Source organism: Clostridium sulfidigenes, from assembly GCF_000732635.1.
GTDB classification, from domain to species: Bacteria; Bacillota; Clostridia; order Clostridiales; family Clostridiaceae; genus Clostridium_J; species Clostridium_J sulfidigenes.
In genome coordinates this window covers 1-57671 of the sequence record NZ_JPMD01000004.1, presented here as the reverse complement: position 1 = coordinate 57671, position 57671 = coordinate 1, and the positions used below count along the sequence as shown (strand labels likewise).

57 protein-coding genes (1 of these 57 running past the window's edge) are annotated in these 57671 nt (G+C 28.9%); 8 read left to right on the top strand and 49 right to left on the bottom strand.

Translation table 11 applies throughout. The features are described from left to right. The 8 genes from IO99_RS03255 to IO99_RS03220 form a co-directional block, all read right to left on the bottom strand. Positions 1 to 1220, bottom strand: the 5' portion of a protein-coding gene (locus IO99_RS03255) for a TraB/GumN family protein (protein WP_035130214.1). 157 nt of this gene lie to the left of the window's left edge; only the first 1220 of its 1377 coding nucleotides appear in the window; it begins with the start codon at positions 1218 to 1220; its stop codon lies off the left edge, out of view. 197 nt (positions 1221 to 1417) lie between these two features. Continuing rightward, positions 1418 to 2452, bottom strand: a complete 1035-nt coding sequence (locus IO99_RS03250) for a M42 family metallopeptidase (protein ID WP_035130212.1) — start codon at positions 2450 to 2452, stop codon at positions 1418 to 1420. 351 nt (positions 2453 to 2803) lie between these two features. Further along, positions 2804 to 4741, bottom strand: coding sequence for a bile acid Fe-S flavoenzyme BaiCD (gene baiCD, locus IO99_RS03245; protein ID WP_035130210.1), 1938 nt, complete (start codon positions 4739 to 4741; stop codon positions 2804 to 2806). Between the two features lie 228 nt (positions 4742 to 4969). Beyond that, the gene (locus tag IO99_RS03240) at positions 4970 to 5557 is read right to left on the bottom strand and encodes a TetR/AcrR family transcriptional regulator (protein ID WP_035130207.1); all 588 of its coding nucleotides are present in this window, start codon (positions 5555 to 5557) and stop codon (positions 4970 to 4972) included. An 85-nt stretch (positions 5558 to 5642) separates the two neighbouring features. Next, entirely contained in the window at positions 5643 to 6065 is a 423-nt protein-coding gene (locus IO99_RS03235; RefSeq protein WP_035130204.1) for a GNAT family N-acetyltransferase, read from the bottom strand. A gap of 50 nt (positions 6066 to 6115) precedes the next feature. Next, positions 6116 to 6466: a DsrE family protein gene (locus tag IO99_RS03230; RefSeq protein ID WP_035130202.1), complete on the bottom strand. Its 351-nt coding sequence runs from the start codon at positions 6464 to 6466 to the stop codon at positions 6116 to 6118. Positions 6467 to 6484: 18 nt separating this feature from the next. After that, a complete protein-coding gene (locus tag IO99_RS03225) occupies positions 6485 to 6943 on the bottom strand; it encodes a GNAT family N-acetyltransferase (RefSeq protein WP_035130200.1) in 459 nt (152 codons plus the stop codon). Between the two features lie 185 nt (positions 6944 to 7128). Beyond that, entirely contained in the window at positions 7129 to 7506 is a 378-nt protein-coding gene (locus tag IO99_RS03220) for a PH domain-containing protein (protein ID WP_035130198.1), read from the bottom strand. A 289-nt stretch (positions 7507 to 7795) separates the two neighbouring features. On the opposite strand from IO99_RS03220, the gene IO99_RS03215 reads away from it, so the two are divergent. Next, positions 7796 to 8485, top strand: a complete 690-nt coding sequence (locus IO99_RS03215) for a YjjG family noncanonical pyrimidine nucleotidase (RefSeq protein ID WP_035130196.1) — start codon at positions 7796 to 7798, stop codon at positions 8483 to 8485. Positions 8486 to 8694: 209 nt separating this feature from the next. On the opposite strand, the gene IO99_RS03210 is transcribed toward IO99_RS03215, so the two are convergent. The 22 genes from IO99_RS03210 to IO99_RS03105 all read right to left on the bottom strand — a co-directional run bounded on the left by IO99_RS03210 (position 8695) and on the right by IO99_RS03105 (position 30120). Then, a complete protein-coding gene (locus IO99_RS03210) occupies positions 8695 to 9693 on the bottom strand; it encodes a DUF4003 family protein (protein ID WP_035130194.1) in 999 nt (332 codons plus the stop codon). Between the two features lie 154 nt (positions 9694 to 9847). Beyond that, positions 9848 to 10639 (bottom strand): histidinol-phosphatase HisJ family protein, encoded by a 792-nt coding sequence (locus IO99_RS03205; RefSeq protein WP_035130192.1) that lies wholly within the window; start codon positions 10637 to 10639, stop codon positions 9848 to 9850. A 254-nt stretch (positions 10640 to 10893) separates the two neighbouring features. Further along, on the bottom strand, positions 10894 to 11877 hold the full coding sequence (gene lplA, locus IO99_RS03200; protein WP_035130190.1) for a lipoate--protein ligase: 984 nt from the start codon (positions 11875 to 11877) through the stop codon (positions 10894 to 10896). Positions 11878 to 11926: 49 nt separating this feature from the next. Next, the gene (gene lpdA, locus IO99_RS03195) at positions 11927 to 13309 is read right to left on the bottom strand and encodes a dihydrolipoyl dehydrogenase (RefSeq protein WP_035130189.1); all 1383 of its coding nucleotides are present in this window, start codon (positions 13307 to 13309) and stop codon (positions 11927 to 11929) included. A 143-nt stretch (positions 13310 to 13452) separates the two neighbouring features. Continuing rightward, positions 13453 to 14907: an aminomethyl-transferring glycine dehydrogenase subunit GcvPB gene (gcvPB, locus tag IO99_RS03190; RefSeq protein ID WP_035130187.1), complete on the bottom strand. Its 1455-nt coding sequence runs from the start codon at positions 14905 to 14907 to the stop codon at positions 13453 to 13455. Beyond that, entirely contained in the window at positions 14907 to 16247 is a 1341-nt protein-coding gene (gcvPA, locus tag IO99_RS03185) for an aminomethyl-transferring glycine dehydrogenase subunit GcvPA (protein ID WP_035130185.1), read from the bottom strand. Before gcvPA ends, gcvPB begins: the two co-directional genes overlap by 1 nt. A gap of 1 nt (position 16248) precedes the next feature. Next, the gene (gcvH, locus tag IO99_RS03180) at positions 16249 to 16644 is read right to left on the bottom strand and encodes a glycine cleavage system protein GcvH (RefSeq protein ID WP_035130183.1); all 396 of its coding nucleotides are present in this window, start codon (positions 16642 to 16644) and stop codon (positions 16249 to 16251) included. A 12-nt stretch (positions 16645 to 16656) separates the two neighbouring features. Further along, on the bottom strand, positions 16657 to 17763 hold the full coding sequence (gene gcvT, locus IO99_RS03175; RefSeq protein WP_035130181.1) for a glycine cleavage system aminomethyltransferase GcvT: 1107 nt from the start codon (positions 17761 to 17763) through the stop codon (positions 16657 to 16659). A gap of 180 nt (positions 17764 to 17943) precedes the next feature. Beyond that, a complete protein-coding gene (locus IO99_RS03170; protein ID WP_035130179.1) occupies positions 17944 to 19374 on the bottom strand; it encodes a potassium/proton antiporter in 1431 nt (476 codons plus the stop codon). A gap of 239 nt (positions 19375 to 19613) precedes the next feature. After that, on the bottom strand, positions 19614 to 20618 hold the full coding sequence (locus IO99_RS03165) for an ABC transporter substrate-binding protein (protein WP_051823891.1): 1005 nt from the start codon (positions 20616 to 20618) through the stop codon (positions 19614 to 19616). Positions 20619 to 20668: 50 nt separating this feature from the next. After that, on the bottom strand, positions 20669 to 21451 hold the full coding sequence (locus IO99_RS03160; RefSeq protein ID WP_035130175.1) for an ABC transporter permease: 783 nt from the start codon (positions 21449 to 21451) through the stop codon (positions 20669 to 20671). Then, the gene (locus IO99_RS03155) at positions 21445 to 22281 is read right to left on the bottom strand and encodes an ABC transporter permease (RefSeq protein WP_035130173.1); all 837 of its coding nucleotides are present in this window, start codon (positions 22279 to 22281) and stop codon (positions 21445 to 21447) included. Before IO99_RS03155 ends, IO99_RS03160 begins: the two co-directional genes overlap by 7 nt. Before the next feature lies 1 nt (position 22282). Continuing rightward, positions 22283 to 23332 carry a spermidine/putrescine ABC transporter ATP-binding protein gene (potA, locus tag IO99_RS03150; RefSeq protein ID WP_035130170.1) on the bottom strand — a complete coding sequence of 350 codons (1050 nt, stop codon included), beginning with the start codon at positions 23330 to 23332 and terminating at the stop codon, positions 22283 to 22285. 63 nt (positions 23333 to 23395) lie between these two features. Beyond that, positions 23396 to 23935 (bottom strand): helix-turn-helix domain-containing protein, encoded by a 540-nt coding sequence (locus IO99_RS03145; protein WP_035130168.1) that lies wholly within the window; start codon positions 23933 to 23935, stop codon positions 23396 to 23398. A gap of 535 nt (positions 23936 to 24470) precedes the next feature. Beyond that, the gene (locus tag IO99_RS03140) at positions 24471 to 24749 is read right to left on the bottom strand and encodes a hypothetical protein (protein WP_035130165.1); all 279 of its coding nucleotides are present in this window, start codon (positions 24747 to 24749) and stop codon (positions 24471 to 24473) included. 52 nt (positions 24750 to 24801) lie between these two features. Beyond that, positions 24802 to 25245 (bottom strand): type II 3-dehydroquinate dehydratase, encoded by a 444-nt coding sequence (gene aroQ / locus IO99_RS03135; RefSeq protein WP_035130162.1) that lies wholly within the window; start codon positions 25243 to 25245, stop codon positions 24802 to 24804. 18 nt (positions 25246 to 25263) lie between these two features. After that, positions 25264 to 26076, bottom strand: coding sequence for a shikimate dehydrogenase (gene aroE / locus IO99_RS03130; protein WP_035130160.1), 813 nt, complete (start codon positions 26074 to 26076; stop codon positions 25264 to 25266). 128 nt (positions 26077 to 26204) lie between these two features. Further along, complete coding sequence (locus IO99_RS03125; protein WP_051823890.1) at positions 26205 to 26393, bottom strand: chorismate mutase; 189 nt, start codon at positions 26391 to 26393, stop codon at positions 26205 to 26207. 154 nt (positions 26394 to 26547) lie between these two features. Beyond that, entirely contained in the window at positions 26548 to 27495 is a 948-nt protein-coding gene (locus IO99_RS03120) for a patatin-like phospholipase family protein (protein WP_051823889.1), read from the bottom strand. 64 nt (positions 27496 to 27559) lie between these two features. Beyond that, on the bottom strand, positions 27560 to 28465 hold the full coding sequence (locus IO99_RS03115; protein ID WP_051823888.1) for an alpha/beta hydrolase: 906 nt from the start codon (positions 28463 to 28465) through the stop codon (positions 27560 to 27562). 162 nt (positions 28466 to 28627) lie between these two features. Beyond that, entirely contained in the window at positions 28628 to 29401 is a 774-nt protein-coding gene (gene yaaA, locus IO99_RS03110; protein ID WP_035130157.1) for a peroxide stress protein YaaA, read from the bottom strand. 65 nt (positions 29402 to 29466) lie between these two features. After that, the gene (locus IO99_RS03105) at positions 29467 to 30120 is read right to left on the bottom strand and encodes a pentapeptide repeat-containing protein (RefSeq protein ID WP_035130154.1); all 654 of its coding nucleotides are present in this window, start codon (positions 30118 to 30120) and stop codon (positions 29467 to 29469) included. Positions 30121 to 30364: 244 nt separating this feature from the next. On the opposite strand from IO99_RS03105, the gene IO99_RS03100 reads away from it, so the two are divergent. Further along, positions 30365 to 31273 carry a patatin-like phospholipase family protein gene (locus IO99_RS03100; protein ID WP_035130151.1) on the top strand — a complete coding sequence of 303 codons (909 nt, stop codon included), beginning with the start codon at positions 30365 to 30367 and terminating at the stop codon, positions 31271 to 31273. Positions 31274 to 31388: 115 nt separating this feature from the next. Here IO99_RS03100 and IO99_RS03095 read toward each other — a convergent pair whose 3' ends face one another. From IO99_RS03095 to yeiL, 4 genes are all read right to left on the bottom strand, one after another. Next, the gene (locus IO99_RS03095) at positions 31389 to 33482 is read right to left on the bottom strand and encodes a sensor domain-containing diguanylate cyclase (RefSeq protein ID WP_035130149.1); all 2094 of its coding nucleotides are present in this window, start codon (positions 33480 to 33482) and stop codon (positions 31389 to 31391) included. A 43-nt stretch (positions 33483 to 33525) separates the two neighbouring features. Then, positions 33526 to 34899: an MATE family efflux transporter gene (locus tag IO99_RS03090; RefSeq protein WP_035130146.1), complete on the bottom strand. Its 1374-nt coding sequence runs from the start codon at positions 34897 to 34899 to the stop codon at positions 33526 to 33528. A gap of 213 nt (positions 34900 to 35112) precedes the next feature. Next, on the bottom strand, positions 35113 to 36087 hold the full coding sequence (rsgA, locus tag IO99_RS03085) for a ribosome small subunit-dependent GTPase A (protein WP_051823887.1): 975 nt from the start codon (positions 36085 to 36087) through the stop codon (positions 35113 to 35115). A 496-nt stretch (positions 36088 to 36583) separates the two neighbouring features. Continuing rightward, entirely contained in the window at positions 36584 to 37264 is a 681-nt protein-coding gene (gene yeiL / locus IO99_RS03080; RefSeq protein ID WP_035130144.1) for a transcriptional regulator YeiL, read from the bottom strand. A gap of 150 nt (positions 37265 to 37414) precedes the next feature. Between yeiL and IO99_RS03075 the strand changes: the two genes are divergently transcribed. Next, positions 37415 to 37840: a DMT family transporter gene (locus IO99_RS03075; protein ID WP_035130142.1), complete on the top strand. Its 426-nt coding sequence runs from the start codon at positions 37415 to 37417 to the stop codon at positions 37838 to 37840. A gap of 58 nt (positions 37841 to 37898) precedes the next feature. Beyond that, positions 37899 to 38366 carry a DMT family transporter gene (locus IO99_RS03070; RefSeq protein WP_035130140.1) on the top strand — a complete coding sequence of 156 codons (468 nt, stop codon included), beginning with the start codon at positions 37899 to 37901 and terminating at the stop codon, positions 38364 to 38366. A 108-nt stretch (positions 38367 to 38474) separates the two neighbouring features. Here IO99_RS03070 and IO99_RS03065 read toward each other — a convergent pair whose 3' ends face one another. Then, positions 38475 to 39089 carry a DUF488 domain-containing protein gene (locus IO99_RS03065; protein ID WP_035130138.1) on the bottom strand — a complete coding sequence of 205 codons (615 nt, stop codon included), beginning with the start codon at positions 39087 to 39089 and terminating at the stop codon, positions 38475 to 38477. A gap of 147 nt (positions 39090 to 39236) precedes the next feature. Between IO99_RS03065 and IO99_RS03060 the strand changes: the two genes are divergently transcribed. After that, positions 39237 to 39722 (top strand): hypothetical protein, encoded by a 486-nt coding sequence (locus IO99_RS03060; protein ID WP_035130136.1) that lies wholly within the window; start codon positions 39237 to 39239, stop codon positions 39720 to 39722. A gap of 53 nt (positions 39723 to 39775) precedes the next feature. Further along, positions 39776 to 40258: a permease gene (locus IO99_RS03055; protein ID WP_423219414.1), complete on the top strand. Its 483-nt coding sequence runs from the start codon at positions 39776 to 39778 to the stop codon at positions 40256 to 40258. 85 nt (positions 40259 to 40343) lie between these two features. On the opposite strand, the gene IO99_RS03050 is transcribed toward IO99_RS03055, so the two are convergent. The 14 genes from IO99_RS03050 to IO99_RS02985 form a co-directional block, all read right to left on the bottom strand. Continuing rightward, on the bottom strand, positions 40344 to 41474 hold the full coding sequence (locus IO99_RS03050; RefSeq protein WP_035130132.1) for a DUF5808 domain-containing protein: 1131 nt from the start codon (positions 41472 to 41474) through the stop codon (positions 40344 to 40346). Position 41475: 1 nt separating this feature from the next. Continuing rightward, entirely contained in the window at positions 41476 to 41862 is a 387-nt protein-coding gene (locus IO99_RS03045; RefSeq protein WP_035130250.1) for a GntR family transcriptional regulator, read from the bottom strand. A gap of 15 nt (positions 41863 to 41877) precedes the next feature. Beyond that, positions 41878 to 43524, bottom strand: coding sequence for an ABC transporter permease (locus IO99_RS03040; protein ID WP_035130130.1), 1647 nt, complete (start codon positions 43522 to 43524; stop codon positions 41878 to 41880). After that, the gene (locus IO99_RS03035; protein ID WP_035130128.1) at positions 43517 to 44230 is read right to left on the bottom strand and encodes an ABC transporter ATP-binding protein; all 714 of its coding nucleotides are present in this window, start codon (positions 44228 to 44230) and stop codon (positions 43517 to 43519) included. The genes IO99_RS03040 and IO99_RS03035 overlap by 8 nt, the downstream gene beginning before the upstream one ends. A 147-nt stretch (positions 44231 to 44377) precedes the next feature. Beyond that, complete coding sequence (locus IO99_RS03030) at positions 44378 to 45574, bottom strand: alanyl-tRNA editing protein (RefSeq protein WP_035130126.1); 1197 nt, start codon at positions 45572 to 45574, stop codon at positions 44378 to 44380. Between the two features lie 61 nt (positions 45575 to 45635). Next, positions 45636 to 46613 (bottom strand): D-2-hydroxyacid dehydrogenase, encoded by a 978-nt coding sequence (locus tag IO99_RS03025; protein ID WP_035130124.1) that lies wholly within the window; start codon positions 46611 to 46613, stop codon positions 45636 to 45638. Between the two features lie 38 nt (positions 46614 to 46651). Further along, the gene (locus IO99_RS03020) at positions 46652 to 48607 is read right to left on the bottom strand and encodes an elongation factor G (RefSeq protein ID WP_035130122.1); all 1956 of its coding nucleotides are present in this window, start codon (positions 48605 to 48607) and stop codon (positions 46652 to 46654) included. A gap of 266 nt (positions 48608 to 48873) precedes the next feature. Beyond that, the gene (locus IO99_RS03015; RefSeq protein ID WP_035130120.1) at positions 48874 to 50112 is read right to left on the bottom strand and encodes a cation:proton antiporter; all 1239 of its coding nucleotides are present in this window, start codon (positions 50110 to 50112) and stop codon (positions 48874 to 48876) included. Positions 50113 to 50117: 5 nt separating this feature from the next. After that, a complete protein-coding gene (locus tag IO99_RS03010; protein ID WP_035130118.1) occupies positions 50118 to 50738 on the bottom strand; it encodes a TetR/AcrR family transcriptional regulator in 621 nt (206 codons plus the stop codon). A 199-nt stretch (positions 50739 to 50937) separates the two neighbouring features. Further along, on the bottom strand, positions 50938 to 52284 hold the full coding sequence (locus IO99_RS03005) for a protein-lysine N-methyltransferase (protein ID WP_035130116.1): 1347 nt from the start codon (positions 52282 to 52284) through the stop codon (positions 50938 to 50940). A 522-nt stretch (positions 52285 to 52806) separates the two neighbouring features. Next, positions 52807 to 53418, bottom strand: a complete 612-nt coding sequence (locus IO99_RS03000) for a class I SAM-dependent DNA methyltransferase (RefSeq protein WP_035130114.1) — start codon at positions 53416 to 53418, stop codon at positions 52807 to 52809. Between the two features lie 36 nt (positions 53419 to 53454). Then, the gene (locus IO99_RS02995) at positions 53455 to 53643 is read right to left on the bottom strand and encodes a hypothetical protein (protein WP_035130112.1); all 189 of its coding nucleotides are present in this window, start codon (positions 53641 to 53643) and stop codon (positions 53455 to 53457) included. 134 nt (positions 53644 to 53777) lie between these two features. Continuing rightward, positions 53778 to 54677 (bottom strand): SPL family radical SAM protein, encoded by a 900-nt coding sequence (locus tag IO99_RS02990; protein ID WP_035130249.1) that lies wholly within the window; start codon positions 54675 to 54677, stop codon positions 53778 to 53780. A gap of 78 nt (positions 54678 to 54755) precedes the next feature. Beyond that, positions 54756 to 55193: a 2-thiouracil desulfurase family protein gene (locus tag IO99_RS02985; protein WP_035130109.1), complete on the bottom strand. Its 438-nt coding sequence runs from the start codon at positions 55191 to 55193 to the stop codon at positions 54756 to 54758. Between the two features lie 231 nt (positions 55194 to 55424). Here IO99_RS02985 and IO99_RS02980 point away from each other — a divergent pair, with 231 nt between their 5' ends. Next, positions 55425 to 56273 (top strand): patatin-like phospholipase family protein, encoded by an 849-nt coding sequence (locus tag IO99_RS02980; protein ID WP_035130106.1) that lies wholly within the window; start codon positions 55425 to 55427, stop codon positions 56271 to 56273. A 99-nt stretch (positions 56274 to 56372) separates the two neighbouring features. Continuing rightward, a protein-coding gene (locus tag IO99_RS02970; RefSeq protein ID WP_423219413.1) for an IS3 family transposase occupies positions 56373 to 57571 on the top strand; the annotation gives its coding sequence in 2 pieces (ribosomal slippage) (positions 56373 to 56664 and positions 56664 to 57571; 1200 coding nt in all). Positions 57572 to 57671 lie beyond the last annotated feature (100 nt).

The window sequence follows — 57671 nt, the reverse complement described above, 5'->3', positions numbered from 1 at the left end:
TCATCTGGAAATGGAAAATATATAGGAGTAAATTTTCTTTTATATGGACTTCTTGAGTTGTTTAAATCTATTACCATATCCTCTTTATCTAACTTTATTTCTTCGAGGAGCGTATTTAAATCTTCTCTTGCTGTATTTATTTGTATTTGTGTATTATCAAAATTAAATTTACCTTTTTGGTATATAACATTAATCCCTAAAACCTTCTCCTTAAATTTCTTATCCTTTGCAATTTTTGCTCCTAAAAAATCTACATCTAAAATTTTATGTTGATAGCTATATATCTGGTATACATGGATATAACATCTTTTCATATTCATATCTTTATAGAAACTATTCAAATTATCATATAAATATTGAGAATACTTTTCATTTCCATTTGTATTATTTGAATCATCTTGATGATATGTTTTCATAATTTCTTGCAAATTTTTTATATTATCTAAAACAATTTTTATGTTATTTAAATCATTATTTAAAGCTTCTTTATATTCTTCCTCATTGGCATTAATATCACTATAAAAATTATCTATATGCTTTAAAATTATTTTATTTCTTTTTTCTAATTCCTCATCATTACTTATATTTGTTATAATCTCTTCACTTTTTAAGTTTTCCAAAATATTATTTATATTTTCTATTTGCTTATCTGTTAAATCTGGATTTCTACTAATTATCCTTTTAAAATATAATTCAACAGATTGAAAGGACTCATTTATTCCTATTCCCATTATATTTAATTTTTTATTATCGGGAAGCTGACTATTTTTTAGGTATAATTTTTTTAGCATTTCCTGCTTTGAATCTCCAATAAATGCATATCCCATAGAACTATTATTATATGATTCTAGTAAGGCTTCATCTCCAGTCTGCAAGTATTCATTTATAATTGCAGCTTCTGCATACCCTATATCAACTAAAAAATATTTTAACTTCCATGTATCCATTAAGTAAGATATAAATTTATATTGAATTTGCGCATTCTCCTTTATTCCAATTTCTTCATTAGTCAAAACTATCTTTTTATCCTTTACACTATCATCAAAAATTTCTAATGCAGAATAATCCTCATAATTAGTGAAATCTATATTAGAAGAATTTTTGCCTATATAGCTTTTCTCATTAGCTGGCAATGATATGTACATTCCTCCTATTAAAAGGATAAATCCTATCACAAAGGCAAGGGTAATAATAATTTCTTTTTTTATTTTATAATTCAATATGTCTCCCCCTTTTTATCGTAAAATTCATATCCATAATATATCTAAATTATACTTAATATTGAATTATATGTAAACCTAATTATGCTTTACTTATATGTTGTTATATATTTTTCAATATCTTTAATCATGGGGAAAATTTCTTTTAAAAACAAGACTCAACCTACCATATCTAATGATAAATTGAGTCTTAATAACTATCTTGTTAAGTAAGCATATAATAATTTTATTGTTCCTTCTAAAGCTGTGTAGTGAGTTCTTTCCATTCCATGAGAAGCATGAACTCCAGGTCCTATTAGTGCTCCTTTAATATTATTTCCACCACTAAGTGCTGCTCCAACATCTGAACCATACATTGGATAAATGTCTACAGCATATTTTATTTCGTTGCTTTTAGCAAGATTTACTAGGTCTGTAGTCATATTAAAATCATATGGCCCATTAGAATCCTTAGCACAGATAGAAACATCATATTCTGTACAAGATAAATCTTCTCCAATACATCCCATATCTACAGCTATCATTTCTGTTATATCTGATGGTATATAGGCTGAACCATGTCCAACTTCTTCATAAACAGATATAAATACTTTAGTAGTATAGGTAGGAACTATCTTTTCGCTACTTAATATATGAAGAAGATTCATTAAACATGCAACGCTACCTTTATCATCTATAAATCTAGATTTCAAAAATCCACTTTCTGTTATAGTAGTTTTAGGATCTATAAATATAAAATCTCCAGGGCATATGCCTAGTTTTTCTACATCTTCTTTAGATTTTACAACTTCATCAAGTCTTACTTCCATATTCTTTGGATCACGAGCTTTAGATTTTGCATCTTCAAATACGTGAGCTGCTGGACTTGTACTTAGGAATGTTCCATTATATATTTTTCCTTCTCTAGTTCTAACCTTACAATATTCAGCATCTAAAGTAGGAACTATTGGTCCTCCAATTAAAGTAAACTTTAAAGTACCTTCACTAGAAATAGATCTTACCATAGCACCTAATGTATCTACGTGGGCTGATAACCCTACTACTTTATCATTACTTTTTCCTGGAACAGTTATAATTCCACAACCTTTAACAGTTTTCTCGAAATTATAGCCTAATTTCTCTGCCCAAGTTTCTATCTTATCCATAACATCATAGCAAAATCCACTTGGACTATCTGTAAGTAATAGTTCTCTTGCTGTATTTAAAACATTTTCTTTATTTACTGTTATCATTTTTCACCCTCCTATATAATATTAATTTTATATTCCCATTATTTTTTTAGTTTTAGATATAAAAATAATCATTAGTTTTTAAAATATCTAAATAGTTATAATAGTCATATAATTTAGCTTCTCTAAATATTATAATATTCATCTAGAAATTATTAAAGGGGTTATTATAATATTTTTAATTATTTATCTATGTTTATACAAACCTTTCATATCTAACTTTCCATTATATGTTTATAATAATCAATTTATTTAGTTACTAAGTATAATGTACTATTATAAAAGTTTATATAAAAAATAGGATATATAGCATTACTGAACTATATATCCTATTTTACTTTTACAAGTTATTTATTAAATGCTTCTTGCTACATCTACAGCTTCTAAGATACAATTTAATGCTCTACGTGCTCTTATAGCATCCCCTATAACATGGCATGGAATTTCTTTTTCATTGCATAGGTTTTCTATCTCTGAAAAGTCTCTAGATCTTGCTCCTATAGCAACTACTACTGAATCACATGGTATTTCTTCTAAAGTTCCTTCTTTGTCTATAACTATTGAATTTTCTTTTATCTCTACACATTTTGCACTTGTTATAGTTCTTATTCCGTCTTCAGCTATACTTTCCATAACACAAATTTTACGTAGGTCTCCAAGATCCTTTGCTACTTGATCTAACATTTCTACTACAGTTATCTTACTAGCCTTTTCTGCAATATATTCTGCAACCTCTAGTCCAACTAGACCTCCACCTATAACTACCACATCTCCACTTGCACTTACTTTTCCAGCTAATACATCATGAGAGCTTCTCACCATTGGTAAATCTGCACCTGGAATATTTAGTTTTATTGGAGCTGAACCAATAGCTATTATAACTTCATCTGGTGATATTTCATTTATAACATCCGCTGTAACTGGAGTTGAAAGTCTTATTTCAACTCCCTCTCTCTTAGCCATTTCTCCCATAGCAATAGCTGCTTCCTTCATCTCTTCTTTTCTAGGAGCTGCTCCTGCAAGAGCGAATTGGCCTCCAAGAGAATCACTTGCTTCACATAAGATTGGATTATGTCCTCTCTTCTTTAATGTAAGAGCCGCTTCTAATCCAGCCACTCCTCCACCTATAACCAATACCTTTTTAGGATTATCAGTTTTTACAAGGGCATATTCTTTTTCTTTTCCTAATGCAGGATTTCTTAAGCATGTTATGTGTGGCATTTCAGTAGAAACAAATCCATCATAACAACCTTGATTACATCCAACACAACGAACTATGCTATCTACATCTCCTCTATAAGCTTTATTACAGAATTCTGGATCTGCAAGTTGTGCTCTTCCGATTACAACCATATCAGCCTTACCACTTCTAATAATTTCATCTGCTTGTTCAGGGTCATTAATTCTTCCTACTGCAACAGTAATCATACCTGTTTCTTTTTTAATTCTTGCAGCATTGTCTACGTTAAATCCTCTTGGTAAGTCAACTGGTGGAACTTCATATTTTACTGCATTAGTGGTGAAGTTTCCTCTTGATATATCTAATACATCAACTCCAGCAGTTTTTGCTAACTTACAAAATTCAATAACATCTTCTATAGTTAATCCATTTTCTACACAATCATCGTGAGCATCTATACGCATAAATAAAGGCATATCTTCTGGAATATTATTACGTATAGCTTCTATACATTCTATTAAAAATCTTGAACGATTTTCAAGGGAACCGCCATATTCATCAGTTCTTTTATTAAAAGCACCACTTAAAAATGAGTGAGGTGTATAGTTATGTCCAGCATGGAATTCCACAGTATCAAATCCAGCTTCAACAGCTCTTTTAGCTGCATCTCCAAAAGCTTTAACACATTCTTTTATAGTTTCTAAGCTAGCACCTGGTATAACATAATCCGTTCCTTTTATTGGTACATCACTTGGTACTATCATCTTAGCTGTAGGATCGCTACCTACTGCCATACCACCAAGCCATAATTGAACACCAGCTTTTGCACCTGCTTCATGAATAGAATCAGCTAATTTCTTTAAACCTGGAATATATTTGTCATCACAGATTCCTAAAAAGTCTTTAGGATTTGCTTTATCATATACTGAACATACTTCAGTAAAGTTTAAACCATTTCCGCCTAAAGCTCTAGCTACGTGATAATCAATTAGCTTTTCTGTTACATATCCATCTTCTGTTGACATTTTTGTACCCATAGCTGGAAATTCAACCCTATTTCTAATCTCCATTTCTCTTATTTTTATAGGATTAAAAAGATTATTAAATTTCATAAATAAACCCCCTCAATATTTTAATGATAATTTTTTCACATAGAATGTTAGTGTGTAACTTTTATAATAAAGATAGCAATCAATAACTATCTTTTATCATTAAACTAATTATATATTATCATAATATTTAAATCAATACGTTTCAAACATTTTGTTTTAAATTGTCGTGTAATAAAAATAGGATATCTCTTAATTAAGAGATATCCTATTTTTATAGCTAGTATTTATTTATTTATTATTCTTTAACCTATTTAGAATATATTTAATATATTCTATTCTAACTTGTTTATTTTCCATAAATTCTTCATTAAATTCTTCAATCTTTGAGCCGTTAGTTGGGTGTAGTATTGATGATAAGAATATCATTCTATCGTATTCAAAAATCTTACCTTCACTACCAATTACTCTAGATAATATGTTATTTAATTTATTGTGCATTTCTTTAGTAGTATTAATAATTTTAGTAGCCATTTCATCCTTTTCTTCTAATTCAGCGGCCTCCCTTTGCATTACAAGAACTCCTGGATACCTTAAGGCATACTCCATTATTTCATTGGCACACAAAATAACCTTTTCTTCATCACTTAATTCTTCATTATCTAACTCTGAATAAGCTAATATTGTATTATCTATATAAAACTCCTGAACATTACTCAGCATATTTTCCTTACTTCCAAAGTAATAGTTTATAGCACTAACATTTACTTCTGCTTCCTTTGCAATAGTTCTAATAGAAACATTTGTAGACCCATTCTTTCCAAAAAGATATAGTGCTCTATCAAGAATTTTCTCTTCTATGTTTTTTAGTTCCCTCATCTCTTCACCCCTAGTCACTAGTTATTTATTCAATTAGAAATTATATCAAACCTTCTTCCTTCTGTATACAAAGTTTTTAGAATCCCTATTCAGTAAATCCCTTTTCTTTCATTTTTTCAGCATTATTAAATAAAGCCATTCCAGTTTTCATTCTTCGAAAATTAAGGCTACTATAGAAACCTTCCTTACCCTTTGCAGCGTATAATATAACATTACATCCTTGAATTGATTCTAATATAGTATTTACAATTAACTTTCCTATGCCTTTTCCTTGATACTGTGAAAGTATAGCAACATCGTAAATTGCTCCTTGATACATTCCATCTGATAATGCTCTTCCGAAGCCAATGAGCTTATCATTATCATATACAAATACAGTGGTATAACTATTTTCAAAGGCCTTCTTGTGAGTCTCTGTATCAAAATACCCCATACCACCTAGCTTTAATATCTCTGGTATTAAGCTCCAATCTACATTATCACAACTTTTATCTACTCTTATATTCATCATCTTCTCCTAATCTCAGCTAATTTTATCTTATGTTTGATAGCTACCTGCTAAGGTTTTATATAAGTAAAGCCATCTTCTTGCTTCTTTACAATTTCAACTACTCCAGCAGGAACCACTTCTATAAATTCAAATATTTCATCCTTCGATATATAAAACTTAGATAGAGCATTATTACAAGCTACAATTTTTACATCATCAGTAAATAAACTTTCAAATTCTACAGAATAGCTAGAATTAGCATCCTCATTTTTCTTAAATCTAAATACGGCTTCCCCATTAGCTACTACTTCTATTTCAACCTTTTCTTCACTTTCTCTGCTAAAATTAATCATATTTTTTACATTTGTTACAGTCATATCCCATTTATTTAACTCATCAATATGAAATAATACTTTCATATATTATCCCCTCCTCAGCTAATAATTTTTCACCATGGCTATAAATTCTTTTTCTTCTCCGTTTACCTTCCATATAAACTCTTCAGTCTTTTCAAATCCTAACTTCTTATAAATTTTTATAGCTCTTTCATTAAACTTAGCAACCAAAAGACTTATTTCATTAAAATTGTAGGTATTCTTACCAAAGTTTAGTATGGCTCTAACAAACTCCGTTCCTGTTCCTCCTCCAGTTAAATCTGGCTTCATCTGTAGTTCCAATATAAATTCACCATCATCAAAATCGAAACTGCAATTTCCTATTAATTCATCCTTTTCATTATATATGGCAAATGTATTTTCTTCTTTATGAATGTTTAATGCCCATTGTTGCTTAGCTTCAGTTTTATCATTATTATAAAAAGAATACTTTCCTTCATATTTCCAGGTTGCTATATGCTTTGCATCTACTTCTGTTGGTTTTTTAAATTTAAATTCCATAATTTAGATATACCCTTAAATTAATAATATCACGTAAAAATAAATTGTCTATTGTAATATTCCATCTTTTACTCTAGTTCATGATAATCCTAAAATAAAAAAGCACTAATCTACATAAAATTAATGCTTTTTTGAATCGTATACTATTTTGTTCATGTATAATTTATTATAATGTACTATACCTATTACTTACTACAATACTCTGCTAGTATTGATTGTACTTCATATATATTACAGCTACTACTAAAAGTCTTTTCTATTGGCATGCTCATTCCTGAGACATATATTTTTAGCTCTGCATCTAAATCAAAATGTCCTGATGTCTCAACTTTAAAATTAGTAATTGCTCTATATGGTATTGAATGATATTCTATCTTTTTCCCAGTCATTCCTTGCTTGTCTATTATAATCAATCTTTTATTAGTAAATATAATCATATCTCTTATTAGTTTATACGCTTTCTCTATTTGTTCATTAGAACCTAATAGCTTCATATACTCTTCTCTAATTTTACTAATATCTACTTCTGATGCATTTCCTATTACACTACTAAATAATCCCATACTCATCCACTTCCTTACACTATATTTCTTTATATATTTAGCTTAATTATATATTATTTCTATGCAAATATAAAAGTATTATTCAATATCTATTTCACTATAAAACTTTATTTATCATATTCTATCTTAAAAATTACCATCATTATTCCATTCTCTAATCTACCATTTATTTTGTTTGCTTCAATAACTTATATTTTAAACTTTTAAAATAAATTATTTTCTTTATTACCTTGGTCATAAAGGAATTCTAAGTTATAATTATATAGATTATCTTTATTGGAGGTTTATTATGAAATACGAAGTTATAATTTTTGACGCAGATGAAACCTTATTTGATTTTGAAAAATCTGAAAGAGAAGCTCTTAAAAATACCATGATGGAGTTCAATATAGACTATGATGAAAATTATCATTTAAAAGTATACAAGGATATAAACTCAGTAGTATGGAAGGAATTTGAGAATGGACTTATTATCCAAAGTAATTTAAATATTGAGAGATTTAAGAGACTTATAAAAAGTCTAAACTTTAATTTTGATGAAGAAAAATTTGCTAAGGCATATATAAAGCATCTATCCTATGCATCATTTTTATATAATGATAGCTTAGCTCTTATAGAGAATCTTTATAAAAAGTACAAGCTCCTTATCGTGACTAATGGCCTTAAAGATGTTCAAGATAATAGGATAAGAAAATCTATAATAGGAAAATACTTTGAAAATGTAGTGGTATCTGAAGAAATTAACATATCTAAACCTGATCCTAAAATATTTGAATATGCTCTAAATAGTATAAATTATAGTGATAAAAGTAAGGTTCTAATAGTTGGGGATAGCTTAACTTCGGATATACAAGGTGGACTCAATTCAGGTATAGATACATGCTGGTTTAATCCCAATAACATTATAAATAACACCTCAATTAAACCAACCTACAAAATTACCAATCTAATGGATCTTAAAAATATCCTTGAAAAATAAATATAAATCAAAGGGGCTTTCGCTAACGATAATATTAAAGCGCATCTTAAATACTCTATATAATATTATCAATGTGCTTTGCAAAAGCCTCTTATATTTTGTAGCTCTAAGTAAAATACTTATTTTTTTTATATTAAAACTAACCAACTAATAATTTTAACAGACTCTTATTTTCAGATACGCATCATATCCTAATTCTTTAATATTTCTTATTGGGATGAAGATGTAGCTGCTGTAGTAGCAGCTATAGTTGCTGCAATAACAGCCATTTGCTGAGCAATAATGATATTTGTAATATTAGTTGATACAGTTCCCTCTGCTATATCATTCTTTATATCACCAATATAATGAAGTGCTACAAAATTTGCAGAAAACATAGCACGCTGTACTTTACTAATAGAAAATATTCCAAAGCCTTTTTTCTCTTTTAAGTATTCTGCACCTTCTACTAATTCCTCTGCTATAAGTTGCATATTATTAGCTGTCATGGCAAGTACTCCAAGCGTAGACATCATACCATTATGACGTAGTTTATAATTTTTCTCTTTCAAATAATTATTAAGTTCTATTACTTTTCTACATAACTCATCGTCATTATTATCGTTAAGAAGCAATACTAATGCTAAGGCTTGCATATCATTTCCACCACCAAGAGTTTGCTTTAATCTTTTTTCTATAGATACTATACGCTCAATAGCTAAATTCACCTCAATATTGGTCATTGCTAACATTGCAATATAGATATAATCATCATTACCTGTTAAAAATGGATGTACTTTTTTTAACCCATCATAAATCTGTTTCATACGACTAATAACCTTATCATATTCTGCTTCTGAGCAATTTTTCATCTTTGCAACTTGAATTGCAGCAATGGTAAGATACTCTGAACTATAAAATCCCTGTTGTTTCATTTTAGTATATACTATTTTTGTATTTTCGAATAACCTTTCCGGATTTTCATCTAAAGAAAGCATTGTGGCTGTAATGAGAATTGTTTGTCCTTTAAAACTAGAAAATATTGATGTACTCCTTTTAATGTAATCTTTCATTTCTCTTATACGATTTGGATCTAACATTCTTTCTTCATTTGTATATAACATTGAGCATAACATATGAGACAACTTATAGTCCCACTTAATAGCTTTGCTTAATTGAATTGTATAATCTGCAAATGTATCTATCTTACTTTGAATTATTGTATTCATTTATTCGTCCCCCATTAGTATCATATATATAATTTTTATTTATTATTTTAACATTACCCATATAACTACAGTTTCATAATAGAAGTCATCCATTCCACAGTACTACTCTTTCTTTTAATTCTTCTCTTAAGCTAAATCATAACAATTAATCTTCTTACACTATCCTATTTCCTATAGCATGTCTTTCTTCAAAGGTAAATATATACTTAAATCCAAGTTCACTTATTATCTTTAGTGACTCTTTACAGTATTGTCCCACATCCTCAGCCTTGTGAGCATCCGAACCAACAGTTATTATTTCACCACCTAAGGATTTATATAGCTTTATAAGCTTTAAAGAATTCTCCATATTGTCTTCTCTGCCTCTAAAGACAGAAGTATTTATTTCTATTCCCTTTTCTCTTTTTATTATAAGTTTAAAGATCTCTTCTATCATCTCTATATTATCTTTAAAGTCATATGTTCCTATAGTTTTATAAGCATATCGATTCAATAAATCTATATGAGCAGCTATATCAAAGTCTGCATTTTTAACCATATCATAAACTTCTTGAAAATAAAGTTCATAGGCTTTCTTGTAATCATAAGTCTTAATCAAATCCCTAAGCCCCATATTTCTTATATTATGTACAGATCCCAAAATCATATCTATATTCAAGCTCTCAAGTGCATCCTTATAATCATCATTCATAAGATGTGGCTCACAAATTTCTATACCTTTATATATATTTAATTGTTTAGAGAACTTAGTTTTAGCTTCTAGTGTATCTCTACTAAACCTATCAAAATTCATATATCCATATGTTTTTCTTATACTATTTAAACAAAAATGCTCTGTAAATCCTATATGGGTAATTCCTTTTTCTATAGCAGAAATGCACATATCCTCTAACTTTTCTTTAGAATCAAAGGAATTATTAGAATGAGTATGAAAATCATATATCATTTATTTTCTCCACCTTTAACTTTAGTTCTTATTATTCATAAACCTGTAGTAGCATATTAATCCGTATACTTCCTATCTTTAATTATATACTAACTCTAATATTTCTTAAATCCTTCCTAATTTTCCTTTTGCATATTGCAAAAATAAAGGATTATCTCAAAGTTATTTCAAGATAATCCTTTTTAGTCATTATTTAAACTTTATTGCAATCCATTACTCTTTATTTTCTGAATGTTTCTATAGACTTAATACTATTATACAAAAAATAAACTTATAAAATCTTCCTTACTTATATTTCCGAAGTAATTGGTTATATCAATATTGCCTATAACTTCCTTAATTTCTTCAATGTTATGCTCTTTACCTATAAGAGCCCTTTCAATATCTTCAATATTTTCTTCTCCAAAGAAATCTCCAAAGATATTTATGTTCTTTATTGTACCTTTTTCAACATCAATACTTAACTCTATAGTACCAGCAGATAATTTTTTTTCATTATAAAAATTATATTTTGGTGACTGTCCAAAATTCCACTGCCAAGTTTCATATTTAGTTTTAACTAAATTTTTAACCTTTTCAATTTCCTCATTATCTAAAGTAGTTATAACCTTCTCTTTTTCTTTTCTACTGATATACTCGAATATTTTATTTTTAAAGTCCATAACATCAAGGGATTCATGTAGATGCTCACTAATATTTGTAATTCTACTCGATACAGATTTAACTGCTTTATCTGAGAACTTTAAGGGTTTAGAAATTAGAGCATCACTTAAATTAACTATGTCAGAAGAAAATAATAAAGTTCCATGATGCATTACTCTATTTTTATATTTACATTGAGCATTTCCTGAAAACTTCTTACCATCTATTAAAAGATCATTTCTTCCTGAAAATTCTGCCTTTATACCTAATTCATTTAATACACCGATGATTGGAATAACAAATGTCTCAAAATCATTAAACTTTTTTCCATCATCCTCAACTATAAATGTAAAGTTTAAATTCCCAAGATCATGAAAAACAGCTCCGCCTCCACTTTGTCTTCTCACAACTTTTATATCATGCTTTTTTATATATTCCTCATTGATTTCTGATAGAGTATTTTGATTTTTTCCAATCACTATACAAGGTTCATCTCTCCAAAGTACAAAATATTCACCCTTTTTTTCTCTTAATAAATATTCCTCTAGAGCTAAATTAAAATAAGGATCTGTGCAATTATTATCAATGTATCTCATCTTTTCTCCTTTTTATTTTGATAAACATAATGTATATTGAAAATAATATTTACTTATTTAGACTGTGTATAGCCTCTTTGTTTAATCCTAAAACAGCCTCATGTAGTGCCTCCCCTAAGGTTGGATGACTATGAACTACTTCTTTTAGATCTGACACAGTCATTTTCTTTTCAACCATTATAGTTCCCTCTAATATTAAATCAGACCCATGTGGGCCAAGAATATGCACGCCTAAAATTATATTATTTTCATCACTTATAACTTTTACTAATCCTTCTCCTTCTCCTAAGGCTAATGCTTTTCCATTAGCACCAAACAAAAACTTATTCTTTTTATAGTTTATTCCTTTCTCTTTAGCTTCTTCTTCTGTAATTCCAACTACTGCTATCTCAGGAAAAGTGAAAATACACGAAGGAATTACAGCTTTATGACAAGGCTTATTTAATAATATATGTTCCACAACTTCTACTCCTTGATAGGAAGCTGCATGAGCAAGTAGTGAAATTCCATTAACATCTCCAATAGCATATACCCCATTTAAAGAAGTTTCATAATTTTCATCAACTACTATACCTTTTTTATGAGTATCTATTCCTAAATTATCTATATCGATACCTTCATAATTAGGTTTTCTTCCTTTTGCAAGGAGTACTTTTTCTCCTCTTACTTCAAAGTCACCTTTTTTACCTTGACATTGTATAACTATTTCTTCGGCCTCTCTAAAACTCATAACCTTAGTTGAAGTAAGAATATCTATTCCAGACTTTTTTGCCATAGCTGAATATCTCTTTGAAATATCTCTATCTATATCATATAGTATAGAATTTCTCGCAACTATCACTGTAACTTTACTTCCCATAGCATTAAAGATACTGGCAAACTCCATTCCAATTACTCCACCACCTATAACTACTAAGGATTTTGGTATGTGATTAAAATCTAAAAGTTCAGTGCTTGTTATAATGTTTTTACTATCATATACTCCTTCAATGGATGGAATTTCGGTCTTAGATCCAGTAGCTATAATTATATTTTTACCTTTAATAGTTATTTCTTCTTCGTTGCATACTACTGTTACAGTATTTTTATCAATTAATGTAGCCTTACCTCTTATAAGTTCTACATTATTTCCCTTTAAGAGGGCTTCTATTCCAGTTACTAAAGTTTTTATGATGTTTCCTTTTCTTTCTTGAATCTTATCTACATCTATTTCAGGATTATATGCTTTAATACCAAAGTCTTCAATATGCCTTAGATTATTAAAAAGTTCTGCAGTTCTATATATGGTTTTAGTTGGAATACACCCATAATTTAGACATGTCCCACCTAAACTTTCTTTTTCTATAAGACACACCTTTGCTCCTAATTGTGCTGCCCTAATTGCAGCAACATAACCACCGGGTCCTCCACCTATTACAATTATATCTTTCATAACTACACTCCTTAATATATTCTGTATGAATGTTACGTTAACTTTAAATACAAACTTATTTTAATTAAAATTTTAAGGCATTAGCATAATCTTTGACATTATTATACTAATGCCTATGAATTTTAACATTAACTACTAAAGAATTATTTACTCCACTTTAAAATTGGTGTTCTGGCTGCTTTAACTTGATCTAACCTTCTTACTAAAGCATTTTGAGGAGCTTCATGTAAAACTTCTGGATTCTCCTTAGCTTCTATAGCTATTATCTTCATAACTTCAACAAACTCATTGATGGACTCTAAGCTTTCACTTTCAGTTGGTTCTATCATAAGAGCATCTTCAACTATTAGAGGAAAATAAACTGTTGGTGGATGTACACCATAGTCAATCAATCTTTTAGCTACATCTAAAGTTGATATATGATTTGGGTTATCTTTTAAACCAGCAAAGATAACTTCATGCTTACATACCTCATCTATAGCTACCTTATAATAATCTTTCAAAGCTTCTTTTATATAATTTGCATTTAATACAGCATTCTCTGAAGCAGCTTTCAGTCCTTCTCTTCCCATAGTTAGTATATAGGTATATGCTCTAACTAACACTCCAAAGTTCCCATAAAAACTTCTTACTTTTCCAATAGAATCAGGTCTATCATAATCAAATACAAACTTCTCTTCTTCCTTTTTTATAATTGGAACCGGAAGAAACTTAGAAAGTTTACCACATACGCCTACTGGACCTGCTCCTGGACCACCACCACCATGTGGTGTTGAAAATGTTTTATGAAGATTTAAATGACACACATCAAATCCCATATCACCAGGACGAGCTTTTCCCATAATAGCATTTAAGTTTGCTCCATCATAGTATAAAAGTCCGCCTGCTTCATGAACCAACTTACTTATATCCTCTATATTTTTCTCAAACAAACCTAAAGTATTTGGATTTGTAAGCATCAGTCCCGCTATTTCATCATTTAAAACTTTTTTTAGTTCTTCTATTGAAACCAATCCATCCTTATCAGATTTAATTTCAACTATTTCAAAACCTGCCACTTTTGCACTTGCAGGATTTGTACCATGAGCTGAGTCAGGAACTATTATTTTTTTACGTTTAAAATCATTTCTACTTTCATGATATGCTTTTATTAATAAAAGTCCTGTGAATTCACCATGAGCTCCAGCAGCGGGTTGCAATGTAAAATCATCCATACCTGTAATTTCACATAACTTTAAGGAAAGGTCGTGGATAAGTTCTAATGCACCTTGTACATTTTCTGCTGATTCTTTAGGATGAATTTTACTAAAACCAGAAAACATAGCCACATCTTCATTAATTTTAGGATTATATTTCATAGTACAAGACCCTAGAGGATAGAACCCCTTATCTACACAATAGTTTTTATTAGAAAGAGCAGTGTAATGTCTAACTACATCAACTTCACTTACTTGTGGAAGATATGCCTCCTCTTCTCTTAACATATTTTTAGGTATAACAGACTCTATATTTATATCCTCCACATCTATTTGTGGAAGCGTATAACCTACTTTACCCTCACATGATAGTTCAAAGATAACTTTATTATAACTTTTCATTATATCTCCTCCATCACTTTAACTAATTTGTCTATTTCATCCTTCGATCTTTTTTCTGTTACACAAAGTAACATAGAATTCTTATATTGAGGGTAATCTTCTTCTAAAATATATCCGCCTAAAATATTATTATCTAGTAATTTGTTATTTATTTCACATAAGCAAGTATCAGATTTCACTGCAAACTCCTTAAAAAATGGTTTATTGAATAATGGCTTATATTTACCACTCTCTATTAATTGATTAAAAGCATAGTGAGACTTTTTGATGCATTGAGCTCCTATTTCTTTTATACCTTCTTTTCCTATGGTAGCCATATATACAGCAGCACCTATTGCCATTAATGTTTGATCAGAACATATATTAGAGGTAGCTTTTTCTCTTCTTATATGTTGTTCTCTTGCTTGAAGTGTTAATACATATCCTTTGTTACCATGACTGTCGTCAGTTTCTCCAACAATTCTACCTGGCATTTTTCTCATAAGCTTTTTAGTAGTATTTAGAAATCCTAGACCAGGTCCTCCAAAGTTAATATTAGCACCAAGACTTTGACCATCCCCTATAGCTATATCTGCCCCTAGTTCACCAGGGCTTTTTAAAACACCTAAAGATAATGGATCCACACTCATAATAAGTAAAGATTTATTTAAATGGACATCTTTCTCTAATTCCTCTACCTCTTCTATAATTCCAAAGAAGTTTGGACTTTGTATAATAACTCCTGCTACATCTTTATTTAATAATGATTTTACCTTCTCAATATCTGTAACTCCATTACTTTCATCAACTTCTAATAAATCGTACCCTTTATATTTTAAATAAGTTTTTAAAACTTGTCTTGTGTCCGGATGTACTGTTTTAGAAACTATTATGGTATTTCTCTTTGTATTTTCTATAGCCATTACAGAAGCTTCTACTGCTGCTGTAGCCCCATCATACATAGATGAGTTTGAAACTTCCATACCTGTTAAGTTACAAATCATAGTTTGATACTCAAAAACTGCTTGTAAAGTTCCTTGGCTAATTTCAGGTTGATATGGAGTATAAGCTGTATAAAATTCTGTTCTTCCAGTTAAATGTTTACATATAGAAGGAACATAATGATCATACATGCCTGCACCTAAAAAACAAATAAAATCTTCTATAGATTTATTTTTATTAGCTAAGTTAGTCATTATTTTCTCAACTTCTAACTCAGATAAACCTTTATCAATGTTTAATTCTCTATTTAATTTTAAATTATCCGGAATATCTTTAAATAAATCCTCTATTGATTTTACAGAAATAAAATCAAGCATTTGATTTTTTTCTCTTTCTGTAATAGGAATATAAGGAAACATATTATTCACCTTCTTTACATAGGTCTTTACATAATTCTTCATACTCTTCAGCTTTTAATAAATCTTTTAAATCATCTTTATTTGATAACTCTACACAAATCATCCAAGCATCATATGCATTTTCATTTACTAGAATAGGATTATCAGTTAACTCTTCATTAACTTGTAGTACATTACCACTTGCAGGCATGAAAATATCTTCAGCAGCTTTAACAGATTCAATTGTTGAAAAAGCTTCTCCCTTAGAAAACTCATCATCTTCTGATGGTAAATCTACAAAAACTATATCCCCTAATAATTTTTGTGCACAATCTGTAACTCCTATATAAGCTTTATCTTCCTCTACTCTTATCCATTCATGATTCTTTGTATATAATAAATTTTCCAATACTAACATGATTAATCCCCCTTATTTTTGAGTTTTTTTACTATAAAACTTTTTATTGACAACCATTGCCTTTAATTCTTTATTTCTAACTTTTATAAAAATTTCTGTACCTAATGCTGCGTACTTAGCATCAATTAACGCAAATCCTATTGTTTTGTTTAAGGTAGGAGACATATATCCAGTGGTTACATGTCCTATTTCTTCATTATCCTTAATTACTATATAACCATGTCTTCCTATACCTCTATCTATCAATTCATATCCTACTAATTTTCTGGTTACTCCATTTTCCTTTTGTTTTATTAAAACATTTTTACCAATAAAATTTTCTTTATTAAGTTTCACAAAAAATCCAAAACCCATTTCTAATGGAGTTATAGTTTCATCCATTTCATTTCCATACAATGGAAGTGTAGCTTCAAATCTTAGTGTATCTCTAGCGCCAAGTCCAATAGGTTCAACACCTTCATTTTCTCCAGCTTTAAGTATTTCTCTCCATAAGACTACTACATCCTCAGGTTTTGCATATATTTCAAAGCCATCTTCACCAGTGTATCCTGTTCTTGAAATTAAAACTTTTTTATTACATATGTCTATATCATCTTTAAACTGGAAAAATCCTATCTCTGATAAATTAAGTTGTGTTAATTTTTGTAATACTTCTTGAGCTTTTGGCCCTTGAAGTGCTAATTGAGCTACACTATCAGAAATATCTTCAATGGTTATCTCAAAATTACCTTTGTTATCTAACATCCATTTAAAGTCTTTTTCTTTATTGCTTGCATTTACAACTAAATAATAATAATCTTCTGAAAATTTATAAGCTAGTAAGTCATCTACAACACCACCATTTGGATAACACATGAAACTGTATATAACATCTCCATTTTTTAGTGTTTTCACATCATTTGTTAAAAGATAGTTAACAAATTTTTCAGCATCCTTTCCCTTTACTAGTACTTCACCCATATGAGAAACATCAAACAAACCTGCTCTTTCTCTTACGGTTTCATGTTCATGTAGAATCCCCTTAAATTGAGTAGGTAATTCATATCCAGCAAACTCTACAATTTTCCCACCATTCTTCTCATATTCTCCTCTTAAAGGAGTAACTTTTAAATTGTCCAATTAACTCCCTCCTTAAATTAAAATAATGTATATAAGTCTATTATAGCGCTAATTTATTTATATGCAATATTTTACTCAAAATACAATATCTAAGAATAAAATAATTCATAACTATATTAACCCTCATATAAATATCAAAACCAAAGTGACTATAAGTTCTATAGCCACTTTGGACAAAATTTACGCTCCAGCATTTCTTTCTAATAAATATTCTATATTATTTCCACTTAAAACTAATATATCACCTTGCTTAATTAGTGTAGAGCCTTTTGGAACTATTATTTCACTATCTCTTTTTATCATTACAATAAGTATCTCCTCTGGAATATCCGCTTCCATTATAGTCTTTTCTTTCCAACTACTCTTAGAATCAACATTATACTCTATTAATGTTGTAGACCTATCTTCTTGATAGTCGGTAAATGTTTTTAATACTGTTTTTGTATCATCTACTAAATCTAACTTTCTAGCTACTTTAGGGATTAATGTTCCTTGAATAGCTACTGATAATAAAGCTATAAAAAATATTATATGAAATATATCATTTTCTAATGGTATCCCTGATGTTATTGCATATATTGCAAAAACAATTGAAGCTGCCCCTCTTAAACCTACCCAAGAAACAAACAACTGTTGTTTAAATGGTATCTTAAACCAACTTAAAACACCAAAGGTTGCGATTGGACGTGCAATTATTATCATAAATATTGATATTAAAATAGAGCTCCCTATAACACTTGGTAATTCAGAAGGGAATGCTAATAAACCTAATACAAAAAATAGCATAATTTGCATTATCCACGATACTCCATCAAAGAAATGAACTAAGCTTCTCTTGTGTGGAATTTTGCTATTTCCAATGACAATACCAGCTATATAAACACTTAAATATCCATTACCGCCTACCCATTCACTTAATGCATAAGATAAAATAGCAATTGCCGTTATGAATATTGTATAAAATCCATCTACTTCAAAATTTGCATTTCTCATTATATAGACCGTTAGCTTAGATAATATCACCCCAATTAATATACCAAAAATAATTTGTCCAATTACTATAGGTACTATTGAGCTGATCCCCCCATTATTCATTAATGTTAAAACTATTAATGTTAGCATATATGCAATAGGGTCATTACTTCCACTTTCAACCTCTAGTATAGAAGCAATTTCTCCTTTTAAGTTTAATTTCTGTGAACGTAATATAGAAAATACTGATGCTGCATCTGTAGACCCAACTATGGAGCCTATTAGCAACCCTTCTAAAAGACTTGTTTTAAGGACAAAATAACAGAATAATCCTGTCAATCCTGATGTGATTATTACTCCAAATGTAGACATTAAAATGGATTCTCTTGCAACAGGTTTAGCTTCTTTCCAATTGGTACCAAACCCACCATAGAACATTATAAATACCAACCCAAAGGAACATAATTCTCTTGTAAGCTCATAATTATCAAAATATATTCCTACTACACCATCTGAGCCAAATAACATTCCTAAAATGATGAATATAAGCAGCATTGGTACACCAAACTTATATAATACTTTACTGGATGTTATGCAAATTAGTAATACTAATCCACATATAATCATTAACTCAAGCATATTACCTCCTTAATTTATATTGTTTATTTTAAATAAAATTATTATAACTAAACTTTTTACCAATTTTAGTTGCCTTTATATATATTATACAATAAAATTGTACTCGATACATAAAAATTCCTCCCTAATCAAATTATATTTGTGTAAAGTCTATTAAATTTAACAAAAACTTTAATGAATTTTCATTATGATATAAAAAATAGTAGCTCACCATAAATAGGTTAGCTACTATTTTTATACTATTTAGATTTTATTTCAATCCATCTTTCATCATAAAGCTTAATGTTGTCACCAAGGTCTATGAATGATTCACATTTATCAAGAAGAGTCTTATCTGGATAAGCTACTGGGTTAGATTTAACATCTTGTGAAAGCATTTCAAGAGCTGCTTTATTTGGTGTAGAATATCCTATATAATCTATGTTTTGGACAGCATTTTCCGGCTCTAACATAAAGTTTATAAATTTCTCTGCATAATCTTTATTTTCTGCATCTGTTGGTATGCATAGCGCGTCTACCCACTTATTTGTACCTGTTTTAGGGATTCCATAGGCTAGATTTTCATTTTGATCCATAAGAGTTACTGCATCTCCAGAATAAACTATTCCCATAGCAGCTTCTTCTCCTAAAAGTCTATCTTTACCTTCATCATTAACATAAGCACGAACTAAAGGCCTTTGAGCTATTAATTCAGCCTTAGCTTTATCTAGTTCTTTTTCATTTATGCTATTTTGAGAATATCCTAGCTTCATTAAGGCAATAGCCATAGTATCTCTAACTGAATCCAGCATTAGGATTTCTCCAGAGTATTTCTCATTCCATAAAATGTCCCAACTATCTACAGGATCACTTACCATATTTTTGTTATAAAGAATACCAAAAGTTCCCCAGAAATAAGGTACACTATATTCATCATTTTCATCATAGCTAGGCTTTTTAAAGCTTTCATCTATATTTTTATAGTTAGGAATATTAGAATAATCTATCTTCTGGATTAATTTCTCATCCTTCATCTTTTCAATCATATAGTCTGATGGAACTATTAAATCATATTTTGATCCACCACTCTTTATCTTTTGATACATGATTTCATTGGTATCGTAGGTTTCATATACTACCTTTATACCAGTTTCTTCTTCAAATTTTTCTATTAGAGATTCATCTATATAATCTCCAACGTTATAAATATTTAAAACATCACCAGAGGATTTTGTTCCACAACCTGTAAGCATAGCTGTCACCATTACCCCTGTACATACTAGAGCTATAATTTTTTTTTAATCTTTTCATCTTATTACTCCTTCCCTACCATTGCTTGCTTTCTGTTAGATAATAATAATAGTATTAATACTGTTATAAACATTAATGTAGTCAGTGCATTAATCTCTGGTTTAATACCTCTCTTTGCCATAGAATAAACCTCAATTGATAAGTTAGTCACTCCATTTCCAGTGTTAAAAAAACTTATAATAAAGTCATCTATAGACATAGTAAAGGCAATTAAAAAGCCTGAAATTATACCTGGTTTTATCTGTGGAAGTATTACCTTTCTAAGGGTATAAATAGGTTTTGCACCTAAATCCATAGCAGCTTCTTCTACATTGTCTGGAAGCTGTTTTAACTTTGGCAATACAGATAAAACTACATATGGTATATTAAAAGTTATGTGTGCTAGTAACATAGTTAAAAACCCTAACTTCATATTAAAAAATATAAAAAGTATCATAAGACCTATTGCTGTTACTATATCAGGATTTAATACAGGTAGATAGTTTATATTGAGAAGCATTGCCTTTTTAGGCCCTCTCATTCTGTCTATCCCTATAGCGCTTATTGTTCCTATGACTGTAGCTATTGCAGATGCCAATATTGCTACTACTACAGTGGTTATTAGAGCTGAAATTATTCTATCATTATTAAACAATTGCTGATACCACTTAAAAGTAAACCCTTGCCATCTAGCCATAGATTTTGAATCATTAAAAGAAAATAGTGCTAGGGCAAAAATAGGAGCATATAAAAATATAAATATTAAAATCAAATATATATTTGAAAATATTTTTTTTGCTTTTACCATAATACTCTACCTCCTCCTTTTTCATCATCATCTGAAAACTTAGAGGTTAATCCCATAGCTAATAAAATTAATATCATCATAAGGATAGATATTGCAGAACCAAAGTTCCAATCTCCAACAGAAGTAAACTGCTGCTCAATTAAATTTCCTATGAGCATGTGCTTTCCACCACCTAAAAGTTGCGAGATTACAAAGGTAGATACCGCTGGCATAAATACCATAGTTATTCCTGAGATAACTCCTGGTATACTTAAAGGAAAAATTATCTTCATAAAAGCTGTAATTTTTCCAGCTCCCAAATCATAAGCAGCATTAACTAAATCTTGATCCATCTTTAATAGAGATGTATATATTGGTAGTACCATAAATGGAAGAAAGTTATACACCATTCCAAGAAGTACTGCACCATTTGTATATAGTATATCTACTGAGTTTAACCCAATGATATTAAGTAAGTTATTAAGCAAACCATTCTTTCCTAGAATTGCAAGCCATGCATAGGTTCTAAGCAAGAAATTCATCCACATTGGAAGAATAAATAACATTATAAGCATTCCACGTTTATTCTCTGGTTTTCTTGATATCATATACGCAATGGGATATCCCATTACTAAACATAAAATTGTTGATTGTAATGCTAAGCTAATAGATCTAGTAAATACCTTTATATATAAAGGATCCATTAATCTTTTAAAATTATTTATAGAGAATTGGTAGCTTCCGCTCACTTTTTCTGTAAAGCTAAAAAATACTATTAGAAGAAGAGGTACTATTATAAACAAGGAGCTCCACAATACATAAGGATAAGCTAAATATGATTTCTTTTTCATTCTACGCTTCTCCTGACTTTTTCATTATGTGAATGTCTTCTGGATAAATATCCATTCCGATTTCTGTACCTATAGAAAAGTTTTTAGTATTATGAAGAATAAAGTTCATACTCTCTTCCTCTACTTCTAATTCATAGTGAACTCCTTTAAATACAGAAGATTTTACTATCCCTTTTAAGTTTCCTTCTTCTTTATTTACTATTTTTATATCCTCTGGTCTTATTACCACATCTATATCTTCATCTTTATCAAAGCCTTTATCAACACATTCAAATATACGTCCACAGAATTTAACCTTAAAGTCTTCTAACATTATTCCGTCCGTAATATTGCTTTCTCCTATAAACCTAGCTACAAACTTATTCTCAGGTTCATTATATATATCTTCCGGAGTACCCATTTGTTGAATCACTCCCTTGTTCATTACTACCACAGTATCAGACATAGTTAGTGCTTCTTCTTGATCGTGGGTTACAAATACAAAAGTAATTCCCAATTGCTTTTGTATTCTTTTAAGCTCTATTTGCATTTCTTTTCTAAGCTTTAAGTCAAGAGCACCTAAAGGCTCATCAAGAAGTAATACCTTTGGCTCATTAACAATAGCTCTTGCTATAGCTACTCTTTGTTGCTGACCACCGCTTAGAGATTCAATTTTTCTTTTTTCAAAGCCCTTAAGATCTACTAATTTCAAAACTTCATTTACTTTTTTATCAATTTCGCTTTTAGAAAGTTTTTTTATTTTTAATCCAAAAGCTATGTTTTCATATACATTCATGTGAGGAAATAGTGCATATTTTTGAAACACTGTATTAATCTGTCTTTCATATGGAGGTAAGTCATTGATTTTCTTATCTTCAAATATAACTTCACCTTCATCGCAAGTTTCAAAACCTGCTAAGATTTTTAATGTAGTAGTTTTACCACAGCCACTTGGACCAAGTAATGTTATAAACTCATTCTTTTTTATCCCTAAAGTTATATTGTCTAAAACTTTGTTGTCTTCAAAGGTTTTAGATATACCTTTAATTTCAATTATATTATCACCCAACATAAACACCTCTTTTATAACATAATGCTAATTATACTTTTGTGTCACCTTATTAAATCTGTCTACTTAAAATGACGGTGGTGTACTTACCCATATTACTGTCGCTTCAGTTTTTCCTGTATTTGAAATATAATGATTAGACTTTGGCTTAAAATAAAAGCTTTCTCCCTTACGTATTTTATATACCTTATCTCCTAAATGCAGGTTTACAATACCATGAAGCACAAGTCCAAATTCCTCTCCCTCATGAGGAGTTTCTTCTTTGTATTTTCCATTTGGTTCTAATGTGAGCATTATAGGCTCCATCTGATTTTTTTGAGCATCTGGTACTAGCCACTTTAATCTATACTTTAGATCTTCATCCTCAGTTTCAAACATATCGTCATTTGTAAACTTAACTCTTTCATTAATCTTCTCACTAAAGAATTCATTTAAATTTGTGCCTAGTATCTGAAGAATGTCCATAAGTGTTGCAATAGATGGAGATGTGAGATCATTCTCTATTTGTGAGATGAACCCCTTGGATAATTCACATCTGTTTGCAAGTTCTTCTTGTGTTAACTGTTTTTCGATTCTAAGACTTTTAATCTTCTCTCCAATTTGCACGATTCCACCTCAATCTTATGTATTATACTAAACCTTAAGTTTACATTTACTAAACAAACAATATTATTCTATATTTTTTTTATTAATAAATCAATAGATTTATTAAATTTTTTTTATATTTTCATGATTTTTTTTTCATAATGAACCTTTGAATATACCTTATGTTTATGAAAATATGTTTATATTAATATTCTTCATGTTTAGTAATACTAAGTATATTCCATAATAAAAGCTTTCTAGTATTAATTGTACTAACCTTCAACTAAATACTAGAAAGACAATTTACTTTAACTATTTTTAAAAAATACTTTATAACCACAATAAATACTATATACTTTCCATTGTAAAATAATGTAATTATTAACATTTTCCACAACTCTATCCACAATATAATTAACACTAAGTGGATAAATCTTAGATTATCAACCTTTCTTCTGAAAATTTACTTTATTTTATCCACAATTTAAAAATTTCAAAAAAATAATAAACAACTAAGTAATTAATACCTTAGTTGTCTATTTTTTATTTAATTCTACTAATTCTCATTTAATTCTTCTAAAAGCCTATCAAATTCTCTTATTTCAACCCAATCATAAAGATTAATGTTTTCCTTTGAATGATATACTCTGAAATCTTCTATGGATACTTTAACTTCATTTTCTCCCTCAGTTGTGAACCATAGATATTTTTCATTACAAGAATTCAATTCTTTTATTTCGCTAAAAGGGTTAATATCATCCTCATAATAAAATCTAACCCCACTTTCAGAAAGACTTGTATATATGTCTATTATCCTATTATTAAGCTCATCCATAAGTTTCCCTTCCTCCTAGGTTACAAATGTTTAATTAGTATTATAACCTACTTTAGCTAGAAATCTTCATTTTATTTTCTAGAGCATTCATAGCCATTATATATCCATATTCTCCAAAACCACATATCTGACCTATACATGCTGGAGCTGTAACTGATTTTTGTCTAAAATCTTCTCTATCATAAATCTGTGATAAATGAACTTCTACAGTATCTATGTTTACACTTTTTATAGCATCATAGATTGCATAGCTATAATGGGTAAAGGCACCTGGATTAATTATTATTCCATCATATTTTTCATAGTATGCCCTTTGGATGAAGTTAATAATTTCCCCCTCTATATTGCTTTGTAACATCACTATATCATGTCCTAAGGATTTAGAACATTCCTTTATGTAATTTTCAATCTTTTCAAAGCTTTTTGAGCCATATATATGTTTTTCCCTTATGCCCAAAAAATTCAGGTTAGGTCCATTTATAACCATAATTTTCATAGCAATCACCTCTTATAATTAACTAAACTCTCTATTTAAAATTTCATATATATCTTTAATTACTTGGTCATCAATAGAATTCTTTTGCCATATTTCCTGTGCTTTTACGCCTTGTCCTATGAGCATAGATAATCCCCCTACAACTTTTTTTCCTAACTCTTTTCCCTTTAATAAAAATTTTGTCTCTGATGGGTTATATACTATATCTACAACTGTTTGAAAATTATTTATGATAGTATCATTAACAGGAGTGGCATCTTCGTTAGGAAACATACCTACTGGAGTTGTATTAATTATCATATCTCCTTGAATTTCTTTTAACTGCTCATAACTTATTAGTTGAACTTTTTCATGATTTATTCCCTTATTTATTTCTGGTGTCCTACTTACTATATAAACATTTTTAGCTCCATTGTCTAATAAATAACACACAGCAGCCTTTGTAGCTCCACCATTTCCCAAAATTACAGCTATTGAGTCTTGTATCTTAACATTATGTACCTTTAACATATATCCAAAGCCATAGTAATCTGTGTTATAACCATATAGTTTATTATCCTCTAGTGATATTGTATTAACAGCACCTATTCTTTGTGCTTCTGGTGATATCTCATCTAAATACTTAATAATTTCTTCCTTGTAAGGAATAGTTACACTGGCTCCTTTAATTTTTAAAAGTTTAAGTGCATCTATGAATTTTTCTAAATTTCCTTTAGGTATTTCAAATAGTTTATATGCACCTTCTACTTCCATAGCCTGAAATATTATCTTATGTATTCTCGGTGATAAGCTATGTCCTAATTTCTCACCTAGTATGCCGTAAAACTCCATAACATTACTCCTTTATATATGATTAATTTAAATAACTTTACTTATGCTTTTTTATAATGCTCTCTTGCAAACTTCTACTTAACTCCATTATGCTTAAGAAAAATCTTCTTGCTAATAAATCATAGTTCTTATTTTTTAAATTGTCTACATTTTTTTTTAATAACCTTTGATTCTCTTTCCTCATCATATATCGGTAAATCATTTTCTTTTTTATAATTAGCTACTCTTATAGCAACATCCATTCTTCTCTCAAATAGATTTATAAGTTCTTTATCAATCTCATCGATTTCTTTTCTACATTGCTCTAATTCATTCACTGCAATTCACCCTTTTCTAAATTATCTATATACATTAATTAAATTTTACTAATATATAATAACACTTATTTATATATTATTTCCACTAAAAATAAATAGACTCCTATAGGAATCTATCTTTTTATCTATATATTTTTACTTTACATAATATTTATTAAAGTTTTTTTATTCCAAGTTTTCTCTTTATTCTTCTTGTATTTCTAGCTATCCAACTTTCCTTATTTTTTTCTTCAAATTCTTGTAATTCACTGTCCATAGCCTGTCTTTCTAATTCTTCGATTAATTGATATCTTGCCATTTCAAAAATAGGTTCTAAAAGATTTTTTGTATCATAGTAACCTCTTTGAATTCTCTTGTTTTTAGACTCTTCATCTAGATTTAATAATCCATCTAATATTTTTGTTTCTATGTCTGAAGGAATTAGTTCTATGATTTTTGCATCTGGAAAATCTTCTCTTCTTATTTTAGCTTCCTTAGATAATAGTACAGCTATTATTATATCACAACCTTCTTCATATACTGGTTTTATAGGAGTATTATCTACTAGTCCCCCATCTAAATATGTCTTCCCACCAATTTCTTCACTTTCATATATCATAGGAAGACAAGCCGTTGCTAATAATATACTTCTAGCCTTTTCTTCTTCATAGTCATTTATTTTAAAATATTTAGCAGAGAACTCCGGCATTTCAGTACATGATACATAACATATTTTATTTGACTTTTTTAATTTATCAATATTTATATATTTCTCTATAATATCCTTAGCTCCATCCCTAGGAATATCACCCTGCTCTAATTTCTTTGTCATATATTTTTTTACTAAATTCATATTTCTACTACCAATAGCGAGGGTTACGCCTTTCCTTATTAAGACTTTACTATTTACTGGTAACAACTTCTCTATAGTAACCTCTTGCCACATTTTCTTAGCTTCTTCAAAATCATCTTGAGCAAATAAAGCTGCATTTATAGCACCTATAGAAGTACCTGAAACTACTTTTATGTATTTATCTATATTTAACTCTTTTATAGCTTTCCATACTCCTATCTCATAAGCTCCTTTTCCGCCTCCACCAGATAATACTAATCCTACTCTCATTCCCCTTCATCCCCCATTAAAATATTATCTTGATTTTAAAATATTTATTAGCCACTTTTTATTATTATATCATTTTAAGAAAGTTTTTTACTTCATTTTCATATTTCTCTCGGTTAGTGGCATAACAAGTATTATGCTTAGCTCTTGGAATTATACATAAGCTTTTTATTCCCTTTTTAATTTCATACATTTCCATGGACATATAACATGGTATTAATTCATCTTCATCTCCATGAATGAACATAATTGGTACTTTGCTTTCCTTTACCATATCCATTGGACTTATTTCTCCTAAAGAAAAGCCACATACTTTTTTTATTTTATGATTAGTGAGATTATAGAAGGGAAAAAAAGGAATCTTGTATTTATTTAACTTTCTTTTTATAACCTCTATTGCATTTGCATAAGCTGATTCCGATATTATAAAATCTATTTTATTCTTTCCTAAAACTGAATACATAAGACCAGTAGCAGCTCCCATAGAATGGCCATGTACACCTATAAAGCATTTCTCCCCAACTTTTTGTCTTATACAGCTTACCCATAAATCTAAATCTTCACACTCATATCTTCCATAGGTAGCATAAGTTCCTTCACTATTACCATGACCTCTTTGATCTACTAAAAGAATATTAAATCCTTCTTTTATAAAAAACTTTATATATTGGCAAGACCTGTAGTGGCCAACCAAGTATCCATGCAATAATATTATTATTTTTTTTGAAGGTAAATTACAGTTTAGATAATATCCTTTTAACTTATATCCATCTTTACTTTGTACAATTAGTTCTTCCAATTTTAACTTTTCATACTCATCAAGAGAATATAATCCCATGGTGTAAAGACTATTAAAGGTTTCTATCTTATCACACTTTTTACCAAGAGTAGCATAATAAAATAAGCAATTTATAGTTTTGATAAATATTATAAAAAGTACTGTCATTACAATTAATATATTAGCTATTATCATAATTTGCTCCTATTATCATCTTATAATATTTTTGAATAAAAAAACTTGTATTTAAAATACAAGTTTTTATTTTATATATTTTAGTAATCCCCTACTTTTTATAATTAATGCACCTTTAATTTCTTTTATAATGTCACATTATTTAATACTAAAGTCATAGACCTAAAGTATTTTTTCTCTAGTAAAAACTAATTTAGGATTGCTACTTATTTCTTTATTATAACAATAACCTTCTTCTTTAAAATTCTTTAAATCTTCTATATTATCTATATTATTTTTAACAATATAAGTTACCATAAGCCCCCTAGCCCTCTTAGCATATGTTCCTATAATCTTATATTTTCCCTCTATATTTTCTTTAAATTCAACATCATAGACATTAATAGTACCTAGCTCACTTTTATCTATGGATTTAGAGTACTCCAGAGAGGCCAAATTTAAAATTGTCTTATCTTCTTTAAGATTTAAATCTTGAACTATATTTTGAGTAATCTTTTTTGTCCAAAATTTATATAAATCTTCTTCAGGTATACCTCTTAACTTTGTAGCCATCTCTAGCCGATATTCTTTTATATTATCTAAAGGTCTTAAAATCCCAAATAAACCTGATAAAATCCTAATGTGCTTTTGCGCAAACTCTATGTTTGATCTGTCATATTCAAAAGGATTTATAGCTCTATATACTTCCCCACTAAATCCAAAAATAGCCTGTCTAGTATTTACTTGTTGGTCATAAAAGCATTGAAATCTATTATAATTTACCTTTGATAACTTATTACTAATTTTCATTATCTTAGCTATTTCTTCTTCATTGTAATTTTTAATTATATCTACTAATTCTCTTACTTCATTCATAAATACAGGTTCGGTACTTTCATCTATAAATATTTCTTTTTCAAAATCTAAAGATTTAGCTGATGATATTATTGTTATCATATGTTTTCTCCTAACTTTAAATATCCTAATTAAAATTCATTACTCTGGCAGTCTCTTTAATACATCTATTCCTTAATTACAATCCCTAAAATTCTCGAAAGCGATAGTGCTTGCATTGGAGTAACTACTATTCCATATAAATCTCTTACATCTCCAATAAGTCCTTCTATATCACTATTTCTAAAATCAATTCCTTTCACCATAGCCTTAGATATATCAATTTGCCTCATACTTACATTTTCAAAGTTTACTTTATTAAATTTACTATTTTCAAATATTACATTATTAAATGATGAATCTATAAAATTTACATTTTTAAGAGTAGAGAAAGATATGTTACTATAGTCACCGTTACACTGATTTAATGTGACATTTTGAATATTTGTATCTGTCAAATCTATACCTATAAGCTTACAGTTTATCATTTCTACCCTATGCAAAATTCCATTATTTAAATTAGAATTTGATAAATCACAGTTTTCAAACTTTACATCTATCAATTCAATATGAGGAAATTTTACATTTCTAAAATCTACATTTTTAAATATAACTTCCGAAAATTCAACATGCGATGCACTCTCATTACTTAAGTCACAATTAAGCATCATTACATTATTAAAATAATCTTCATCATCTATATTCTTCTCTAAAGAATATATCTCTTCATTTATTGCTGTAATTTTAGGTAATAATACATTTTTTACTTTTCTTTCTTCCATATTTCTTCTAGCTATGTACTATATATACTTAACATAGCTAATCTTCACCATCCTTCACTGTTTTCATTTAATCTGATTATTATCTAGCATATTTAAATATTCCCCAGGTAATTTCAAAAACCTTCATAAACAGAGTTCTTAGCTTCTTAATAAGTCAAAGATGTTTTAAAACAGATAATAACATATTCACATACCTACATAATCATTAATACAATAATCATATAAGCTGCAACGGAGGTGTCTAATGTCTACATTCAGAATTATTGTATTTGATGGTGGAGGAATTCGTGGTGCCCTATCCACACGTATATTAAAACGCATTTATAATAAATATCCTGATATCTTAAAGTATACACACTTATTTGCTGGTACTTCTACAGGTGCTTTAATAGCCTTAGCTCTAGCTTCTGGAAAGGATGGAAATTATGTTGATAACTTGTACAACTATGAGACTGTAAAAAGTATATTTTATCCTTCTCATCTTAACCTTTTCAGACCTAAATTTAATAATAAAAACTTAAGAGAAGTCATATTATCTGTATTTACAGAAGACCTTACCCTTGGGGATCTTGAAAAGTATGTATTCATCCCATCCTTTAATGTAAAAGGTTTTTCATCCGATAACTGGCAATCTGTATTTTTTAATAACCTTTCTCGTGGCTCAACATACACATCTAAGGTTGTAGATGTGGCTTTAGCTAGCTCTGCCGCTCCTACTTATTTTCCTTCATACAAGAACTTTATAGATGGGGGTGTAATTGTAAATAATCCTACAGCCGCCTCTATGATTTCCGTAATGAAGCTCCTTAAACCTAAACATTCACTATCTGATTTTCGTATATTATCTATTGGTACCGGCTCCACACTTAACCAAATAAAATCAGATACATCTTCTTGGGGTGCTCTCCAGTGGATGCTCAGACCGAAATGTAATGTTAAAACACCTTTGGTTTCAATACTACTAAATGATACACCTCTAGAAGACTTATATTGCAAAGAGCTTATCGGTCCAAACTACTTTAGAATAAATCCTATACTGAAATATAAAATTTCTCTTGATGACTATTCAAAAGTTCCATTACTTAAAAATGCTGTGGACAATCTAGATCTTTCCGATACCTTTAATTTTATAGAAAATCATTTTTTACATTAGTGCAAAATTTATTTAATATAAAAAGTTATTCTATAATTCCTTTTATCATTATAGAATAACTTTTTTATTTTTATGTACATTTTCTAATTAACTAACTTTATATAAATTTATATAACTAAGAATAATTTTCATATTTTACAAGTTTATTTTTTCCTTCCGCTTTAGCTATATATAATGCTTCATCTGCAAAATTAATACATTGATCAATATTTTTCTCTTTACCTGAATAGATAAATACACCTAGGCTAGATGTCACTTTTAATTTAAACTTTTCTCCATAATATATATTACCTCTTTCGATTGATGTTCTTATATTGTCACAGATTGAATAAATCTTTCTTTCACCTATACCTTGTAAAATCACTAAAAATTCTTCCCCACCATATCTCCCTGCAATTCCATGATTTTTAACATTATTTCTAATTATGCCTCCAACCATTTTTAATACACTATCTCCATAACTATGTCCATACTTATCATTGATTAATTTAAAATCATCAATATCTATCATTATGACAGCTAATTTCTTTCGTTCTCTTTGACAATCCTTAAATATCTTTTCTCCTTTTTCAAAAATTTCCATTCTGGACAGTAATCCTGTTAAAAAATCATGAGAAGAAAAATATTTAGTTCTATTATAAAGGCAAGAATTCTCTAAAGCTATAGCAACATAGGATGCTAATATCTTTAACTTGTTTAAATCATTTTCTGTATATGCATTTTTCTTATAACTTTGTACATTTAAAAATCCTCTAACCTTATCCTCTAAAATTAAAGGACAATACATTGCTGATTGAGTATTATCATCACTTACTTTTACCTTAAGGGTTGGTACATACTTTTTATATTCTTTATACAGATCATTAATTAAAATAGTGCTTCTATTTCTAACACAATAGGCTCCTATGCTAGTTTCATCTTCTACATGAACATTCTTTAAATTCAGCTTATTTCCTCTATCTATAAATAGTGCATAATCTAAAATTCCTTCTGATTCCTTAAGGGTAGAAACACCAACCACTTCTGCATCAATAATCATTGATATTTCCTTATGTATATTTTCTAATATATTCTCAAAATTAAGGTCTGAAGTTATTTTTTGTCCTATAGTTGATATTACTTTAATGTCATCATATAATGACTTAAATATAGCTGCTTCTTGCTTATTCTTTTCATTTTCTAAATCAGCAAGACTTAATTCACTAGTTATACAGTTCAATTCATTATTTATTTCAACATACTTCTCATAATACACTAATGCTTCCTTATATTTATTAATCTCCTTGTTAGATAAATACAGTTGTTTATATATATTTCTACTAATTAGTACGCATTTATTTTTTTCAGATATTTCTAATGCCTTTACTAGCTTATTAATAGCTTCATCATATTTATAATTAATTAAATCACTCTGAGCCCAAGACTCTAATATGCTAGCTTGAACTTCATAATAATCCCTCTTTGTGGCGTGCTCTAATGCAGCTGAATAGTCTTCTTCTGCTTCCTTTTCCTTACCAGTCTTAAAATTTATTTTTCCCCTTATCCTTAAAGATTCACTTCTTATAATTTCATAATTTAGCTTTTCTCCAATTTCAATAGATTCATTAATAAAATTCATGGCCTTTTCTAAGTTACCAAGTTCACATTCAATTTCAGCAATAACTTGATACATACTTATTTTCATATTATCATTATCACCATAAGGTATATCTTGTAAAGAATCTATAATTTTTTTAGCTTCATTATGTTTTCCTAAGTTCAAATAATTAACACAAATATTATTTAATATTACTAAAAAAAACTTATCATTCTTTAATTTTTTTGCTATTTTCAAAGCAATCTTTCCCCATTTTGTACTCAATTCACATAATCCTAATTGAAAGTAGGCACTCATAAGTCCATTTGATACATATAATTTTCCTTTTTCATCACTTATGCTTTGAAATAATGTATTAGCTTTTAATAGCCACTGTACTCCCTTCTCATATGTACCTGAATAATTAAAATACCACCCTATAGTTCCACTACACCAAGCTACTCCTTTGATATTTTCATTTTCAGTACATATTTTTAAACCTTCATCTAATATACTTTTAGCATTGTCTAGGTTACTTACTAGCTGTTCGTTAACATACTCTATAAATTGGTCTATGTAATTTGAATCTTCCCTAAGTCTATTTAGTACATCTTCTTTTGAATCTTTGTACATAGATTTCATAACCCCCTATTTTTATTATGTTATAAGGTATTAATTATTCCTCTTCTTCTATGGCAAAATCTCTAGTAACATCTCTTACCCATTTCCCACTACTTACTCTTACTATACTAACTAAAGATTTTATTATCTCATCACACCTAATTATAAAAAATACAACTACTATTGGTAACCCTAATATATCTACTGCTATGAATCCTCCTGGAATAGCTACGCACCACATAAATATAATATCATTTAATAATACAAATCTTGCGTCTCCTCCACCTCTTAGAACTCCCATCATCATATTACTTCCTAAAGCTTGGAATATAACAATAATAGAGGTTACACTCATGATTTCCATAGCAATTAATTTTGTACTTTGTGGAACATTGTAGAAGTTTACTATTATAGGCTTAATAACATATATTATTCCGCTGGCAATAAGCCCTGTAATTACACTAAATACACCTATCGTAAAGGCATATTCCATGGCTTTATTCTTTTTACCTTCACCTATGGTATTACCAATAATAACAGCTGCAGCATTAGATAATCCAAATATAAACACTGTTACAAATTGTTGTGCAACTCCATTTATACTATTGGCTGCTACTGTACTTGTTCCCATTTTTGCTACAATAACTGAAATCATAGAGGATCCTGTAGACCAAAGCAATTCATTAAATAATACCGGTGTACATGTAGATACATAATCCCTTAATATAACCTTATCCACCTTTAATAGATGCTTAGGTCGTAATTTTATCTTCTTCTCAAAATAAATCATAAATATTATAACTATTATAAATTCTGTGATTCTTGCCATAACGGTAGCAATAGCTGCTCCTCTTATGCCTAAGGCTGGGAATCCAAATTTTCCAAAAATAAATACCCAGTTAAAAAAAGCATTTACCAACAATGACACACTATATACTAACATTGAAATTTTTACCGTTTTTACAGAACGAAGCATCATTATTGTACAGTTTGTTAAACCATAGAATATGTATCCTATGCAGACTATTCTAAGATAGCTAGCCCCACCTTGTATAACAGCTATATCATTAGAAAATATACTCATAAACTGTGTTGGTAATAGTGCTGCTATGGCTATAAATATAATTATTATAACGGTACAAACTCTATACATAATTGCAAGTATCTTATGAATAGAATTTACATCTTTCTTCCCCCAATATTGAGATATCATAATATTTGATCCACTAGCTAGTCCAAAAAGTAGAATCATCAAAATAAAAAATAAATTATTTGCTAAAGCTACTGATGATAATTGGACTTCCCCTAAAGATCCTACCATTAAGGTGTCTATCATACTTACTGCAAAAGTAATTAAGTTCTGTATGGCTATGGGTATTGATATACTAAAAAGTAATCTATAAAATTTCTTATCTGTAGTTATTTTCATATAAATATTCTCCGTATTAATCCAATTTAATAAAATAATTATACCATATTTCACATATAAAATAACCATACATATTTCTACAAATATGCATGGTATGTATGGTTATTTTAGAATAATAAATATATTAATGCAAATTTCTTTATTATGAATATATTAATAAAATTATTTATGCTCTTAGAAAATTTCATCAACTTCCAAAATACATATTTTCATCTATCTTCTTATTCTAGCTTTTCTTTCATTTATTCTTTCTTTAGCCCTTCTGCGTTTTTCTTCATTAGCTATTTCTTTTTTTATTTTTTCATAACTTATAAATCTCTCCTTAGATAATTCTCCTCTTTCAATGGCTTGTTGAACAGCACATTTAGGTTCACTTTTATGCTTACAATCTGAAAAGTGACACTTCAATGCAAGATCTTCTATATCCTTAAAGGTGGCTTCTACGTCTCCCTGACTTAGCTGAAGTTCTCTCATTCCTGGAGTGTCTATTATAGCTCCCCCTGTTGGCAGCACAAACAACTCTCTATGGGTTGTAGTATGCCTTCCTTTGTCATATTCGCCAACTTCCTTAGTAATTTGTACTTCCTTTTCTAACAATTTATTTATTATAGTAGATTTTCCAACCCCTGAAGACCCAATAAAAACTACAGTATCATCGCTTTTTATAATATTTCTTACTACCTCTACACCTTCACCAGTTAAAGAACTTACACTTATCTTATCTATACCTAATGCCACCTGATCTAAGGATAATAATTTATCTTCTAAATCCTCACATAAATCCAATTTAGTTAATAAGATAACAGGTGTAGCACCACTATCCCATGCTATATTAATATATCTTTCTAATCTTCTTAGGTTAAAATTATTATTTAAAGACATTGTTATAAAAATCTTATCTATATTTGCAGCTAAAGCCTGTTCTTCACTTTTTACTCCTGCTACCTTTCTACAAATAAGCGTTTTTCTTTCTTGAATCTGATGTATTATTCCTTCTCCATAACCAAGCTCTTCATAATTAACCCAATCCCCTACAACTGGATAGTCCTTTTTATTAATTAATTCATATTGTAACTTCCCTGATAGAGTAGCTGATATTTCTCCCTTTTCAGTTATTATCTTGTATAAATTTCTATGCTGAGCATACACTCTTCCTATTGAATATTCATTTATATTATTTTCTCTCAACTATATAATCCCTCTTTCTAACTTTATACTTTAATTTATTTTCATTTAATAAGACGTTGAACTTATGCCCTTTAGCTTTTTTATAATAACCTTATTGGTTAAAAAACTTTATTTTTGCATACAAAAAAACCTTGGATTAAGCTACTCCAAGGCATAAGTTCAAATTAAATATAGTTATAAAATTAGGATTATAATATTATTATACTTCTAAGGTTTTAAACTGAATATAATTGTTAATATTAATCCACTGAAACTAACATTTAAATCTTAAATTTGGAGCGGCTGTATATACTTCATCTAATATTAATCTTTCTCTGTTCATCATAATACAACAACTCCTTTCAAATTCGATTTATATATTTATAATATTAATACATATATTAAGCATACATCAAATATACATATTTGTAAATAATTAAATAACAAATTCCTATAAATATTTTTCATTTTTAGAATTTTATATAATTTAAAATACTTATATGTCCATCTTTATTACCTATTTATATAAATCCACGGCTAAACTACTAAGTATTTCTTCATTAATAATTTCATATCCGTAATTGTCTTTTTTTAATACTTCCCTATTTATTAAATTATTTATAGTCCTTAATAGATGTCTATAGCTAGTTCCTAGCAACTCAGCAATCTCTGTTAATGTTTCATTAAATACAACTCTATTTCCTTCTTCCCTTGTTGCCATTATATAGCTTGCTAATCTGTTTTCCAGTGGATATAGTAAATTGATTGATCCATTTCTAGATGAAGTATCCATTTTATTTCCCAAGGAACTGCATATAAATCTTAGAAACTTAGGATCATTTAATAACTTTTCTCTTACCTTTTTAAAAGATAACCCAATACAATAAGCATCCTCTATAACTTCCATATTTGTAGTTGCCTTTGTAAAATTGATTAATTCTAAATCTCCTAGTACCATAAGTGGATAATAAAAACATATTAAAAGCGATTTACCATTTTTTAAACTAATATATACTTTAGCCTTACCTTCTACAAAAAAGAATAAATAATCTATAGGCTCATCTTCCTTACATAAAAATTCATTTCTCTTAAAGTGAAATAATTCCATATATTCTCTCATATCACTGGTAAAGATATCATTAATATTGTATTTATTTATATATGTGTTCATAAGTTCTGAGTTATTTATTTTCTTCATATTTTTCTCCTAAATCATATCAATCATATAAATTATTTATAAAAATCATTTCTCATCTTAAATACTTTCTTAATACAACTATGACATATGTCATAATACTTCTCAACTACTTTATGATAAATTCAATATGTAACTAAAAGGGGGATTGTCATGAATATTTTTATTTCTATATTTATAGGTGCATTAATTTCAGTAATGCTTGTGTTTAATGGAACCTTATCAAGGACTATTGGTAATTATTCTTCCAGTGTACTCATTCACATAATAGGTTTAATTACTATTATTACTGTATTATTTGCTACTAAGTCAAAATTAAAAATTCAAAAGGGTATTCCTATTTTATGGTACAGTGCTGGAGCCGTTGGAGTATTTACAGTGCTTTTTAGTAATATAAGTTTTGTGGCTCTTGGCGCTTCTTTAAGCATTTCTCTAGGATTACTTGGTCAAGCAATTTCTTCTATTATCATAGATAACTATGGATTACTTGGAATGAAAAAGATTAAATTTAACGGTAAGAAGTTCATAGGTTTATCAATTATGATTATAGGTATCATAATTATGACTATTTTTAAATAATGATAGGAGGTGAACTTTAATAAGGTTATTTATTCTATAACCTTATTAAGGATAAATAATGATATATATTATAATTTCTATTTTAGCTGGTGTAACTATTGTTATAGGTAGAACTATAAATTCTAAATTAGCAGAGAAAATCGGTATATTTCAAGGAACCTTTTTTAACTATATAGTCGGACTGTTTTTCTCAGTAGTATTTCTTTTATTCAGCAAAGAAACCTTTCCTTCAACCTTTAGTAGCTTTAGCACAATACCCTTTTTAGCATATTTAGGAGGACTTCTAGGAGTTATAACCATAGTTATTTCAAATTACATGACTCCGAGAATATCTTCTTTTTATCTAACTCTCTTTATATTTATTGGGCAATTATTTATGGGTATAGTAATTGACTATATCACCTTAGGTAAAGCATCTACAGGAAAAGTTATTGGAGGTATTTTAGTTCTTATAGGATTGGCCTATAATCTTATAGTAGATAAAAATGGCACTACTTGTGATGAAAGTGAAATTCTCAAAGCATAAGCAAATGAATACATCCAAATTATTCATCAATAATAATAAGTCCAAGTATAAGTAATTAATAATAAAAATTACTTACGCTTGGACTTGAATTATTTCATAGATGTCCTTTTATTTTAAATGCTCAATCCGATATCCGATTTCTTTATTGGCTAATCGATATCCTTCTTCTATTAATTCTTTCTCTGTAGGTGCAGTTCCAAGGATATTATCTATAGTAATTTGATCTCTATCACTAAAATATTTATCTAATAGATTTCTTTCCATATCTTCCTGAGAAGCTAGAGAATAATCGTCTAATATATGTCCTACAGTGAATCCATGATCTTTTAAAGCCCTCCCCACTAAGATGCTTCTATGACATCTTATAGGATCTTGCATCGCACCTAATAATGCTATTCTATATCCTTTTTCACAGCCATTCTTTAGCCTTTGAATACCTTTTATAAAATCTTCTTCATATACTACCTTCTCGAAATCTGAATACCCTTCATCATAATATGATATCTTATTTTCTCTCTTAGCAGCTAACTCTTTAGCCATATAGATATAAATAAAGCCTTCCTTTTTTAAAGTTTCCCTTATTGTTTCCTTGTCAAATTGAATATTATACTTTGAATAAGGAGTTCCTCTAATATCTACTACACAGTCAATGTTATAATGTCTTAGCATTTGAATTAACTTCTCTACAGTATAATTAGAATGTCCTATTGTAAATATTTGCATAATCTTTTCTTCTTTCATTAGTATAATCTATATTATTCATCACTCTTCTCTTTTCATACCCTTGATAATACTTATTATACTATAATTATGTAACCTCACAAATTTATGAGCATAATATGATTTTATAGAGTTATTGGAAGTGATGTTATGACAGGTGTTATTCTATACACTTTAGCTTTAGTGCTACTTCTTATTTCTTTAATTAAAGATAAGAAGAAAACTATTAAGGCTCTAAAAATTTCCCTTAAATCCTTTGAAAACATAATGCCTCAATTTTTAGGTATCATTATCACTGTAGGAATTCTCCTTGCTATAGTAGATGCAGCTACCATATCAAAATTAATTGGTTCTAATTCTGGGTTTTTAGGAGTTATTATTTCTTCTATTACTGGTTCCATAACTATGATGCCAACTTTTGTAGCCTTTTCATTAGGTAATACACTACTTGAAAGTGGAGCGGGTTATCCACAAGTGGGAGCTTTAATTTCTACTCTAACCATGGTTGGTATCATGACATATAGCTTAGAGTCAAAATATATAGGTAAAAAAGCTGCCTTTCTTAGAAATTTCATAGCCTTTGTCTTTTCCTTTGTAGTAGCTTTCTTTATTGGAAAGGTGGTGACTTTATTTTGATTAAACTACTTAACTTTCTAAAAAGGTATTCCTTTTTCCTTTTAAGTTTATTAATACTTATCTTAGTATTCGTCTTTAATTGGGACTTAGGAACTAAAAGCTTTATTAATGCTCAATCTAGCTTTATTCAGATGTTATCTGTACTTCCACCTATTATGATTCTTCTTGGCCTTATTGATGTGTGGGTTCCAAAAGAAGCATTAATGAAATATATGGGGAAGAACTCCGGATTTACTGGTGTTTTAATTGCTATTCTTATTGGCTCTATAGCTGCTGGGCCCATGTATGCTGCATTCCCTTTTACTGCAGTGCTTTTAAAAAAAGGAGTTAAATTTAGTAATATTATTATTTTTATGAATGCCTGGTGTGTTACTAAAATTTCTACATTACTCTTCGAAGTTTCCGCTATAGGTTATGCCTTTACCCTATCTAGATTAGTAATTGATATACCTGGAGTCATCATAATGGGTTATTTAGTGGAAGGGCTTATGAAAAAAGAAGATATAGATAATCTATATTTACGTTATGATACTTAAGAAATATAAAAATTAAGGAGTTACTAAATCAACTAAGATTTTAGTAACTCCTTTAATTCTGATTTAATTTTTATACCCAATACAATCAAGTAAGCAATATAGACATAATTATATTACTTATTATAAATACTATAAGTCCTCCCACAGCTATCCAAGACTTTGGATGAGCAAAGTTTACTGTCCAACCTACACCCAATCTTTTCTCTACCATCCAAGCTGGATCATTTTTATTATAATAAATGCTTCCTAGTATCCATTTATCATCATCATCTTTATATAACTCATCTTTTTCACCTTTTGTTTGGATATTTCTTCCACCTTGGCCAATTTTGATAAAAATAATGATAAATATAATCATAGTTATCATGAAAATTACCATAAATACATAGTTAATTATCATAGGATCAAAGTTAAATAATATAGATGCTTGAATTAAGGAAAACATAATAAGCATTTGTAGTATCATTACCATCATTAATATTGACCCTATTTTTTTAAACTTTCTCTTTCGAATAATGGCCTTCTCAATACTTCCACTATTTAAATCCACCTTAGAATTAATAATCACTTTGTTTATTCCATATAATAATGCTGTTAAAAAAACTTGAACAATTGGAAATTGATATATTATAAAATGACCTCTTAAAGTCTCCTTTTTAAACACCCCAAAGCTAGTATAAGGAATCTCCATCACCTTAGGTAATGCATCATATCTATACATAGTTACTAAAATACTTATTAAAGGAAAGATAAATAATAATAAAAACCATTTTGAGTCTATAGGTTTTATCTTTTCATCCTTTTTAGGCTTTCTTAGAGTAGTCTCTACCACTACTACATTTCTTTTAGTATAAGTCCAGTCTCTATGCTTTTTTAAGGTTTTAACCTTTTTATAATATGGAATATATACTATGAAGCTTATTATTAAACTACCTATAATAAGTATTGCCATTATAAATCCTAAAGTGTTTTCACTATAGTTATCAAGATTAAAGAATAAAATATTTACTCCTAAAAGCATAATAAAAAATATGATTGAAATAACTATTCTATAAGATTTTTCTATATCTTTTAGCTCCTTTTCTTCTTGATATTCCTTAGGAAATCTCACTCCAAAGAAAATGCCACTATTAGATGTTTTGTTCACAAAAAAACTAGTTAAAAATATAAATAATAACATGAAATTCATAAATGCTAAGAATAACCACTTATCCATATTAGTTATCCTCCTTCTTAAATCCACTAAAAATAGTGTCAATATAACTCTTTATATCTTCTTTACTTATGCCTCTATTAAAGCATTCAGCCATATAATACTCTAGTTCGTAATTTAAATTTTCTCTAAACCCCTCGTTAGAACTCTTTAAACTAAGAGAAATAAAAGCTCCTTTTCTTCTATCTATTTTAATATAACCATCATCCTTTAAAAGTGAATATGCTTTATTAACTGTATGCATATTCACTCCAATATCATCTGCTAACCCTCTAACGGATGGAAGTTCTTCACCTTCTTCTAGTTCCCCTCTTGCTATACCTTCAACTACCTGATTCTTTATCTGGACATATATAGGTATATCTGAGTCAAAGTCTATTTTTAAAATCAAAATCTCATCTCCCATTTAACTCCTTAGTTTATTAAACAACTTTTCTCCCTTAGTTTTCAATATTGTACATACTAATAATATCAAAAGTAATAGTAATAATGCTATAACCCCTAGATATAAATTTATATTTGTAATCGCAAATACCTTGTTAATTCCAATAGTTATAAAAATCACTACAACTACAAGTACTCCTCCCATAAGAATACTTATCATAGAACTTAAACTTTGCTTTACAACCTGTACTTCTGAAGTCCAGTCTAACTTAGGAAAAAATAAGTTAATCAAAAGGCCCCCAACTGATACTAAAATAGCTAATAGTGTAGGAATTAATATAGTCCACATAAAATTTATTAGGGTTAACTTAAAGGCTATGGCAAACATAATTGAATCCACTACTATAGTTGGTATTAGTAAAAGAATATTAACTCCTATCTTACCAATGAATATATCTTTAACTTCTAATGGAGATGATTTTAAAATCCACAAATTTCTTCCTTCAATTGATATAGCTGAACCTGTAGTGCAAGTTAATCCTATACCAAAGGATAATATTATAAGTGGTGCAAATTGCATTACCTGTTTTAATAGTGGTGCTAGTACCTGAAGGTCTGAATCACTAGATTGTGCCATCTGATCTATGAGAAAATCTCCTCCCATAACTAGAGATGATACAGCAGCTACCGTTACTAAAACTATACCTATTATTGTATTTGTAACATATACAGAAGATGAAAAATATCTTTTTAATTCTTTCTTTATTAACGCTCCCCTTAAAGTATTAGTTTTTAAAGACGTTAATTTATAATTAGATTTTTTAAAAGTTTCTCCTAATCTTAAATTTATTGACTTAAAGCTTCTAGCAAAGATTATTAAAAATATTATAAAAGGAATTATAGACCATAAAATAAATTTAGTCATAGATAATAAGCTTAAATTAGCTAAAGCATCCGTAAAGTAATAAGAAGGTGGATAAATAGTTTTTATCCCTTGAATTATAGATGTACTGTTCTCTATAACTATATTTATAATCTTATCCATTTTAAATGAACCTATCACTACTATAACTACAACTATCAAGGTTCCTATATTTAAAATTAAAGTTTTACGTTTCATTCTCGAAGATACATAGCTAAGAGCAAAGGCTATAATAGCTGCCATAACTATAGGTATAAGTGGTATAAAAATTATTCCTATGAATAAATAAATAAAAAATATAATACTTGTACCTGATTTCATAAAATAAACTATAGCTGGTGGAATTGTTACTAATGCTACAAATAAATAATTCAATAATAATAATTCAATCATCTTACTAGCTAAGATTATACCTGGTTTTATTGGTAAACTCATTAAGGTTTCAAAATCCCTCGAAGAAAAAAGAACACCCTGAGCCTTGTATACAGATGTAAAAAATGAAAACATAGTACTAAGAATCATTGCACTCATCAAAATAAGGCTTAAATATCCATACTGTCCTAATTGCTCTACTATAGCCAAGGAATACATTACAATTAACATACCTATAGAAAATATGCCTAGTAGTATTGCTAAAAATATGGATATGTTTTTTACTTTTTCACTCTTTGATTCTTCCTTTAGGAATTTATTTATTCCCCAAGTATTCATAATGCTATTTTTTAATAGAACTTTTAAATTACTCATTGTCAATCAACTCCATAAATATTTCTTCTAGACTACCATCACCTTTAACTTTATTGGTGTCTCCTGAAGCTACTATCTTTCCACCTTTAATGATAGCTATCTTATCACATAATTTTTCAGCAACTTCTAGTACGTGAGTAGAGAAAAATATAGCTCCTCCTTCATTACATAATTCCCTCATGAATCCTTTTAAAATATGTGCTGCTTTAGGATCCAATCCAACAAAGGGTTCATCTAAAATTAATAATTTAGGCTTATGAATAAGTGCTGATATAAGAGCTAGTTTTTGCTTCATACCATGAGAGTAGGATGAAATTAAATCTCCTAAAGATTTTGTAAGTTCAAAGGCTTCACTATACCTTTTTATAAGTGCTTCTCTTTCTTCCTTTGATACCTTAAAAATATCTCCTATGAAATTCAAATATTGAATGCCTGTTAAGGAATCATATAAATCCGGGTTATCCGGAATATACGCTATATCCCTTTTACACTCTATTGGACTAGTCTTTATAGAATTCCCATTTATTAAAATTTCTCCTTCTTCAAAATCTAAAATTCCTACTGCAGCTTTAATGGTAGTAGTTTTTCCAGCACCATTATGACCAATAAATCCAAATATATCTCCTGGTTTCACTTCAAGAGATATACTATCTACAGCTTTTTTACTACCACTATAAGACTTTGAAAAATTATTTATCTTTAACATTTTACATACCACCTTATTTGTTATATCTGTTATATATAATATATAACATATATAACAAATGTTCAAGCATTATTAAATTTTTAAATAAATAAAAAGTTAGGTTTTATTTAAATTTAATAACCTAACTTTTAACTTAATAATTTTTCATTATTTACCTTTTATCTTATTTATAGCATAATCTAAAGCTCCCTCTAAGTTGTTATTATTCTTTCCACCACCTTGAGCTTGATGACTACTTCCGCCACCTTTACCATCAATTAAAGTAATTGCATCTTTTAAAAGTTCATTCATAGATATTCCTTTAAAGTCCTTGGATGCGGCAAAGATAAGGTTTGCTCTTTCTCCATTTTTAATTGCCATTAATGCTATAGTATTGTTATTTTCAATAATCTTTGAAGTTACCTTATTTACATATTTAATATCTTCATTATCATAAACTTTTTTAACTATAGTTATATTTTCTACTTTCTCCCCTTTTTCAACCATGTCCTTTACTTCATAAGCAGCCACTTCTTCACTTAGCTTTTTATTTTTATCTAGAGCAGCTTTAAGATTTTCGTTCATATTTTTTATGCCATTTATAGCCTCATCTTCACTGGCATTTAAATATCTACATACCCTTGTAGTAAATTTATCTTTTCTAAAGGAATCTTCTATTGCTCTTTTCCCTGCTACATATTCTATTCTCGTTGCTCCTTTATGTTTTTCCCATCTTCTTACCTTAATCATTCTTAGTTCTAAGGTTGACTTTGGATGTACTCCACAACATGCATTAATATCTAAATCTGAAATCTTAACAACTCTTATTTCTTCATTAGTATTAGGTAATGCTCTTCTTAATCCCATCTTCTTTAACTCTTTTTTATCTGGCACTAAAAATTCTACTTGAAGATCATCTCCTATAATTAGATTTGCAGCCTTTTCAGCTTCTCTTATCTTTTCTTCTTCTAATATTCCCTCTATATCTACAGTACATATTTCTCTTCCCATATGAAAACCCACTGTATTTGCATTAAATATTTTATAAAAACACCCTGATAAAACGTGCTGTCCGAGGTGTTGATCCATGCCATCCCTTCTTCTTTCCCAATCTATAGAGCACTTTAATTTATGAAGCTTTATAGGCTTTTTATTAAGAACATGATATATAATTCCTTCTTCTTCGTAAACATCTATTACTGGTTCATTTTCTATAAATCCTAGATCACAAAATTGACCTCCACCTCCTGGGAAAAAAGCTGTTTTATCTAAAACCACATGAAACTTCCCATCTTTCTCTTCTACCTTCTCTAATTCAGCTACAAATTCTTTACTATATTGATCTTTATAATAAAGCTTCTCCATTGTATCTCTCTCCTTTAACCAATGTATAACTAAAGTTCTAACTTTAGCCTTAATTTAAATATTACTTTGTCTTTAAATCTCTATATCCTGTAGATAAGTTAACTACATTCCTGAGTTCCTCTCCCTTTATAAAGCGTTCTAAATTATTAACAGCAATTTTAACTATACGATGGTGGGTTTCCTTTAGATTATAATTTCCAGAAACATGAGGTGTAATTATTGCATTTTTTATTCCCCAAATCCTATGATCCTTTGGCAATGGCTCAGGGTCTGTCACATCTAAAGCTGCTCCTAAAAGTTTCCCACTTTCTAAAGCATCACAAAGTGCTTCAGTATCTATAGCTGTACCTCTACCTACATTTATAAGTACAGAATCCTTTTTCATCTTAGAAATTTTATCTTTAGAGAATAATTTATAGGTTTCCTTAGTTTCTGGTAAACTTAATGCTACCACATCTGCTTTAGGCAATAACTCATCAACCTTATCCATAAGATATAATTCATCTAAATATTCAGGTTTATTAGTATCACTTCTTCTTACTCCTATAGTATATCCACCTAGAGCTTTTATTCTCTTGGCAAAGTCTCCTCCAATATCACCAAGTCCAATAACTAAAGCAGTACATCCACAAATAGATTTAACTTCACCCTCATTCTTCCAAAGACTATTATTTTGATTATCCCTATAAAGGTATAACTTTTTATATATAGAAAGTAGTACACCTATCATATGTTCTGATATAGCGAGTCCATAGGCTCCAGTTGAATTAGTTAGTTTTACTCCCCTTGGAAGCACCCCTTCTTTTACAAATAAATCAGCTCCTGCACTATCAAGTTGTAACCACTTTAAGTTTTTACATCCTTTAACCATATCTAATGGAGGATTACCTATAATTATGTGAGCATCTTGAAGAGTCTCCCTATTTATCTCTTTAGCTGAAGTAAATATAAAATTAGATCCAGGTGCCACTGACATTAAATCAATTTTATGGCTATCGTCCATAGGCATTAACACAACTACATTAATTTCTTTTTCCATAATTAATCACTCCTAATATATTAAATTTCTAATAATATTTATTTAAGACAATGAATATGTTCCTTAACTTCATACCAAGGAACTGCATAACCTACACCCTTAGCACAAAAAATTGAAGATGATGTGTATTCAGGATCTACGTCCTTGTTATAGCTTTTAGCTTCTATAACCTCTTCTGGATTATGACATATATCATACCCATGAAATACTAGACTTAAGCTGCCCTTACCCTTTGTGAATGCTTGAAAGTCCAAAGCATAATTCATAAAGGTAGCTACAGGACCTCTTCCTTCAATTATAACTCTTTCTCCATAACTTTTAGGCTCATTAATGCTACCACTCATTTTTTGAATATCACTGATAACTCTACCCATTAAGTTTATCTCTACATCTATATTAAATTTGTAGTAGGGTTCTAGTAATAGATTTTTAGCACTTTCTAATCCTTGTCTAAGGGCTCTTTTAGTTGCTTCTCTAAAATCTCCACCTTCAGTATGCTTTAAATGTGCTCTTCCATTCATAAGGGTTATTTCTATATCTGTAATTGTACTTCCTGTAAGTATTCCCTTGTGATCTCTTTCAAATATGTGAGTTCTTATAAGATTTTGATTTCCTGTAGTTAAAAAATCACTGTGACATTTATTTTTAAAAGTAATCCCTGATCCTCTAGGCCCTTCTTTTAACTTTAAATAAACCTCTGCATAGTGACGAAGAGGCTCAAAATGTCCAAAGCCGTCCACTTCCCCTTCCATGGTTTCCTTATATAATATTTCTGGGGTTCCAAAATCCACTAATAAGTTAAATCTATCTTTTAATATTTCCTTTAAGACTTCTAGTTGTATTTTTCCCATTATACTAATATGAAGCTCTTGTAACTCCTCGCTCCACACTACATTCAGACTATTTTCTTCACTTTCTAAAATTTTAAAGCATCCTAACACTTCTCTAGGGTTTATACTTTTATCAAACTCTACCTTTGCTCTTAAGGTTGGAATCATAAAAAACTCATTTAAATCTAAAACTCCTATGCCCATACCAGCTCTTAAAGAGCTTATGCCTATAATTCCAAAAATTTCACCTGAAACAATTTTATCTTTACTCTCAAATTTATTTCCATTATAACTTCTAATTTCATTTATTTTTTCTCTTATCTCTTCTCCATTTGTACTATATATAATTTCATCCTTTACCTTTAATTCCCCCTGTAATGCTTTTATAAAGGTAATTCTATTACCTTTTTCATCATATTTAATCTTGAATACTCTACCTTTGAAGCATTTATTATCTTTTATCTCTTCATAGTTAGTATAACTAAGACTATTAAAGTTCTCTAAAAACTCTTTTACACCTTCATCTAATAAAGCTGACCCTTTTAAAACTATAAATATTTTTTCTGACTTAATAAGCTCCTTTAATTTATCTACCCATAAGTAGTTGTCATAGCCTTTACCTAGATAGGTTTCCAGTAATTCCTCATTTCTTTCAGCTATAAATTCTATATTTTCATTACTTAAATTATATAAATCTTCTTCAACTAAACAAACTTCACTACTTAAGTTATTTCTTATCTCATGGATAACCTTTTGTAAGTCAGCACCTTCTCTATCTGTTTTATTTATAAATATAAAAGTAGGTATATTATTTTTTCTTAGTAGCTGCCATACTGTCTCTGTGTGACCTTGCACGCCCTCTACTGAACTTATTAAAAGGATAGCATAATCTAGAACCCCCATAGCTCTCTCCATCTCTGGCGAAAAATCTATATGTCCTGGAGTATCTATTAAATAATATTCTGAATCTTCATAATTAAAAATTCCAATATCAGAAAAAACTGTAATACCCCTTTCTCTTTCTATATTATGACTATCTAGAAAAGCTTCTTTGTGGTCAACTCTTCCTCTAGTTTTTATACTCTTTGTATGATAAAGTAATTGCTCAGAAAATGTAGTTTTACCTGCATCAACATGAGCAAAAATTCCTATGGTTTTTTTCACTATAAACTTCCCCTTTATTGTACAATATCATTAGATTTATTTTACCACAATATTCTTTTATGTTTCAGTTATAAATGCAACTTCCCCTAAAACTTTATTTATATAAATAACTTTTTACTAGTAGATATATTATAACAATCTAATATTGTTATAATAATTAAAATCCCTATTACAAAAAACCACTCAATTTGAATTTCTTCATATTAAGTGGCTTGATTTATTTAATGGTTTCATAATGATCTTTTTTAATTTTTCTATATATTATCTCATTCATTGCTAATTTCCTCTTTTTTATTAAATTCTCCTGCCCACTCAAAAGCCTTTTTAGATGCTATAACTGCAATAACCTCGTTAATAACCGCTGCCGCCGCAATTGTTCCTTGGATGACCTTAGCGTATTCTGGTGCTGGTCCTGATAGAACAGAAACAGCTATACCTGTAAATACAAGAGATACTCCTGAATGAGGAAGCAATGTAAGCCCTAAATATTTTTTTACGGTTTCTGGTGAATCTGTTATAACAGCTCCGAATAATGCTCCACCATATTTACCTACAGCTCTTGAGATGATATAAATTGCAGTAAACAGTCCGGCACCTAAAATCAGATGATAGTCAAGTGGCGTTCCCAGATTTAAGATAACTACAATCATAGAAATACCAAGAATAGGATTAAATGAGTTCATAATTTGCTCTAGACGTTCTTCTGAAATCATATTAGAAAACGTTGCTGAGAAAGCCATACCAATAAGCATAAAGTTAAGTACAGGCTTTGGTAAAACTAAATCATTAAATATAAAACCAACCCCTGCTGATATTAGTATTGTTGCACTCAGTAGCAATACTGTTACTTTTGTTGAACGTTCTCTTTTCAGTACAACTCCTGCAAGCAATCCTATAACAATCCCAATAATAATTGGTAATAAAACTACAAGTAATATCATATAAGCCGGTAGTTTTTGCTCAGATAGATTGGCAGATATAATAGAAATAGTTGAAAAAAATACAATTACTCCTACCATATCATCAAGGGCTGCCATAGGAATTAATGTTTTAGTTACAGGTCCGTCTGTTTTAAACTCACGCACAATAGAAAGTGCTGGTGCTGGTGCAGTTGCAAGAGCAATACCTCCAAATATAAATGCAAGATAAATAGGAAATCCTACAAAATAAAATACAACCCCAAATACCAAGCTCACAACAAAAAATGTTCCTAATGATTGGGTTAATGTTGTTATGATAATTTGCTTGCCCGATTTTTTAATTTTCTTCCAAACAAGCTCCGTGCCTATTAAAAGTCCCACTACACATTCTAAAATATGCATAATTGGTTCATACCAATGAGCATTTAAAACTGCATCATTTACAACTCCAAATGCATGTGGTCCAAGTATCATACCTGTAAGTAACCATCCTAGAATAGCAGGCAACTTTATCTTTGAAACAAGCTTACCTACAATAAAAGCAATTGCAATTGCCACTAAAAGCCTTAAAATTAATAATATCATTGTTTCTACTCCTCCTTTGAAATACCATAAAGCATAATATTTAGTATTTTTGACAGTTTCAGTTCGTGCATTTCTATTAGTGAATTAAAGTCCAGATTTTCATAAGCTTTACTTTGAAAATAACCATTGAACATTTCTTGAAAAACAAAGAAGTATTCCATTGCTTCTTCTTCTGTAATATTATCTCGTAGTGTTACATTACTTAAGGCCATGCGATAGTGACTTATATTAAGTGTGTCAAAATCAGCTCTTAAGTCTTTGATTTGTTCTTTCAAATGTACAGGTGGTTGTAAAATTGCATGAAAGAATATATGACTGTAATAATTATTCTCTTTAAAAAAACGATATCTTAAATCAAAATAATTTTGCATGTACTTCTGAAAATCCAATTGGTCAAATTCTTCTTTACTAAGATAATCTACAAGCTCATCAAAGCAAACCTTAACACATTTTAAAAATAACTCATCTTTATTTTTAAAATAGTGATAGATAAGTCCCTTTGAAATTTTGTTATCGTTGCATATATTATTCAGCGAAGCATTTTCATATGTCTTTGTTCCAAACTCCGCTATGGCAGCATTTAATATTTTATCTTTACTTATCTGACTTTTCTCTTTTTGATTCATAATACCCTCCAAATATAAATATTGACCATACGGTCTATTATATATTATCAAAAACAAACCACATGGTCAATAATATAAATAATTAAATTTTTTAAAGACCTTCAATTAAATTTTAAGTTTAAATTTACTGATAATTATTAATATACATTTATTCTTATCTATTTTTAACTTTAACTGCTCAATCTTCCATAAAAATGTTTTAAATTACATAAATAAACTTATATAATTGAATGGCATCTTTACCATTAACCCTAACTATCTTAGGTGGCCTAGCATACTCTATACTTATTTTTTGAGTTTCCTCTTCTAATAATAACCCTCTAACCTTCATAGCATTGATTAAACTAATCTTTCTGTTATTAGGAAATATTATATAAGCAACACTTTTTCTATCTTGCTTTAACAATTCAACAATATCATTTGCTAAAACATCCAATTTGATATCGAATGGTGGATCACATATAACTCTATCAAATTTTTTTAAATATTTATTCTGTAAAAATTTTGTTAAACCAATATTTAAATCAAATTTTACAAATTTTAGACCACCATTTTCTCTAAATCTGTTATCTCGTTCAAAAAGGACTATATTTTTATTTATCTTATATGCATACTGTGCTACGGATGGAGTAACTAGACATGCTGTATATCCTTCACATAATTCTGCTAGATTTGCTGTAGTTTCAACGGAAAAGAAATATTGCATATACTCTAAATTCTGATTTAATTTAACATAGGCTTCAGAATTACTATAGGAGAGCTCCACATATGGAAATATTAAATTATTCCTATGAGCATACAGTCTATCAATGTTGTTATCATTTATTAAAGATAGTATATTCCTCTTATGCAATTCCAGATTAAAATTTATATCTCTTTTAATGAACCTTAACCAAATAAATCCATTAGGATGTCTATTACTATCAACGTATAGACTATAGCTATCATATTCTAATTGTAAACCAAGGTCATGAATTAAACTCCATAACTTTAATATCCATCCTGGTTTCGTCAGTACTACTAATCTTCCATCTTTTTTTAACAACTTACTGGACTTTGCAAATAACCTTTCAAACATCTCATATTCTATTCCAGTTTCAAGACTAAACCTGTTTATCTGTACTTCTTCTGAGATATTAATTAAATTAGCAAAACCCAAAATTGCTACGTCAAAAGATTCCTTCTCATATTCTATAAGTCCTATATGCAAATTAGAGCTAATAATTTCTGTATATTTATAACCTGATAAAAGTTCATTGATATTTTTCAATAATCTATTATCAATGCAGCAACTTGTATCTGAAGTTTGTGTCACTAATTTTTGTGGTGTATAGATATATGATATTAGTAATGTGGTAATCTCTAAATGTGAACCTATTGTGATTACATTATCAGTATCATTAATACAAGCAAAATTAATAAAGGCTAAGGCTTTATTTAAACCAAATATATTTGAAGTTAACATATTTTTGATTTCATGTTCATAAACTAACTCCACTGCACAAATTACATCTTCTTCATGTGCAAACTTCAATGTTGTATCCATTGATAGGACCTCCTTAAAATAAGTTTTGAGGCCTAACCATCGATTTATTAAATATAAAACAAAAGGCTACAAAAAAGCACTGCTTTCTTGTAGCCTAAAAATCTGTAATCAATTTTATACTTAAATAAGTTTATCTAATAAGAACTATATATTTAATGCAATAAAAATAAATATATACAATCTCCAATCACTATAGCTCCTATCCTAATAAACTTAACGTCTATATAAAACATAAATACAATTTTAGTTCTATAAGAGGTATGTCTTTTAATTGCTAATTTAAAAGAAGTACACAAAAAAACCTAATGATTAGGCATTTTATTCTTTCTTTCATCAATTTTCAATTATGAAAATTAATTAGCAATTACACAATTTCATTGTTGTACCTCCTATATTTGATAAAATCACTATAGCAAATATTTGAAATTAAGTCAATAAATAATAATGTAGTTTCAACAGAAAAGAAATATTGCATATACTCTAAAATCTAATCTATAATTGAGAAAATTTCGTAACATATATTTACTTTCTTATACCACACATACTAAATAACTGATATGGTTGCTCCTTACCTTCACTTTTCTTCATTCCTGAATAAAATATTTTTGAACCTATGACTTCAAGCCCAGCTTCTTCTATTAAGCCTTCCATTTCTGTAAGCTTAAATCCATTATGTCCACTAAAATCCTGTACTTCATCATGGAAACCACCATTATCAGGACATAGATCTACAACTATTAATTTGCCCTCTTTATTTAGCAAATCATATAGCTTCTTTATTACCTTTGGTAGATCTTCTATATGGTGAAAAACCATAGATGTATAAATCACATCAAACTTTTTATTATCATTAAATTGAAATAAATCCCCACACCAAGTTTTCATATTTTTTATTTTGTTTTTTTCTATTTTTAATTTTAACTGTTCTATCATTCCTTCAGATAAATCCATCATCAATATATCAGAAAATCTATGAGTTAAATTTTCTGATATAAGCCCTGTACCACATCCAAATTCTAAGGCTCTTAAATTGTTATCTTTATCCAAATAGTTTTCTATTTCAGTACTAATTTTCTTTGCTCTTTGAACCCTATATTCTGTATCCCATTTTTTTGACTCCTCATCAAAGTGCATATCTTCATCCCCTTAAAATAAATTTTTTCCTTTAGTTTATATTTCTTCTTTGCTTCTATCTTTTATAAATAATTTATTTATAAGGATATAGCCTCCAAGAATTATAACTATTCCTAATGCCCATTTAAAAATCTCTGGAATATCTACATCCCTAAGTAAATATCTAAAGCCATCCGCAAGTAAAAATCCTATTATCCAATAGAATATTGATTTAATATCCTTCATTTTAACTATATAGATTTTGCCTTAACATACATAAGACAAACCATTTCCCCCTTTTAATTAAATACTATATACATTTTATCATATATTGAAACATAGATTAAGTAAGGTAAATCTAATATTTTATCTTAATAGTCTTAAAATAAGCTCAGCTGTTCCTCTTCATAATTCTTTCTATAATCCTTGATTATATCCTTCATTTTGTATATAATTCCATATTTATTACATTCTTCAGTGAAGGTCTTCCAAAGCTTCTTTCCATTAGAAGATTCACATTCATATCTATCACCATAGGTATGAATATATTTTCTAACTAAGTTCTCCCTTTGAAATAGTCTACTTAATTGTTCATAGTAATAGGCCCTTTGATTCCCTCTAAGGGTAAGCCCCATTCCATAAGCAAATATAAATTTAGCTCCTGAATTATGAGCTTCTCTAACTATATTTCTTATATTATCTTCTGAATCATTAATAAAAGGAAGAATTGGCATAAGCAATATTCCTGTATATATCCCACTATCACTAAGCTGTTTTATAGCCTTAAACCTTTCGCTACTAGGTGCCACATTAGGTTCTATCCTTTTACATAAATCATCATCAAATGTAGTTACAGTTATTTTTATTAACACAGGAGAGCGCCTTGAAATCTCCTTTAATATATCAATATCTCTAGTAATTAAAGGGCTCTTGGTGGCAATGGAAACTCCAAAATTATACCTAGTAATCTCCTTCAAAGCTTCCCTTGTTAGCTCATATTCTTTTTCAAATGGATTGTAAGGATCACTCATAGCGCCTGTTCCTATTACACCTTTTTTCCTTTTCCCTTTAAGTTCTTTTCCTATAGCTTCTACAGCTTTTTCTTTTGCTCTAACTCTATCAAAATCTTCTATTTGATAACATTCACTTCTGGAGTCACAATAAATACATCCATGGCAACATCCTTTATAGATATTCATATTATAATTGATATCAAACCATGAATTATTAGGTATATATTGAGATATTAATTTTTTTGCTTTTATGTATTCTATGCTAATCACCCCCTAACTTAAATATAAACTTTTAAAATAAAGTTTATCTTCATACCTTTCATATCAATAATTAAAATAATAACATTATATTTTATCTAAATCATTTTCTGTATAGACTTCAATCCCATTTTTCATTAATAATTCTGCTACTAATCCATTGCCTTCTATTAGTTTTCCTGAAAATGCTCCATCATATACCATACCGTACCCACATGAAGGACTTCTAGACTGTAGTATTGCCTTCTTTATACCAGCAGCTTTAATAATTCCTAAAGTTTTCTCTGCTCCCTTTAAAAAACTTTCGGTTAAATCTATACCGTCCTTACTAATTACTCTTTTATTAGAATTTTCATCTATAAAAATCTCACAACACGCCCTTGGAGTGGGCAAACCAGCTAATTGTTCTGGACATATCGCTATAGCTTTTCCTGCTTTTACTAATTCGGCTACATATTTATTCTCACTATTACTTCCATTATATCTACAATTGACTCCTGCTAAACATGAACTTACTAAATACATATATAGTCCTCCTTTGTTTTTTATCTATAACTTATACTACAATACCTATTAGTAATTTATAGATATAATTATATCATAGCTTATTTTCAAATTAATATATCTTAACTTTCTATGGAGATATAGGTATAATAAAATATGGAGTTTATTCTAAAGAATCATAATTAAAATAATATCTTAATTTAATTATGTAAGAAAACAATCTAACAAATTTAATTTTAAGGAGTTGACATCATGAGTAGTTTAATTCTTGAAGGTGGAACCTTTAGACCTATTTTTAGCGCTGGTATAATGGATGCCCTTTTAGATAATGATATTATGTTTCCTTATTGCATTGGCGTTTCAGCAGGTATTACCAACGGCTTTTCATATATATCAAAACAAAAGAAAAGAAACTATGATATTCTAATTAACCATAGACATGATAAAAGATATATAGGCTTTAGAAACTTTTTTAAATGTAAAAGCTTATTTGGTTTAGATTTTGCTTTTGATGAGTTACCTAATAAGATTTATCCTTTTGATATGGATACCTTTAAAAGCTATGAAGGTAAAATTTTAGTTGGTGTGACTAATGCTAAAACTGGAGTTACCGAATATTTAAATGGTAAAGATTTAGATGAAAAATGCAATATGTTAAGAGCTAGTTGTGCTATACCTCTTTTCTTTCCTCCAGCTATAATTAATGATAATGAATATTTTGATGGAGGCATCTGTGATCCTATTCCTGTATTAAAAGCCATGGAAGATGGAAATGAAAAGCATCTAATTATTCTAACTAGACCTAAGGGGTATATTAAAGAATTAGGTAAAGGCAATATTTTTGCTGCTAAAGTTTTAAAAAAGAAATATCCTAATTTAGTAAAGCCTCTTCTTACACGTCATGAGCTTTACAATGATAGAGTTAAGTATTGTGAACAACTTGAAAGAGATGGCAAAGCTATAATTTTAAGACCTACTGCAGAAGATGGTATTGATAGCTTTGAAAAAGATCTTAATAAAATTAAACACGCCTATAACCACGGATATAATATAGCTTTAGAAAGAATTGATGAAATAAAAAAATTCTTTAGCATTTCATAAAAGTATATGAATAAAACTATTTAAATATTTACCTATAAACCTATAAAACTATTAGTGCTAGTATACTTTTATGGACACAACCCAATATAAACAGTTAAAATGAATGTATGGAAAGGAAGTGTCCATGTGAGAAATACAGGTAAAAGATATACAGATGATTTTAAGAAAATGATTATAGAAATATATAACTCTGGAAAACCAATACAAGAAATTTTCAGCGAATATGGCATAACAAGCGCTACATTATATAAGTGGCTTAAAAATCCACCAAGCAGTAAAACAAAGAAGCCTATAATAAAGGACAATACTTGCCCTAATAATATAAAAAAAGATACAGAAGTATTAAAACTTCAAAAGGAAATTCAACTTATTAAAGAGGAAAATGAAATATTAAAAAAAGCTATTGCCATGTTCGCGAAGGAAGAGAGTCAATCTTAGAATTTATTGATGAAAACAAGAATAATTATTCAGTTAAGCTAATGTGTAGGGTACTGGACATACCTAGAAGCACTTATTATAAATCTAAAGATAAGACATTAAGTAATAGAGCTATCGAGAATGAAAAATATGAAAAAGAAATACTTGCTATTTACGAGGAAAGTAGCAAGCGATATGGTGCACCCAAAATTCATCAAAAGCTTATTGAAAAGGGAAATGAAATAAGTGTTAAGAGAGTTCAAAGGCTTATGATAAAATTAAACATAGCATCAATAGTTATAGCTCAATATAAACCATATCCAAGTAAAACTGAAGTAAAAGAGCGTAAAAATATATTACGCAGGGACTTTACAACCAATACAATCAACGAAAAGTGGGTAGGTGATATAACCTATATACACACAATGAAAGATGGTTGGTGCTACTTGGCATCAGTAATGGATCTTCACACAAGAAAAATAATCGGATATTCATTCTCTAAATCTATGGATACAAGTTTAATTATAGTGGCCTTGAAAAATGCTTATGAAATACAAAGGCCTAGCGGCTCTATTATTTTCCATTCTGATCTTGGAACGCAGTATACCAGCGAAGCATATAGCGAACAGCTAAAAAAGTACAATATGATAGCATCATACAGTAACAAGGGATGTCCTTATGATAATGCATGTATTGAGTCTTTTCACTCTATTTTAAAGAAAGAACAAGTAAATAGAGTACTCTATTATGATTATGCTGCCGCAAGGCTTGATCTTTTTAAGTATATTGAAGGCTGGTATAACAGAAAAAGAATTCATGGTTCTATTGGTTATATAACGCCTCAAGCTAAAGAAGATTTAGTTAAGGCGTCAAATTTATAGAAATATCGTGTCCAAAATATTGACGTAAGTCCACTATATAAATATTAATATATAAAACTATATAAATAGTATATAGGAAACTATTTAACTATTTGTTCTA

Coding starts and splice junctions, on each gene's coding strand:
- IO99_RS03030 (WP_035130126.1), bottom strand. CDS start 45,574: ATGGAGAAGCTTTATTATAAAGATCAATATAGTAAAGAATTTGTAGCT.
- IO99_RS03070 (WP_035130140.1), top strand. CDS start 37,899: ATGATATATATTATAATTTCTATTTTAGCTGGTGTAACTATTGTTATA.
- IO99_RS03160 (WP_035130175.1), bottom strand. CDS start 21,451: ATGGTAAAAGCAAAAAAAATATTTTCAAATATATATTTGATTTTAATA.
- IO99_RS03050 (WP_035130132.1), bottom strand. CDS start 41,474: ATGGATAAGTGGTTATTCTTAGCATTTATGAATTTCATGTTATTATTT.
- yeiL (WP_035130144.1), bottom strand. CDS start 37,264: ATGAAGAAAATAAATAACTCAGAACTTATGAACACATATATAAATAAA.
- IO99_RS03105 (WP_035130154.1), bottom strand. CDS start 30,120: ATGGAAGAAAGAAAAGTAAAAAATGTATTATTACCTAAAATTACAGCA.
- IO99_RS03240 (WP_035130207.1), bottom strand. CDS start 5,557: ATGAGGGAACTAAAAAACATAGAAGAGAAAATTCTTGATAGAGCACTA.
- IO99_RS03100 (WP_035130151.1), top strand. CDS start 30,365: ATGTCTACATTCAGAATTATTGTATTTGATGGTGGAGGAATTCGTGGT.
- aroQ (WP_035130162.1), bottom strand. CDS start 25,245: ATGAAAATTATGGTTATAAATGGACCTAACCTGAATTTTTTGGGCATA.
- IO99_RS03115 (WP_051823888.1), bottom strand. CDS start 28,465: ATGATAATAGCTAATATATTAATTGTAATGACAGTACTTTTTATAATA.
- IO99_RS03005 (WP_035130116.1), bottom strand. CDS start 52,284: ATGGATACAACATTGAAGTTTGCACATGAAGAAGATGTAATTTGTGCA.
- IO99_RS03230 (WP_035130202.1), bottom strand. CDS start 6,466: ATGAAAGTATTATTTCATATTGATGAGTTAAATAAATGGGATATGACT.
- IO99_RS03090 (WP_035130146.1), bottom strand. CDS start 34,899: ATGAAAATAACTACAGATAAGAAATTTTATAGATTACTTTTTAGTATA.
- lpdA (WP_035130189.1), bottom strand. CDS start 13,309: ATGAAAGATATAATTGTAATAGGTGGAGGACCCGGTGGTTATGTTGCT.
- IO99_RS03010 (WP_035130118.1), bottom strand. CDS start 50,738: ATGAATCAAAAAGAGAAAAGTCAGATAAGTAAAGATAAAATATTAAAT.
- IO99_RS03095 (WP_035130149.1), bottom strand. CDS start 33,482: ATGTACAAAGATTCAAAAGAAGATGTACTAAATAGACTTAGGGAAGAT.
- IO99_RS03025 (WP_035130124.1), bottom strand. CDS start 46,613: ATGGAAAAAGAAATTAATGTAGTTGTGTTAATGCCTATGGACGATAGC.
- potA (WP_035130170.1), bottom strand. CDS start 23,332: ATGTTGGGTGATAATATAATTGAAATTAAAGGTATATCTAAAACCTTT.
- yaaA (WP_035130157.1), bottom strand. CDS start 29,401: ATGATAACAATAATATCATCAGCTAAATCTTTAGATTTTGAAAAAGAA.
- IO99_RS03060 (WP_035130136.1), top strand. CDS start 39,237: ATGACAGGTGTTATTCTATACACTTTAGCTTTAGTGCTACTTCTTATT.
- IO99_RS03035 (WP_035130128.1), bottom strand. CDS start 44,230: ATGTTAAAGATAAATAATTTTTCAAAGTCTTATAGTGGTAGTAAAAAA.
- aroE (WP_035130160.1), bottom strand. CDS start 26,076: ATGGAGTTTTACGGCATACTAGGTGAGAAATTAGGACATAGCTTATCA.
- IO99_RS03220 (WP_035130198.1), bottom strand. CDS start 7,506: ATGGGATTATTTAGTAGTGTAATAGGAAATGCATCAGAAGTAGATATT.
- IO99_RS02995 (WP_035130112.1), bottom strand. CDS start 53,643: ATGAAGGATATTAAATCAATATTCTATTGGATAATAGGATTTTTACTT.
- lplA (WP_035130190.1), bottom strand. CDS start 11,877: ATGAGATACATTGATAATAATTGCACAGATCCTTATTTTAATTTAGCT.
- IO99_RS03015 (WP_035130120.1), bottom strand. CDS start 50,112: ATGATATTATTAATTTTAAGGCTTTTAGTGGCAATTGCAATTGCTTTT.
- IO99_RS03250 (WP_035130212.1), bottom strand. CDS start 2,452: ATGATAACAGTAAATAAAGAAAATGTTTTAAATACAGCAAGAGAACTA.
- IO99_RS03000 (WP_035130114.1), bottom strand. CDS start 53,418: ATGCACTTTGATGAGGAGTCAAAAAAATGGGATACAGAATATAGGGTT.
- IO99_RS03065 (WP_035130138.1), bottom strand. CDS start 39,089: ATGCAAATATTTACAATAGGACATTCTAATTATACTGTAGAGAAGTTA.
- IO99_RS03120 (WP_051823889.1), bottom strand. CDS start 27,495: ATGAGAGTAGGATTAGTATTATCTGGTGGAGGCGGAAAAGGAGCTTAT.
- IO99_RS03235 (WP_035130204.1), bottom strand. CDS start 6,065: ATGAATATAAGAGTAGATAAAAGTTGTGATAATGTAGATTGGAGCTTA.
- baiCD (WP_035130210.1), bottom strand. CDS start 4,741: ATGAAATTTAATAATCTTTTTAATCCTATAAAAATAAGAGAAATGGAG.
- IO99_RS03140 (WP_035130165.1), bottom strand. CDS start 24,749: ATGGATGAGCTTAATAATAGGATAATAGACATATATACAAGTCTTTCT.
- IO99_RS03205 (WP_035130192.1), bottom strand. CDS start 10,639: ATGATATATGATTTTCATACTCATTCTAATAATTCCTTTGATTCTAAA.
- IO99_RS03215 (WP_035130196.1), top strand. CDS start 7,796: ATGAAATACGAAGTTATAATTTTTGACGCAGATGAAACCTTATTTGAT.
- IO99_RS02980 (WP_035130106.1), top strand. CDS start 55,425: ATGAGTAGTTTAATTCTTGAAGGTGGAACCTTTAGACCTATTTTTAGC.
- IO99_RS03170 (WP_035130179.1), bottom strand. CDS start 19,374: ATGCTTGAGTTAATGATTATATGTGGATTAGTATTACTAATTTGCATA.
- gcvPA (WP_035130185.1), bottom strand. CDS start 16,247: ATGTTTCCTTATATTCCTATTACAGAAAGAGAAAAAAATCAAATGCTT.
- IO99_RS03165 (WP_051823891.1), bottom strand. CDS start 20,618: ATGGTGACAGCTATGCTTACAGGTTGTGGAACAAAATCCTCTGGTGAT.
- IO99_RS02985 (WP_035130109.1), bottom strand. CDS start 55,193: ATGTATTTAGTAAGTTCATGTTTAGCAGGAGTCAATTGTAGATATAAT.
- IO99_RS03075 (WP_035130142.1), top strand. CDS start 37,415: ATGAATATTTTTATTTCTATATTTATAGGTGCATTAATTTCAGTAATG.
- IO99_RS03155 (WP_035130173.1), bottom strand. CDS start 22,281: ATGAAAAAGAAATCATATTTAGCTTATCCTTATGTATTGTGGAGCTCC.
- gcvH (WP_035130183.1), bottom strand. CDS start 16,644: ATGTTAGTATTGGAAAATTTATTATATACAAAGAATCATGAATGGATA.
- IO99_RS03210 (WP_035130194.1), bottom strand. CDS start 9,693: ATGAATACAATAATTCAAAGTAAGATAGATACATTTGCAGATTATACA.
- gcvPB (WP_035130187.1), bottom strand. CDS start 14,907: ATGAAAAGTTATAATAAAGTTATCTTTGAACTATCATGTGAGGGTAAA.
- IO99_RS03225 (WP_035130200.1), bottom strand. CDS start 6,943: ATGGAATTTAAATTTAAAAAACCAACAGAAGTAGATGCAAAGCATATA.
- IO99_RS03040 (WP_035130130.1), bottom strand. CDS start 43,524: ATGAGTAATTTAAAAGTTCTATTAAAAAATAGCATTATGAATACTTGG.